The organism is Peribacillus loiseleuriae (assembly GCF_001183985.1).
Lineage (GTDB): Bacteria > Bacillota > Bacilli > Bacillales > DSM-1321 > Peribacillus > Peribacillus loiseleuriae.
In genome coordinates this window covers 1,023,812-1,081,482 of record NZ_LFZW01000001.1, presented here as the reverse complement: position 1 = coordinate 1,081,482, position 57,671 = coordinate 1,023,812, and the positions used below count along the sequence as shown (strand labels likewise).

The following is a 57,671-nucleotide window of genomic DNA, read 5'->3' as shown; positions in this document are numbered from 1 at the left end:
CATCCCGCAAATCCTGAACAAAATAACACACTCCTTAATGGAGTTGCTTATCACTTAGCAGCAACGAATCAACAACCGTTTATTAAGCATATCCACCGCCTTGATAAAGATACAACAGGTGCTGTCCTATTTGCAAAAAACCCCTTCGTTGGTGCCATTCTAGATCGAATGTTAGAAGAACGTACAATAACCAGAACCTATGTAGCCCTAGCAGAGGGCCAAGTGATGAATGTCCAAGGTCGCATTGATGCAAAAATAGGGCGGGACCGCCATCATGCCACGAGAAGAAGAGTATCTCCGACTGGACAAACTGCAGTTACTCATTATAAAGTTCTCAAATTTTTCCCTAAAAAAAATGTAACGATGATAAGCTGTACATTAGAAAGTGGACGTACTCATCAAATCCGTGTTCACTTAAGTCATATTCATCACCCATTAGCAGGAGATACATTGTATGGCGGGAAGAAAACATTTCCCCGGCAAGCTCTACATGCCCGTAAAATTGAGTTCATTCACCCCTTTACTGAAGAAAAGTTGAGTATTACTGCTCCATATTTAGATGAACCACCTATTTTCACGTAAAAAAGCCGAAGAACTCTAACATTTCGCGTATCAGTTATACGTAAGGACCAGACTTTACCAAGATGTCCTTACTTAATGTGCATGAGAACATGGACAATTTAAACAAACGCTTATAAAAAACATCCATGAGCGTCACTCAAAAAAAAGGATGCCATCTCGGCATCCTTTTTTTTTGAGTGACAGTTATGAAGCACGTCGGGTGCCGCGTAATATCATGCTTAAGATAAACACGAATACAATTGCTCCAATCAGTGCTGGAATAATTGCAAAGTTAGAAATAACTGGACCCCAGCTTCCTAAAACTAACGAGCCTAACCAAGCACCGACGAAACCAGCGATAATATTCCCAACAACTCCAAATGGCACGTCACGTCCAATAATCATCCCGGCTAGCCAACCAATAATCCCACCTATAATTAATGACCAAAGAAAACTCATACTATTTAACTCCTCCTTGAATGTTTTTAGAACTGTAAAATGCTAAGAGCTTGCATTTTCACTTACATCTAACCGACGGAAGCTTTTTTTAGGATCAGATCAAAAATTAAGTGACATATTTCTCTAAAAATAATGTCCTAATCCATTACAATGTCACGATGTATTTTGTACCGACTCCTTACTTGCCGTCTTATATAATTACTTTCCCCCTTTTTTAGCATCTAAACCCTAAATAAATTCGAATAAAAACATGTAATTGTTTTAACGAATATTATTAAACAAAGTGGGAATCATCTAGCCTCTTAGAACTCGAAATAAAAAAACCTGAAACAGGCAACATTCTGCTTGGTTCAGGTTTTGGTTTAAAATTTGACTTCGTCTGGATTTGAACCATATCGCTCATTTAGATTTAATGCGTCGATTTTGTTCATTTCGTCTAAGCTTAATTCGAAATCAAATACTTGAGCATTCGATTCAATCCTTGATGGAGTAATTGATTTAGGTATAGCTATTGTTCCATGCTGCAAATGCCATCTTATTAAGACTTGTGCGGCAGATTTATTATGTTTTTTAGCTAGGTGGTTGATGGTTGGTTCATCAAGTAGATGTCCTTGGCCAAGGGGACCCCATGCCTCTACTTTAATCTCATGTTTTTTACAGAACTCTCTTATTTCAAGCTGTGAAAGACGCGGATGTAGCTCAATCTGGTTCACAACTGGTTTAATGTCTGTATTCGCTAATAAGTTTTCCAAATGATGAATATGGAAGTTACTCACACCGATAGCACGAACTCGGCCTTCTTTATAAAGAGTTTCAAGTGCTTTCCAAGTTTCGATATATTTATCTTGTCCTGGCCAATGAATTAAGTACAAATCCAAATAATCAAGACCAAGTCTCTCAAGGCTTGCTTCATATGCTTGAAGGGTTGATTCGTATCCTTGATCCGTGTTCCATACTTTAGATGTGATGAAAAGTTCCTCACGAGGAATTCCACTTTCTTTAATCGCCTGCCCTACACCTTCTTCATTTTTATAAATAGCAGCAGTATCGATGGAACGGTAGCCTACTGCTAACGCTTTCTTTACTGATTCGACAGTTTGACTACCATTTTCAACCTTAAAAACGCCAAATCCTAGTTGTGGAATCTCAACACCATTATGTAATGTGATGGTTTCAATTATATTCTTAATCATCGAATAACCTCCTTCTTTAATTAAACCAATTATACCATTAACTGGTTTCTTACTCTAAAGAAATGGTCTGCATAAAAAGAACTTTTTTACGAGTACAACCTGTCACCATATCCTAAAAAACACATAATTCTTCATTATAATTAAACTTTATTGATGTAGATAGCACCTATTACGGAGTTTTTTAAATTTTCTGTATTTGTTTTGTTAAGTTTTTGTAAATTTTCGTCGAAATAACTTCCCTATCACTAAGAGAATTCGTTACAATAAGTTCGCTAATACTATACATAGGCTACTGACTTTTAATTGTCAAAGCTATGCCAATTCTGCTTTAACGGGGGTTTTCAAATGGTTTTCAAATCAAAGAAAGACAAGTTCGCTAATGCTCTTATTAATATTTCGCAAAATTTAAAAGAAAGCGCAGATTATTTTGCTGATTTTAAATTAAAGAACATAAGCGATCTTAAGGTTTTCTCAGAAATGATGAAAGAGTATGAGCACAAAGGCGATGATATGGTCCACGGCGTCATTACAGACCTTAACAATGCCTTCATTACGCCAATTGAGCGTGAAGATATTTTGCTATTAACAATGAGCATGGATGATGTGTTAGACGGCCTGGAGCATTGTGCCGCTTTATTTGAAATGTATTCAATTATCCATGTTGATGAGTATATGTTGAAATTTGTCGAAGCGATTAAAGAATGCACGTATGAAATCGAAAAATCTGTAGATCTTTTAACAACAAAAAAATTACTAGACATTCGTGAACACGCGATTAAAATTAAAGATTTAGAATCAGTCTGTGATGGAATTCAACGTCAATCCATCAAAAATCTGTTTTCAGTTGAAAAAGATCCAATCCGTATTATTCAATATAAAGAAATTTATGAAAGCCTTGAAGAAATTGCTGACCATTGTCAGACTGTCGCCAATACACTTGAAACTATTATCATGAAAAACGCGTAAGGAGTCTTCCACATATGGACAGTATATTTCTAATAACGATATTAATCGTCATCTTTGCACTTGCATTTGACTTTATTAATGGTTTCCATGACACAGCCAATGCCATTGCAACTTCTGTATCAACGAAAGCATTAAAACCCCGCCACGCGATTATCTTAGCAGCAACGATGAATTTTGTCGGTGCAATGACATTCACAGGCGTTGCCAAAACCATAACGAAGGGCATTGTCGACCCCTTTACCTTACCGAATGGTTCAACCGTAATTCTTGCTGCCCTTATAGCTGCTATCGTTTGGAATTTAGTTACGTGGTATTATGGTATTCCTAGCAGCTCTTCACATGCGCTAATTGGAGCGATTGCAGGCGCGGCGATCGCAGCTGCTGGTTTTTCAGAAATTAAATGGGGCGGATTTTTAAAAATAATTGAAGCTCTAATCATTTCGCCAATTCTCGCTTTTGCTGTAGGTTTTCTTGTATATTCTATTATCAAAATTTTATTTAAAAATAATAATTTAACAAAAACAAACAAGCAGTTTCGTACTATTCAGATTGCTACAGCTGCCCTTCAATCTTATTCACATGGAACAAATGATGCTCAAAAAGCCATGGGGATTATTACGCTCGCTCTTATGACAAATGGGTTCACAAAAAGTGACGATATTCAGTTATGGGTACAATTATCTTGTGCGATAGCAATGGGTCTTGGTACATCTATCGGTGGTTGGAAAATTATTAAAACCGTCGGCGGAAAAATCATGAAAATCCGTCCGGTAAACGGCGTTGCAGCTGATTTAACAGGTGCTGCCATTATCTTTGGCGCAACACTTATTCACTTGCCGGTTAGTACAACCCATGTTATCTCTTCATCTATCCTTGGTGTAGGTTCCGCTCACAGGATTAAAGGGGTTAAATGGGGCACTGCGAAGCGTATGGTTATTACTTGGTTCATTACATTACCAATTTCAGCAACGCTTGCAGGTTTAATTTACTTCATACTTAATTTATTTATGTAATACCTTTATGCTCCTTTCCTTCCTATTGAAGCGGAAGGTTTTTTTTTGCCCAGTTTTCACATGTTACCTTTTCCCCTTCTAAGGAACTTATTCTTTCTTATATATCAAAAAATGGATTAAAATTAAATATATGAAAAGCCGCTTTCATCAGGACTCCCCTATTCCCTCCTTTCCAAAAGAATAGACAGCTACCAGGAAGCACTTTATATCTTAAAAATTAAAAGGTTGGGATAACCCTTGGACAATGAATCGAAGGAATATTTGGAATCGGAGCTGCACATTATAAATAAATGGGAAAAGGAGCAAAAAGGACTATGGTTTTGGGAGAAAATTGGCCGTTTACCCTTTAAATTACTCGATAAAACAACCCCTGCATTTATTCAAGATAAGATCGCTCTCTTACTCAATGAATTAGGAAGCTTCGTTCAGAGTGGCGGGCAATATTTAACGAAAGAACAATCAGTATTTAAGCGAATTGAAGGGTATGCCCCAAGTCAATCCATTACCTCTGTGGATGATTGCGCCAATGTTTCGCTACTTGTCATGAACTCGGTAAGTGAAGATATAAAAAAAGCCAATAGCAAGCTTGCAACTGTACAAGGGGCATCCACTGGAATTGGAGGGATTTTCACGGTATCCATTGATATTCCATTATTATTAAGCTTATCTCTGAAAACCTTACAGGATATCTCCCTAGCATATGGCTTCAATCCAAAAGACAAAGAAGAACGGGTCTTTATTGTTAAATGCTTGCAATTTGCTACAGCAGATATCGTTGGCAAAGATGCAATATTAAAGGATTTATCCTCGTTTCACCGCAATGAACAGGCTGATCGAAAAGAAATGATTAGTCAGCTTCAAGGCTGGCGTGAAGTTGTCTATACATATCGCGATCAATTTGGTTGGAAAAAACTCCTTCAAATGATTCCGATTGCTGGTATGGTCTTTGGGGCCTTTACCAATCGAAGCATGATTGCAGACGTAGCCGAAGTTGGCAGTATGCTCTATCGGAAGCGCCGAATTCTGATGCGATTAGAAGTAAAAACTGATTCATTGAAATAGTGTTTGTCGAATTCCGCAAAATTCATTTTAGAATTTTCTGATTTCACATATCATATTTTTTCTGATACAGTTATACTTTGTGTACAAAGAGTAATTTTCTTTTGAAATGGAGCGAATTGATTATGCGAATTGGAATTCCTAAGGAAATAAAAAACAATGAAAATCGTGTCGCCATTACTCCCGCTGGTGTTGTCGCTTTACGTAACGCTGGTCATGAAGTATATGTTGAAAAAAACGCGGGTCTAGGAAGCAGCTTTTCAGATGAATCGTATTTGGCTGCCGGAGCCGTTATTGCCGAAGTAGCCGCAGACATTTGGACCACAGCTGAAATGATTCTTAAGGTAAAAGAACCCATTGCTTCAGAATATCAATATTTCCGTAAGGATTTAATTCTTTTCACATACCTTCACTTAGCTGCAGATCCTGAGTTAACAAAAGCACTTAAAGATAATGGTGTCCTAGCCATTGCCTATGAAACGGTATCCGTGAGTAACACGCTTCCATTATTGACGCCAATGAGTGAGGTAGCTGGTAGAATGGCTGCACAAATAGGCGCTCAATTCCTTGAAAAAACTCATGGTGGGAAAGGAATCTTATTAAGTGGGGTTCCAGGTGTAAAACGCGGAAAAGTAACAATTATAGGCGGCGGTGTTGTCGGTACAAATGCAGCAAAAGTAGCCATCGGTTTAGGAGCAATTGTCACGATTATCGATCTTAGCCCAGACCGTCTTCGCCAATTAGACGATATCTTCGGAAATCAAATTTCTACATTAATTTCTAACCCATATAATGTGGCACAAGCTGTATCTGAATCTGATTTAGTCATTGGTGCCGTATTGATTCCTGGGGCAAAGGCTCCTAAGCTTGTGACAGAAGAAATGGTAAAATCGATGTCGCCTGGCTCTGTTGTCATTGATGTTGCTGTTGACCAAGGTGGGATTTTTGAAACTGTTACCAAGATTACCACTCACGATCAACCGACATATGTAAAGCATGGAGTAGTCCATTATGCCGTCGCAAACATGCCTGGAGCTGTCCCAAATACATCAACTCTTGCTTTAACAAATGTGACAATACCGTACGCGCTACAAATTGCCAATAAAGGTGCTGTGACAGCCATTCTTGAAAACGAAGCACTTGCAAAAGGAGTAAACGTCGCAAACGGTGAAATTACCTTTGAGGCCGTCGCTAAAGACCTTGGCTTTAAGTATATACACGTTGAAACGGCGTTAAAAGATGAAAACATTAATGCGTAAAAGCCCAAATCCTTGTCTACAAATAACGGGTTTACTTGCGGGGTGAAAAAAGGAAAAACATGGAAAATAGTTAGTTTATTCGCAAGTTTTTCACCACTTAATTCGCAGGACAATTCACACATGTTTACCTAAGGGGTTTTGTCCTTCATCAGCTTTATGAAGGACATTTCTTCCTCTTTCCCAAGGAATTTAGTCCTTCATCGGCTTTATGAAGGACATATTATTGATGCTCTACAAAACATCAATATATTAAAATTCACACTATAAATTACATCAAACTCACACTCACTCCAATAATTAATTCACTCCATTAGAAATCCATTGTGAATTTATTTGTGAAAAAGTAGTAAAAACACTGATGATCCTTTATATTACAATAAAAAAACGAATTGTTAAATTATACCTTATAAGAAAGAATCCGGTCGAACATTTCCAATGTGGCAAACACTTTTCTCCGTTTAAAGTTACTAACATTATTATCTCTAATACACAAAATAGAACATCGAGTTTTTATCTAATGATGTTCGATAAACACAAATAGACTGTTGAGAGAAATTTTCTCAACAGTCTAAAAAGAGGAACACATTTCGAAGTAACAATCCGTATATCTAATTCATTACTCGGAGTAACACCTTATTTACTATAACAATTAAGTAAGTAGATCAGGTTTAAATTTCTACTAGTTTTATACAAAGACATTTTGTTTTTCTTCCGTTAAGGCTAATAGGCGTTTTTTAATTTCAGCTACATCTATATTTTTTTGCGCAACACCCGTTTCCATTGCAGCGTTTGCAACAGCTACCGCTACATGGGCAGCCACTCTGCGATCAAATGGATCAGGAATTACATAATCAGGATGAAGATCATCAACCTCTATTAAGTCAGCGATTGCAAAAACTGCTGCCAGTTTCATTTCTTCATTAATTTCCTTAGCTCGTACATCTAAAGCACCCCGGAAAATACCAGGGAATGCGAGTACGTTGTTCACCTGATTAGGGAAATCCGAACGCCCTGTACCTACGACCAATGCTCCAGCAGCTTTTGCACAATCTGGCATAATTTCAGGCGTGGGGTTAGCCATCGCAAATATAATAGGATCACGATTCATGGAACGAACCATTTCTTCTGTCACCGCCCCAGCAGCGGATACTCCAACGAACACATCGGCTCCCTTAAGAGCGTCTTCCAATATGCCCTGTTTTTTCTCTATGTTGGTGATCTGCGCAATTTTTTCTTTGATTGGATTCATTCCGAATGGTCGCCCTTCATAAATGATCCCTTTTGTATCGCATAAGATAATATCTTTTACTCCCATATGATGTAAGAGCTTCACAATTGCTACACCCGCTGCCCCAGCACCGTTGCCCACTACACGGATTTCTTCTATTTTTTTGTCTGCAAGTTTCAAAGCATTTATTAACCCAGCAGCTGTTACAATGGCTGTCCCATGCTGGTCATCATGAAAAATAGGGATTTGACATATTTTCTTTAAGCGTTCTTCTATCTCAAAACACTGTGGGGCCGCAATGTCTTCAAGGTTCACTCCACCAAAGGTCGGCTCTAATAATTGGACCGTTTCCACAATTTTGTCTGGATCCTTTGTTTCCAAGCAAATTGGGAATGCATCTACGTCTGCAAAGATTTTGAATAACGCTGCTTTTCCTTCCATAACTGGCATGGCTGCTTTGGGACCAATATTTCCGAGTCCTAACACAGCTGTTCCATTTGATACAACAGCCACAAGATTTCCTTTCATTGTATAATCGTACACTTTTCTCTCATCTTTATGAATTTCCAAGCAAGGCTCCGCTACACCGGGAGAATATGCAAGACTTAAATCTTTTGCATTACGTACTGGAACCTTTAAACAAACACCTAGTTTTCCTTTCTTTTCTTTGTGCATGTTTAGAGCTTTTTCTCGTAAATTTGACATATCCTATCACTCCTAACGTGTGAATTTTCTTTCCTTTTAAGTCTATAGACTGAACATTTGAACAAAAAAACGGACAAAATAATATTTTGACCGTTTCAATGTCAAACGTACTTTTAAGCAAAACAGCATCAAACTAATTTAAGGCTCTACTTTATTTAGCCATTATAATGAGTTTTTAAATTTAACAAATGATGCATTTTTACAGAATCCGTTAAGTTTTCAGGATTTAGTAACTTCGATGCTTCCTCTTCCTTTAAAAGTCCTTTTTCAACGACTACTTCTTTAATGGTTGAGTTTTTTTCATGTGCTTCTAAAGCTACCTCGTTCGCAACTTGGTACCCGAATAGAGAAGAAATAACGACAGATAAAGATAACGATTTTTCAGCATGATTGAAACAAATTTTTTTATTAACTTCAATACCATCTAGGCATTTTTCAGTAAACAACCTAATTCCATTCGTTAAGATAGAAAAAGATTCAAATAAATTTTTCAAAATAATCGGTTCCCAGATGTTCAGATCCAGTTCACCTCGATCTACAGCAAATGTAATCGCTTGATCATTTCCATATACATCAAAACAAACTTGCATCATCATTTCAGGTATACATGGATTGATTTTTCCTGGCATAATGGAAGAACCAGGCTGTACCGCAGGCAAATTGATTTCAGCAAAGCCCGCTCTTGGACCTGATGAAAGTAATCTCAAATCGCTGGATAATTTAGATAATCCACTCGATAACCCTTTTAAGTGAGCAGAGATTTTTAAATAAATATCGGCATTTTGCATGCCATCAAAGAAATTCTCCTCTTTGTAGACCGATACGTTGGATACCTCTGGCAAATATTCGTACATCTTTTCTGTATATCCAGGAGCAGCTCCGATACCTGTTCCAACTGCTGTTGCACCAACGATAATAGACAAGCATTCTTTTTGAAGATTCTTTATGTCTTCTACTTGTCTTTTGATAAAAGAATGATACCCGCTAAATTGTTGACCAAGTGTAATAGGTACAGCATCTTGGAGGCAAGTTCTTGCTATTTTCACAATACTGGAAAATCCATCAACTTTATCTGCCAATGAGAATTCGATTTTATTTAAACTAATTAATAAATCTTCTATATAGAAAAAACAAGCCATTTTCATTGCACTTGGAAGTACATCATTCGTTGATTGGGACATATTTACATGTTCATTCGGATGTATGCAATCATATCCTTTTTGACCTGTCAGTAGTTCATTAGCCCGATTAGCGATCACTTCATTGACATTCATATTAATGGAAACTCCACCGCCACCTTGATAAATGTCTACAGGAAATTGATTTGTCATTTTTCCATCTATTATTTCATCTGCAGCTTGACAAATGACGTTTTTTTTCTCTTGCTCAAGAACACCGACACTGTGATTAGACATTGCCGCTGCTTTTTTAATAAATGCCATACTTCTTATTAAGTGGGGATATAATTCTACCGTCCGACCAGAAATGGAGAAATTCTGACAGGCCCGAACCGTTTGTATTCCGTAATAAACCTCTTCATCAATTTCCAATTCTCCAATTAAATCTTTTTCTAATCGCATTTTCACTACCCCTTACTTTCTATTGGAAAAAAAAGGGTGTTTAAATTGATTAATGATTACAATTTTTAACACCCTTCACTTTAATGAAATTTAGCTTAGCAATTAATCCTTAAATTCAATAACCGCTCGCCCTACATTGATACACCCGCAGTCATGGAAAGAGTCAAAAGCTTGATTAATATCATTTAACTCAATGCGATTTAACACAAGTTCATCTAATTTGAATTTCCCATCTAAATACATTTGTGCAATCATAGGAAAATCACGGAATGGCTGCGTATCTCCATAAAAACTTCCTTTTAAAACTTTTCCAACTCTATGGAATCCTCCCGCAGGAATATTTAATGTTTGTTCAGGATTAAAGGCACCAACGAGAACGACAGTACCACCTTTTCTTGTACTCTTCCAAGCACTTTCTGCCGCTGCAGTATGCCCCGAACAATCAATAGCAAAATGAACACCTAAACCATTTGTCAGTTCTTTTAGCGCTTCTTCTACATCAACTTCAGCTGAATTGATCGTATGCGTTGCGCCAAACTGTTTGGCAATCTCCAAATTAGCAGGTTTTACATCACAAGCAATAATTTTAGAAGCACCGGCAATATAAGCTCCTTGAATCGCATTTACGCCTACTCCACCAATACCGAAGACGGCAACTGTAGATCCCGGTGTAACACCAGCTGCGTTCACAGCGGCTCCATACCCTGTTGCTACCCCGCATCCGATTAAGGAAGCTTGTGCCAAAGGCATTTCATCCGGCAACTTTACACATGACATCTCCGGAACAACCGCAAATTCTGCAAAAGTAGATAATAGAGAGTTATGGTATATTTGTTTTCCATCTTGGCTTAGTCTTGAAGTGCCATCAAGTAGTGTCCCTTCAAACATTGGACCAAATGCAGACTCACACAAATGCACGGCTCCTGTTATACAAAATTCACACGTTCCGCAATACGGGACCCAGCTCAAAGCTACTTTGTCACCAACTTTGACTCTTGTAACATTTGAGCCAACTGCTTCAACAATTCCTGAACCTTCATGCCCAAGAATAGTCGGTGTTGGCGTCGTTTGATCATGTAATGCATTTAAATCGCTATGGCAAACACCAGTTGCTTTTATTTTCACAAGAACTTCATTCGATTTTGGTTCACTAAGTTCTACTTGTTGAATGGATAATGGTTTACCTACTTCAGTCATAACAGCCGCTTTTATTTTCATTGTATGATCCCCTCTTTTAAGTAAATTTTTTTAGTACGCGAACCAAATAGCTTTTGATTTTGTAAATGCTTGTAATGAATGAACGGCATATTCTTTACCCCATCCACTTTGCTTCATGCCTCCAAATGGACTAGCAAAGTCATAACATCCATATCTATTAACGAAAACCATACCGGCGTTAAGCTGATTAGCTACGCGATGAGCACGGGAAGTGTTGCCTGTCCATAACCCTGCTCCAAGACCATAAATCGTATCATTTGCCATTTGAATAACTTCTTCTTCTGTATCAAATGGGATGATGCAGAGTACAGGTCCGAAAATCTCTTCCTGAGCAATTTTCATTTTATTATCAACTTCAGCAAAAATAGTTGGTCGAACAAAATAGCCATTAGCATTTGTTCCAGTTGTATCTCGTTCCCCTCCAGCTACTACTCGTGCCCCTTGTTCTTTACCACTCTCAATGTAATTTAAAATGGATTCCATATGCTGCTTGGACACTTGTGCACCTTGATCACTTGCTGGATCAAATGGATCACCACATTTGTAGTTTTTAGCATACTCAGCGATTTTTTCTACCACTTCATCATAAATGTCACGTTGTGCAAATAACCGGGTCGGAGCAGAACATTTTTCAGCCTTATGTGTAAATAATGCAAAAAATGAGCGTTCAATCGCTGCATCTAAATCCGGAAAATCACTAAAAATAATGTTAGGCGATTTACCACCAAGTTCTAAAGTTACTGGTTTTAAATTGCTATTAGCTGAGTCATGGATTAATTGTTTCCCAATATGTGTACTACCTGTAAACGATAGTTTATCAATACCCATATGCCTACTAATATAAGAACCTACCTCACCATCACCAAGGACTAAATTAATAACACCCTTTGGCAAAACTCCTGCTTCATCAATAATTTCAAACAATCGAATAACAGAGTAAGAGGTTTTATCAGCTGGTTTTAACACAACCGTATTCCCCATCGATAAGGCAGGAGATAGTTTTAAGACAGCCATTTGAATTGGAAAATTAAATGGCACAATTTGTCCGCATACACCGATTGGATCTCTCGTTGTGACACTTAAGAAATTACCTTCTACAGGATTGTTTTCACCATAATATTTATCTGTCCATCCCGCGTAATATTCAAATAAGTCCGCTGCTTCTTGCACATCATCATTGTACGCTTCTGTATATAATTTACCGTTATCAAGCGCTTCCAATGTTGCAAGCTCCGCATGATGCTCATGAATAAGTGCACTGATTTTCCGTAAAACTTTTCCTCTATCCTTACGGCTCATCTCTTTCCATGAACCTTGTTCTAGAGCGATTCTTGCTCCTTGAATAGCTGCATCTACATCTTGCATTTCAGCAGATTGAAAATCACCTAAAACTTCTCCATTGGCTGGATTGATCGATTCAATCACTTTTTCTCCTGAGCTATCCACCCATTCTCCATTGATATAAAGCTTTTTCGTTGTTTTAAGCCATTCATGAGCCCACTCTAGTTTTGGCTGCTCAATTCCTTCAAACTGTTTAGTTTCTTGTATCATGGTCTATACCTCCATTATTTAGTAAGTATTTTATAGATTTACGATCATGTTCTTTTATTAATTTGGAAACTGCTGAATAACCCATTTGTTCTTTCAATTCCACAATAACTGGAATAAATGTATTTGAAAGTTCTGTACATCTTTCTTCATTAGGTGCTATGTCCTTTAGACATAACTCTGTAAAGGAATGAGAAGTATTCGTAAGCATGTATAACCCATTCAATATATTGGCGCCTGCCATTCCTTCAAAAATATTTAAGTCAAGTTCACCATGTTCCAAGGCAGCTTGAACAATTCGATCACACCCGAGGACTTGAAAACAGCTTTGAATCATCGTTTCAGGGATGACTGGATTCACTTTTCCTGGAAAAAAGGAGGAACCTGCCTGAACCGATGGCAAAGTAATTTCTGCAAATCCTGCTTCGGGTCCCGATGAAAGTAGTCTTAAATCTTTGGCGACTTTGATTAGTGATGTTGCTAATAAACTCAATTCCTTTGACATATGAGCTAAATCATCAATGTTTTGCGCTGCATCAAATAAATTGTCACGTTTTGAAACATCCATATTCGATACATCACGCAGTTTCTCGATAACCACTTCTTTATATTTTTCTGAAGCCCCTACACCATTCCCAATAACTGTCGCTCCAAGGTTAATAGTAAGTAACGACATAACGGATTCTCTTAAAGAAATATGGCGCCTTTTCAGTACAGATGCATACCCACTGAAAGCATCCCCTAACCTAATGCGCATTGCATCCTGTAAACAAGTCCGGGAGATTGTGGTTACGCTCATAAACTCTTGTGATTTTTTTTCTATCGTAGCATGCATTTTTGTTAACTTATGGTCCAACCGTTCAAAACACCGCACAATCGCTAAACGTATAGATGTATGGCATACATCCGAGGTGGATTGGGAAGCGTTTACATGCTCTACAGGATGAACTGGCGTATAAACACCTAAGGTACCTTCTAGAGATTCATTAGCCAAATTGGCTAACACTTCATTTACATTCATATTCGTACCAATCCCACCGCCTCCATGAAAAATATCAACAATGAAGTGGTCATGATAGTTCCCTTGAATTATTTGATCACAAGCATTTAAGATAGCGGTTCCAATTGAAGGGGGTAGAATACCCGCCTCCTGATTAGCTAACGTTGCAGCTTTTTTAACCATAGCTAATGACACAATATATTCTGGATAATTTTTTAATAGTTGACCAGAGAAAGATAGATTTTGCACCGTTCTCATTGTTTGAATGCCATATAAAGCATCTTTTGGAATATCCACTTTGCCGAAGTAATCTCTCTCTGTCCGTTTTTCAACCTCATCAGCCCAAATGATTGATATCCCTCCTCCAAAACTTTTTTATTCCAAAAAGCGATGCAATCCATATAGCCTCTATTCTATAAAGATGACGCTTTCTTTTGTTCATATTACGAACAATAAGTTCATATCGAGAACACAAATTTATAATATACCCAATTAATTAATCAGTCAATAATTTAATCATTTTTTTGATCAGAATGAATTGATTAGCAATCTTCCATTGTCTTAAGCTATAATGAAAAGATGGAAAATAATAATCAAATTAAATCAAAACACCCCTTTAATAAAGAAGGTTCTTCTGTACAAGCCGTTGAACGCGCTTTATTGCTTTTGAAGCTTATTGGAGAAAATCCATCATCCATTTCGGTCGGTGATCTGGCTAAACAGGCTGCGCTGAACCGGACTACAGCCTGGCGTTTGATTGGAACCCTTGAAAATCAAGGGTTTGTAGAAAAGGATCCTTTTTCTAAAGGGTATCAGCTCGGGTATGCTCTTCATCAATTAACTTCAAAAAACGATTCATATGGTTATCTCATACGAAGAGCTCGCAACACGCTATTAAAATTAAAAGAAGAAATGGGCGAAACTGTTCTACTTAGTGTTCCTAAGCATGATGGAACTCTTACTATTGATCAAATAGATACTGATCATAGTGTTAGACTAGTTGACTATACTCACACTATTTCACCTTTACACTGCACATCTAACGGGAAAATTTTATTAAGTTTGCTGCCTCAAAAGGAGTTGGATATTTTATTAGAGCAGCCCCTTGAACCACTATCCAAATATTCAATTACCGATCCAGAAGAACTGCGTAAAGAACTAGAAAAAATTCGTGTTCAAAAGGTTGGAATATCGATTGGCGAACTAGATGAAAATGAAAATGCGATTTCAGCACCTATCTTTAACAAGAAAAAAGATTTAGTCGCATTTATTACGCTGGGTGGGCCGAGTTTCCGCCTTACAAAAGAAGATCTTTTACTATCAAGCGATCGAATGCTAGATGCCGCAAAAAAAATCGAAGAACAGATAGAGTAATCCAACAAAAAAAGAAGGAGGTCATCATTTACTATCAGTAAACGATGACCTCCTTCTTTTTTTACATCTACTGTTCTTTTTTTAAATAAGTCTATGAATTAATTGACAAAGAAAAGACACAAGATTATAATTCAAATATATTCAAATAATGGACAAAAAGTTCGTATAGTGAGCATTTTTTATTTTTCTTATAAATGAAAACGTTTTCCTCTATAAATGGTTTCATACATGACTTTTAATCTATTAACAAATTTATAGATTAAACAGGGGGAGATTCAATGGCAAACCAAAACGTAGCACTTAAAGATACTGGTAATACAATTAAATTAGATGATGCACCACTGAACAAATTCCATATTAAAATAGCAGGTCTTACGTTCGGGGCTCATTTCACTGATGGATATATTTTAGGTATTATCGGATTTGCCCTTACCCTAATGACACCCCAAATGGGTTTAACGCCACTTTGGATTGGCTTAATTGGAAGCTCCGCTTTAATAGGTCTTTTTTTAGGCAGTTTGGTTTTAGGTTGGATATCCGATTATGTAGGAAGGCAAAAAATATTTGTCTTTAGTTTTATCGTCATTACCGTTGCATCCATTTTACAGTTTTTCGCAGATAGCCCCATAGAACTTGTATTATACAGAATTTTGATAGGGATTGGACTTGGCGGCGATTATAGCGTAGGTCACACAATGTTAGCCGAATTTTCACCACGAAAACATCGAGGAGTATTATTAGGTTCATTCAGTGTAATATGGACTTTTGGTTATGTAGCAGCAAACTTGATCGGCATTTTTGCCATCGGCACCTCTCCAGACGCATGGAAATGGATGTTAGCTTCATCAGCGATTCCCGCTGTTATTATTTTGATTTTGCGAATGGGTACACCAGAGTCACCTAGATGGTTGATTAGTAAAGGACGGATTGAAGAGGCTCGAGAAATTGTCAAGAAATATGTCGGACCGAATATAGTACTTGATGATGAATCGCCGGTACAAACTAAGGGAAGCTTTTCAACCTTATTCAGTAAAGAGATAAGAAAACGAACTGCCTTCAATTGTATATTCTTTGTTTGTCTTGTTATCCCTTACTTTGCTATTTACACGTTCTTGCCAAACATTCTTGATGCGATCGGAATGAGCGAAGGATCTGGAACAGATCTTCTATTAAACGGGATTCTCATCATAGGTGCCGTTTTAGGTATTTGGTTTACGGTAAAATATTCTCGTCGCGGATTTTTGATCAGCTCTTTTATCGTATTAATCATTACGCTCGCTCTTCTCAGTATTCTACCTATCAGTGCAACAACATTAATGATACTTTCTTTTGCCATCTTCACCTTGATCATGTCTGCTGTCAGCAACTTGGTTGGTGTATTTCCAGCCGAGAGCTTTCCAACTGAAATTCGCTCTTCTGGCGTTGGACTTGCAACAGCTGTAAGTAGGTTAGGTTCAGCAATTGGTACGTTCTTGCTTCCAATCGGGATTGCTAGTATAGGGATTCAATATACAATGCTATGTCTCACAGCTGTCCTTATTATTGGAGCAATTGTATCAATCGCTTGGGCTCCTGAAACTAAATCACTTACACTTAGTGAAGCAAGTAGTAATGGAAATAAAAATTAAAGGATACTTTTAAAGTTAAAACTTACTACAGATTATTGTGTTCCCGGCTTACAGAAGATTTCTTCCTCTTCTCTGTAAGCCTTTCGTTTTTATGTAACTAGACACTTCAAAAAAGAAGCATATCAATGGCGCTATTTGTTAATCTTTTCACTTCAATATCGGAATCTTTGTAAAAGACGTGTGAAACCACGGGTTCACACGAATGAGCCAAAAATCTTTTTAACAACAATATTGTTTAACATAGTCTTGTAAAAAAAGTGTTTCCACAATAAATATAAGCCTCAACCCCTAGCAATAAATAATTCCCCAGCTCATTGTTTAAACAACTGTATTTCCCTAAAATTAACTTATCGAAAACAAATTGCTAATGGAGGGTTTTTTGTGAAAAATTATCTAATGATTTTTCTTGTTATTATTGGGATTGGCTTATTATTTACGATATCCAATTCGATTCCCTCGCTTTTTGCTCATGGGAAATCGAATCATACTAAGGTAACCAAAGGAATAGATACACTTGAATTTCATATTTCAAGCGTTGAAGCAAAGGTCGTTCCCGAAAAAAGGTCCGATATAAAAGCAGAATTAAGTGGCCAGGGTTCTGTCAATGTGGAGCAAATAGGGAATAAAATAATGATTGAATACAAGCGTAAATGGTTTGAGCAAATTGGTTTTTTCAATTCCCCTAAAATCACTATTTATATTCCTGAAGATTACAATAAAAGCATGGATATTTCCGTGTCGTCTGGCAGCTTGAAATTTGCTGGTGTCTCGAAGAATCGTCCAATGGAACTTAAAGATCTTTCAATCCATACTGGGTCAGGTCATGTGGATTTCTCCAATCTGAACGTAGATACCTTTACTTCTGTTGTTTCATCAGGAAATTTTGAAATGAACTCTGTTAAAACGGATTCTGGAGACTTTCAGTTGAGTTCTGGCAGAATGGTTGTTAAGCATTACATCGGTGAACTACAAGCCGAGGTTTCATCTGGCTTGTTTAACATTCAGCTTGATGAGCTAACCGCTTCAGCTGATGTTACAGTTCGTTCAGGTTCCGTCAACTTAGATTTACCAGAAGATGCGAACTTTACGCTTCATGGAAAAGTAAGTAGTGGAGTCATTAACAATAGTTTTCAATTAAAAAACGCATCGTCATCACATAAGAATATGGAAGGAACGTATGGCTCTGGTAAACATCCAGTGAATCTTCAAGTATCTAGCGGCATCATCACTGTTCAGTAAGTGCATTTATCCATTTCCATTTTTAGAAAAGAGGACATCGAGCTAACAATTTTAACCCTCCTCTCCGAATGAATGAATTTTAGAAGTATCACATATAGATAGAAATAGCTTGTGATAAGAGGAGGGCTTTAATGGCAAATGAATTTGTCAGTAGATCATTAGATGAAATCCGTTTCTGGTCAAGGATTATGAAAGAGCACTCCTTATTTTTAAGTTTGGGATTCAGTTCAGATGATATTAAATTAATTGATGAAGCCAAGCAATTTATCACGGTTTTTGAAAGAATTGAGGAGCAATTAAATCGGTTTTCTGTCAGTTCTGATCCACAACAGGTAAAAGCGTTTAATAATCAAGTTTATCAATCCGTGGCGTCTATTTGGGCTTATAAAAGAAAGGTATTGGGTCTAACTTTAAGATGTGAGGTACTCTCAAATAATTACCCATTATTGATTGATCATACGAGTCGAGAGGCTGCTTATTTCGCGAATCGATTAAAGGAGCTCAATGAAGGAAAGCTTGTGCCTTTGCCAGAAGCCATTATTCAAGAAAATGTTTTCTTCCTTAAAATTATGGCGGATCATGCTAAATTTATTGGACATCTTTTAGATCCTAGCGAAAGAAAATTGGTCGACCAAGCAAGAGAATTTAGTCATGATTTTGATCAACTGATGTACCAAGCAATCGATTTGGATCATATGAAACCAGAATCCGAGACACCTGCACTACTAGGCCAATTTTTAGATCAAAACAGGGTTTCCGTCGTTTCACTTAGGGATTTCAAGAAAACAGCGCGAGATTTAATCGAAGCATGCCGGATAAAAAGTAATATCCACCCTCTTCTAGCTGATCATGTATTTAGGGAAGCAGAAAGGTTTATTGAAATTATCGATATGTTTGAAGGGCATCTTCAAAATAGTCATGGATAAAGTGAAACTTCAATCAGGCTTTTACAGGCAGTTGCCCCCCACCTACTACGCTTCTTCGATTCCTCTAAGCCTTGAAGTGGGGGCTTACTGCCCGTTAATGCGGGATAAACAATTTTACAAGTAATGTGCAAGCAAGCGTAAAAGGAAGCTTCCCTATTCGTTTTATTAAGTGGAGACTTTCTTCTTTTATGTTTCCCCTTGTTGGATTCTATATAGCGAGACATCAGTTTATGTTCGCTTGGCTGTTACTACTAACTCCCCTCTTTTTTTTACTCCTTTAACCTACTTCATTCTCTCTCCTACTTTTTTTGGCGGATAGATGAAAACCCTTCTTCGGTTTGAGTAATGTAGCAAACTAGGGATTTTCGCAATATTATCTACTGGCAAAAAGGAGGCCATAGTGTTGATTAAAGTGGTTACTTTAGCTTTCGAAACCTTCCATTTATCATGATGGATGTCTCCTCTTAATAGTTTTTTTCCCTGAAACGAATACATGCAATATCGCTCTAATAGCCAGTGATCTAAAGACCCTGGCAGTGTTTCAAACAATACATCTCCCGGTTTATAGGTGAGATCAATTTTTTCAGAGATGCTTTTATCTAGGTGCCTTTCACTCTTAAATTGAAAACCATTATTCAGTTGTTGAAATTTCATTTGAGCATGTTTGTAGGGAAGCCCTACTGAGATCCTTGCCCCAATCACAAAGAGGGGATGGTTCGCATCCAGGCTAAAAAAATAGATACCTGGGATGCCTTTATACGTCACATAGGTTCGGACGTTTAACTCCAGATATGCATTCAACAACGGAAGAGGTGGAAATCCCCTTCCCTTCATTTTTGTGACCCTAAATGGAATGATAGTCATCCATGCCTTATTTTGATAAACATCCAGTTCAAGTTCACGTGGTACGTAATTTCTTAAAACATTCGGGGCTATTGGGTAATGCATAAATAATAAGTCCTCCCACACCTGGCTCAGCAACCAAGGTGACGAAGGCAAAGAAAAAGGTCGGTGATCAAGTTGCATAAATTCAACGTGCATGAATCTTTCTCGCTCCTATCATGAATAAGATTGAACGCATCTATTCTACCTTATCCTATATCAGAGATATTTATGAATAGGACGAGAAACAACGTACAAAAAGGGTGTCACAAATGTTATACAGCAGGTAATGTTCACCCTCACTTTAAGCCCCCTTGATAATTGGAAAACGAATTGATTTATTCCGTTTCGTCCAAAAATATTTTCCCTGGATTTAATATTCCTTTTGGATCTAAAACTTGCTTAATCGATACCATGACATCATACGCATTTCCATGTTCGCGACGTTGGTAAATCCTTTTGCCAATTCCGACCCCGTGTTCACCTGTACATGTTCCCCCACGACTAAGTGCATAGTCGACGATTTCTGCATTTAACCGCATCGCTTCAGCTACTTCAATTGGATCCGTCAAATCCAACATAAAGAGCACATGATAGTTGCCATCGCCAACATGACCTGCAATAGCTCCTTCTACTTTCGAGAGGTCAATTTTTTCTCGAGTGTTCAAAATCGCCTCCGATAATTCATGAAGAGGAACACTGACATCAGTAGACATAAGCTTCTTCCCAGGCGAGCTATGAATTAAAGCATATGCAAGTTTATGCCGTGCTTCCCATAATTCATTTCTAGCGATGGAGTCGGTTTCAAACGTAATATTCTCACAGCCAAAATCACGAACAATGTCCTTTGCAAACTCTACATCTTGGGCTAAGCCTGCTGCGTTGCCGTGAAATTCAAGGAATAAAGTCGGTTTTTCTTCATAAGACTTGTTCATATAGGTATTCACTTGTGTAATTGAGCGCGCATCCACCAGTTCGATTCTTGCAATTGGAATGCCCGCAGACATAATGCCATTCACGGCTGAAACCGCTTGCTGAACAGTAGGAAATGAGGCTCTTCCTGCGACGATTTCTTCAGGAATTCCATATACCTTAAGAATCAGTTCAGTGAATACGCCTAGGGTCCCTTCCGAACCAACAAACAACCCGTTCAAGTGCAGTCCTGACGAAGACTTCGTTGCTAGGCTTCCGGTATGGATGATTTCCCCATTGGCTAACACCACTTCAAGGTCACGAACTTGATCCCGCATGATCCCGTATCTAACCGCAGTTGTTCCACTAGCATTTGTCGCAGCCATCCCGCCAAGGGTAGCATCTGCACCCGGGTCAACCGAAAAGAACAGTCCATATTGTTTTAGCGTCTTGTTGAGCTGTGTTCGTGTAACACCTGGCTGAACTTTGACTAAAAAATCCTTTTCTCGTACTTCAATCACTTTGTTCATCAGCGACATATCCAAGGAGATGCCGCCGCTATAAGGAATTGCATTCCCTTCCAAACTTGTACCGAGTCCAAACGGAACAACAGGGATTTCTTGTTCGTTGGCAAATTTTAATAATGCACTCACTTCTTCTTTATTTTCCGGAAAAGCCACGACATCCGGCAAACGCGGAGTATGATAGGACTCATCCCGGCTGTGCTGCTCCAAAATCGTTTGATTAATCGTTACCCGGTCCTCTGCTAATAGACTTTTCAGCTCTTTCACGTAATCTACCATATTGTCTCTCCCCTTCTTTGTTTATTCTCCTTCTTAATCTTAATTCAAATTGTCCGAAAATTAAATATATTCATCCCTCTATTCTGAAAATCACGATCCTTTTAGATGAGATAAACAGAAATAGATTATTTCTTCTATTTTCCATTAAATTATACAGCCTTTGCTTGCATTATGAAGTGATTCATCCAATCGACCCCCTCAAAGTACTAGACTATCTTGCATATATTAGCTGTTTCTTACAATATATCAGCCGTGAGCTGATTTCTAATCCCCTAAAAGCGACCAGCGGACAAACAAATTTAGTGATCCAAATAAATCGTTTCATAGTTCGCTAAACAACAAAAAAAGCCAATCGTAACTGGCTTTTCTTCCATTCTCATACTTCCTCTAATCCTTTACTTTTTCGAGTGCATGCTTTCATGGCATTCAAGATTGATGCTCTGAAATTGCTTTCTTCCAAGGCAGCTACCGCTCGAATGGTCGATCCCCCTGGAGTACATACATTATCCTTTAAACTACCCGGATGCTCCTCTGTTTCAAGAACCATTTTTGCAGCTCCGAGAACTGCTTGAGCGGCCATTTTATACGCTTGTTTTCTCGGAATACCATCCCTTACTCCTCCATCAGCCAATGCCTCAATAAACATATACACGTAAGCAGGAGAAGAACCACTAATAGCAGGCACAGCATCCATTAGTCCTTCCTTAAGTAGTTCTGTTTTCCCAAACGCATTCAATATTTCTTCTACATTCGCCAAATCTTCTTCAGTTATTAACTCATTAATAGCAAAAGCTGTCATTCCTTCTCCAACTAAAGATGGCGTATTTGGCATCGTCCGGACTACCTTAACTGTCCGTCCAAAAGCTGCCGTCACAGTTTGAATAGAAATACCCGCGGCGATCATAATAATCACAACATCTTCTTTCACATCATTTTTGATTTCATCTATGACTTTCTCGTAATTCGAAGGTTCGACGGCTAAGAATAAAAAATCTGCAAATCGGGCAATATCCTTGTTATTTAGTGATCCTTGAACGCGAAGCTTTTCGGTTACCTTTAATAACGTAGTTGCCGAACTTGTACTTACTTTGATTGAATCAGCTGACACAACACCAGCCGTGATCATTCCTTCAACCATGGCCTGTCCCATTTTTCCGCAGCCAACAAATCCTATTTGTTTATCCATGTAAGACACATCCTATTTGTTTATTCTATTCTAAGATGACCTTTACGAACTATGCCATTATTTAGCGAATAGGTTATTTTCATAAAAAGTACTTACTATTACAAAACATATTGTTTCAAAAATCACAAAAACAGTGGAGGGCTACATATGACTAACTTTCATACACCTTTATCGATTGACTTTTTTGAAAAACCAACATTGAATCTTGCGCAATCTTTGCTAGGCTGTTTGTTGGTAAAAGAAACGCCCGAAAGCATTTGTTCAGGGTACATCGTGGAAACTGAAGCTTATATGGGACCTGAAGATCGTGCCGCCCATAGTTTTGGCAATCGGCGAACGAAACGGACAGAAATTATGTTTGGGCGATCAGGGCTAGTATATACTTATCAAATGCATACTCATACATTGGTCAATGTCACGAGCGGTGGGGTTGATAAACCCGAAGCCATCCTCATTCGAGCTGTGGAGCCTGTTGAAGGGATTGAACGGATGCAACAAAGACGCAGTTTACAAGATGTGAAGAAGTTGACAAATGGGCCTGGAAAATTAACGAAGGCACTCGGCATTACGATGCAGGACTACGGATCGAGCTATACAAAGCCGCCGATTTATATCACATCTGGTATTATCCCTGAACATATCTCCATCGGTCCCAGAATTGGTATTGGGAACAGCGGTGAAGCAAAGGATTATCCATGGCGTTTCTGGATTACAGGGAATTCGTATGTCTCCAAATAATTATATCTGACTAAAAAAGAGGCTGTTCCATAACGAAAGGGTCAGACCCCGCAACTACTATCTACAGTATATGGTTAGTATTCTACTACTATATACTGTGTATAGAGTGCGAGGTCAGATCATTTTGGGATTTCCTCTACTATAAATTTGGCTTATTTTTCGTTACATATGTTCCGGCAATTAAGTCGTGAATCGCACGCTTATCTTCTCGTAGGCCAATCATAAAAGCACTAATTACATAGAGAACACCTGATAGTATAAGGCCAATCATCAGCCAAGCAAACCCTTTAAATAGTTCGCCAAGTACTTCATCAGACATCAAATCTTCACTCATGAATACATCTAATCCGGAAACACCGAATATTACAATAAATCCGATAAAACCTAGAATCGAAGGCAGTCCATATACTATCCATGCAATGACATTACGCTTAATCATTGTCCAGAACGTAACCTGACTTCCATCAAGCTTTACAATCCGAACACTCAGCGCCTTTTTCCCGACTGTATAACCATACCAAAAGATAGGAAGTAATAAAGCATATAAAAATGAGATAATATTGCTCACCCATTCAGAAGTCCCATCCGAAAAAATTGCTCCTAATATTAATCCAAGTACAATAAAAATAAGTGCATCAATTACCTTTGCGCCAAACCGCACCCAAAAACCTGCTGGGTTTTCAACCATAGTTGTGCCCTCCTTTACTTATGCCACTAACAACATACATATTCAATTATACATAAATTTAGAAGACTCATTACTTATTTTCTAAAAAGGTCATAATTAATAACTACTATTCATTATTTTTCTATTTGTAACCATAAATTTATATAAAACAAAAAAACCTTACCACCCACGGATGATAAGATTTTCCCTACTTTTTCATCTTAGTCCAATCCATAATAGCTACAAACAACTTGTCCAACTGATTTAGCAGCTACAAGAAGGGAATCTTCGTCAATATCAAATTTGGGATGATGATTGAAATACGATTTTTCTACACCTTTTGGAGTACATGCGATGTAAAAGAAGCAAGCAGGAAATTTTTCTGCATAGTAAGCAAAGTCTTCTGATGGTGGCATTGCCGGGAATTCCTTCACTTCTTTAATCTCTTTTTCATTCATGCTTCGTAAACTTGCTGCAACCTGTTCTGTAAGTTCAGGGTCATTGTATAAAGGTGGATAATCCGATTCATATGTTAGCTCACATGTCACACCAAACTCTTCTTCAAGTCCTTTTACAAGACGACGGACTTCTTTCTCAATCTTTTCCTTTGTTTCTACAGTCATATAACGAATATCACCTTCCAGTTCGACACTGTCTTTAATAACGTTGAAAGTACCTTTTCCATCAAAAGAACCGATTGTAATAACACCCACATCAAATGGATTTAACCTGCGGCTAATAATGGTTTGAACGGCTGTAACAAAGTATGAACCAGCAACAATTGCATCGTTAGCCAGATGAGGCGACGAACCGTGTCCGCCTATCCCTTGAACTTTTAATTTGAAATATGCTCTTCCATTGAACGAAAACCCTGCATGATACCCTACAACTCCTGCTGGACCCATTGGTAACAAATGAATGCCGTAAACTGCGTCTAAGTCGTCAATCAAACCAGACTCAACAATGCTTTTTGCTCCACCCGGTGGAACCTCTTCCGCATGTTGATGAATAATTTTAATCGTTCCTGGAATTGAGTCTTTTAACTGAATTAAACAATCAGCTAACACTAATAAATATGCCGTATGTCCATCATGTCCACACGCATGCATAACCCCTTCATTTTTCGATTTAAAAGGAACATCTGCTTCTTCTACAATTGGCAACGCATCAAAATCGGCTCGTAAACCAATTGTTTTTCCTGGTTTTCCACCTTTAATCGTTACAATAATGCCATAACCATTCCCCACATTTGTTTGAATCTCAACAGCTTTTCCATTGTAAAAATTGGCAATATATTGAGCCGTTTTTTCTTCTTTAAAAGACAACTCTGGATTTTCGTGTAAATAACGGCGAATTTGAATGATTTCATCTTTACGTGCTTCTAACATGTCCATTAATTGTTTTCTCACAATAATACCCTCCCTAATCATGATTATTTTATTCAGAAACGATGTATCACCATTAAATGAGTCAAACATTAGACAAAAAATAAATATCTAAATTAAACTCAATAACTTATTCTTTATCAGAATAACTACAAACTACTTGAGCGACTGATTTTGCCGCTACAAGAAGGGCATCTTCATCGATATCGAATTTTGGATGATGATTGAAATAGGCTTTCTCTACCCCCTTAGGTTTACAACCAATGTAGAAAAATGTACCAGGGAATTTTTCTAGATAGTACGCAAAGTCTTCTGAGCCAGAAAGCATATCGAACTGATAAACGTTATTAATATCTGGATCATGATCTTTCAGGCTTTCAAGACTTTGAACAACTTTAGTTGTCAATTCAGGATTATTGTATAATGGCGGATAATCTGCTGTATACGTGAGCTCACATTCCACATCGAATTCCGCTTCAATTCCTTTTACCATTCGATGGATTTCTTGATCGATTAAATTTTGCGTTTCCTTCGTCATATAACGAACGTCCCCTTCAAGTTCAACACGATCTTTAATCACATTGAAAGTACCTTTTCCGTCAAAAGATCCAATCGTGATAACACCAACCTCAAATGGATTTAATCGACGACTGATCACTGTTTGAACAGCTGTCACAAAATGAGCAGCAGCCACAATGACATCGTTAGCCAAATGAGGCGAGGAACCATGTCCGCCCACACCTTGAATCCCTAAATTGAAATACGTTCTTCCTGCCATTGCATATCCACTACGATATCCGACACTACCCGCTGGACTAGTTGGGAATAAGTGAATTCCGTAAACCTCATCTAAGTCATCAAGTAGGCCGGATTCAACAATACTTTTTGCTCCACCTGGCGGAACCTCTTCCGCATGTTGATGAATGATTTTAATCGTGCCTGCAAGAGAATCTTTTAATTGAATGAAACAATCTGCTAACACTAATAAGTATGCCGTATGTCCATCATGCCCACATGCATGCATGACTCCTTCGTTTTTCGATTTAAATGGAACATCCGTTTCCTCAACAATAGGTAACGCATCAAAATCGGCCCGTAATCCAATTGTTCTTCCTCGTTTTCCACCTTTAATCGTTACGATGATTCCATACCCATTACCGACATTTGTTTGAATATCCACATCTTTTCCCTTATAAAAATCAACAATATATTGTGCTGTTTTTTCTTCCTTAAAAGATAATTCAGGGTTTTCATGTAAATAGCGACGAATTTGAATCATTTCCTCTTTACGCGCTTCTAGCAAATCCATTAACTCGCTTCGCATTATATCCATCTCCCTTGTCAATTAAATAAAGTGAAACTTCAATCAGTGGGGATTACTGACCGTTAATGCAGGATAAAAATGCCAATCAAATCATTTTCCTGTATTTCCTCTTTACTTGCAATGAAGTAATCTTTCCATCCCACCCCTTAAAAGGATACATATCAAACATTGGGAAGAAGCCCCCTCTAACGCTTTTCTTTAATGACTAGGATTTGGTCTTAGTCTCGATGATGGCTCATTGGATGTTTTTCCAGCATTACTTGGAACCATTACAACAATAGAAATGATGGAAAGTATACCGAATATTACGTTGACGATAATCCCTGCTGTTGCCGCAGTGTTTACACTGCTATTTGCAGCAATAGAACTGTAAACACTGGCTGAAATCGCTACACCGAACGCTCCACCAAGCGAACTTGCCATTTTGTAGATCCCGGCAGCCTCACCGACTTTGTTAGAAGGCGCGTTAGATACAGATGTATCTGTAGATGGTGTTGCGTATATTCCAAGGCCAAGACCAAATAAAGCAAACCCAAGAAAAACGACAATTGTATAGGTTACACCTGGTAAGAATGTTAATCCCATCATGGCTACACCTACTGTAGTTATAATAGCTCCCCAAATCATTGGTGATTTTGCGCCTACCTTTTGTAAAATTTTCTCTCCAACCCGAATCATGGCGAGTACTGCTACTAAATAACCGAGAGATAACATACCTGATTGAAAGGCAGTAAATCCTCGCCCTACCTGTACATATGTATTGGCAACAACAAGTGTTCCAGCTACTGCGTTTAATAAAAAGTTAGAATATGTTGCACCCGCATATGGTTTATTTTTAAATAAAGAGAAGTCAATCAGTACGATTTCTTTATTCTTTTCAACTTTGAAGAAAACAATCGCTCCAATGATTGCAACAGCGAAAAGACCGATCGTCGTTGGACTTGTCCAGCCCAATTTTGAACCGAAAGTAATAAAAACGTTTAATGCAAGCATTGTAATGATAAAAATCGATAAGCCACCAAAATCAAATTTAAAAGTACCTTTTGATTCTTCTTTACTTTCTGGAGTATCTTTAATAAGCCACATAGCGAGAAGAGCGAAAACGATAGAAAAAACAAAAATCCATCTCCAGCCCATATATGTCGCAATCGCACCACCTGCAAAAGAAGTGACCCCTGATCCGCCCCATGATCCGATAGACCAGAAACTTAATGCACGTTGCCGATCTGCACCTTCGAAATAGGCTTTCACTAAAGCAATTGTTGCCGGCATGATACATGCAGCAGATAAACCTTGAATGACCCGCCCAATGATGAGTAAAGTTGCTCCTTGTGCTAAAACCAGGCAAAGGGAACCAATAATACTTAATATTAACCCGAAATACGTCATTTTTTTACGACCAATCTTATCTGCTAACCCACCTGCTGCTACGATAAACATCCCTGAGAATAAAGCCGTTAAACTAATCGCTATATTAAGTGTCCCTAACGAAATGCCCAAATCGGATTGAACAGCTGGGACAACATTGACCATCGCCTGAGCAAAAAGCCAAAATGTGATAACCCCGAACACAATCCCAGTAATCATCTTATTTGTGCCTTTATAACTTGTTTCCATGGTAACCTCCAAATTATTTTTTAGATACCCATAAATCATCCAAAAAAATCAGCAAAAATGATTTCTTAATTCTACCTTTTGCTTAAAACGATATTTTTACATTAGGAATAATACCCATAATATTGTTACAAGTTGTCCTTATCCTTTTTTTAACAGTTTCTTAAAGGCGGATAATCTATATGGTTCTGTTAGCTTTCTAATTCTTCATTGCTTCTTCGTTTCTTTTAAGCCTTGAGGTGGAGGTTTTACTGCCCGTTAATGCGGAATAAAAAAGGTTTCAAATATGTTCTAAGCAACAAAAAAAGCCATGAAATATTTCCATGACTTATGTTTAAACTGAAGACTCCCTTACTTCTTTTCTGTTGCGCTTTATCCTGCATATTTATCGATTGCGGTTACATAATAAGTCATTATCAGGATAAATGGTGGGATGATACATGAATTTTTTCCGAAAATATAATCGTACAAAAAATCTGCATAGACCACCAATATCAAGTCAAAATCAGCAAAAGACTCCCTTACCTACTTTCATTAGCAAGTCGGTATCTGAAAACATTTCAATGGTACATACTCATTTTACCCTTGCTCCTGATTTAATTGTAAAAAAAATGGTCATACAACAAACCGGTAGCCATGCTGCTCTTGTTTATATGAGTGGTCTTGCCAATCAAATGGTTATAAATGATTATGTATTGACTTCACTCTTGTTCAAAGAGGAAACAAAGAATAAAAGCGAGGATTTAAAAGTATTACTAGGTCACCAACAAGAAGCAACTACGTGGTTCGAAATTGAAAATGCCATCTTCCAAGGCAATAGTGTCTTATTTGTAGAAAATCACACGAACGTTTTCATTTTTAATACGCCTGGCTATCCGCAAAGACAGGTTGGGGATTCGCAACTAGAGCCTTCTTTAAGAGGGTCGCATGAGGGGTTTGTCGAAACAGGTAGCCAAAATATTGCGATGATTCGAAGACATCTTCCAAACCTGGATCTAAAAATAAAAGAAGCAACAGTGGGAAAAAGGGGGAAAACAAAAATTTCCATTTTGTATTTAGCCGATGTTGCCAATCCAGAAGTGCTACAAGTATTGGAAAAGCGCATACAGGAACTGGATGTTGATATGATTCTAAACACTGGTGTACTTGGTGAATTGATTGAAGATAACCCTTATTCTCCATTACCACAATTCATTATAACAGAACGTCCTGATTTTGCTGCTTTACAAATTTCACTAGGAAGAATTGTCACCGTGGTAGATGATTCCCCTAGTGTTCTGATTGGACCAGCTTCATTTACCTCTTTTTTTCAAAATATAGACGATTATGGTTCACGCTGGATGGTCGCTTCATTTATCCGACTTTTACGCTATGTAGCTTTTTTCATTGCCGTTTTTTTGCCCTCCATCTATATTGCAGTTATTTCCCTTCATATCGAAGTCATTCCTTTAAAATTGCTGTTATCCATTGGTGAGTCAAGAGATCGGGTACCGTTTCCACCGTTATTGGAAGCATTTTTCATGGAGATTACCTTAGAAGTGCTGCGAGAGTCAGGATTACGACTACCTGCTCCAATTGGTCAAAGTATAGGAATCGTTGGTGGTATTGTCATTGGTCAGGCAGCTGTGGAGGCTGGAATCGTCAGTAATATCATGGTCATCATAGTCGCACTAACTGCAATCGCTTCTTTTATTATTCCTAATTATGATATGGGTTCTGCTTTACGAATCATTCGATTTCCAATGATGGTGGTTGCATCTATATTTGGATTTGTAGGCATTACTATTGGTTTCATGATATTCATTGGACATTTTATTGCTCTAGAATCCCTAGGGACACCTTATGGCAGCCCATTGGCACCTATTCGATTTTCCGAATGGAAGGATGTCTTTATTCGGTTTCCACAAAGGACATTAGTGAACCGTCCTTTTAGTACGAGAGCTACTCAATTAAGAAGAGCGAAGAACAATCCTTCAAAGGGTGACAAACATTGAATACGTATATAAAAAATGAAATTACGCTTATGCAGTTTATCTTGGTGATTCATGGGTTACAAGTGGGAGTCGGCGTTTTGGAACTTCCACGAAAATTAGCCGAAACCGCAGGGACAGACGGCTGGATTTCAATTATTCTTGGCTGGATCCTTACAACCATTGCCAGTTTAATTATTATTCAAGTGATGAAAAAAAACCCACATGGATCGATACTTGAGTTAGTCACCCAAAATTTTGGGAAGTTGATAGGTAAATTGGTTACCATCCTATTCGCGTTGTATTTTGCTGCGTTATCGGTGATTATTCTCATTCGGGAAAGCCTCTTTATCCAAAAGTGGCTATTACCACAAACTGCTTTTCCGGTTCTGTTGCTCTTATTAATTATTCCGAGTTACTTGATAGTCCAACATAATATACGGGTATTGGCCAGGTATTCCGAATTCATTTTCTACATATCACTATGGATTTTTATTGTTTATCTGATTCCGACGAAAGAGGCTCATTTATTGAATCTCCTTCCTGTCTTAAAAGATGGTATGAAGCCAATTCTTCAAGCGGTACATTCTACGCTTCTCTCATTTATTGGCTTTGAGGCAGCTTTTTTTCTCTATCCATTTTTACGACAAAAACAAGCGGCTGCCCTGGGTATTGTAGTTGCCAATACACTTTCTATGTTGCTCTTTTTGATCGTTACAATTGCAGCATTTTCTTTTTTTAGTCCAGATGAAATCACTCAATTCAAAGAACCGGTAATCAATATGTTTAAAGTGATCGAATTTCAATTTATCGAACGATTGGAAATCATTTTTCTAACCTATTACATTTTTGTCATTTCAACCACAGCACTGCCACTTCTTTTTCTGACTGTTTTTTGTACAAGTAAACTGACTGGTAGGCAAGACCGCCACAGTAGACATTTGATATGGTTTTTTTCGGCTCTGTTCATTTATGTTCTAATGTCTTCTCCTACTTTTCAACAAAATAGTCAATGGCAAGGAAAGATAGCGAATCTTAGTATCTTTGTTGCGTATCTTCTCCCGCTCTTTCTATGGATGTTCTTATGGGTGAAACATCTCTTTCAAAGGAGGGAACTACATTGAAGCGTTTATCCCATATCTTTCTTGTATACTTATTTCTTATCACGATGCTTTCTGGTTGCGCTGAACAGCTCCCATTGGAAGATATGACGATGCAATTGATGTTAGGAATCGATCTTAGTAAAGACAATAATCTCATCTTTTATGAAACAAACCCTGTATTTAGTAAAACGAGTAAGAAGAGCAGTGAAACGATTGAAGTAAAGGCAACATCCATTCGGGATGCCCGGAATAAATTCGACACTAAAGTAAAAGGATTTGTTAATGGAAGCAAAATCCAAGTTATTCTTATAGGCAAAAAGGTTTTAGAACATCCTGATTGGTTCTCGTTATTCGATACCATTTATCGAAATCCTAAATTTTCGTTAAATTCTAGAGTGATTGCTGTGGATGGACCCTTATCAAGCATCATGTATTATCAATCTGAGGATAATGTGCTCCTACCTTTACATTTAAAGACATTAATCGACACAAATAATCGACGAAACAGTACGGTCCAAACCACTCTCCATGAGCTTCACAGACAAATATACGAGAAAGGAATAACTCCCTCTATCTCGGAAATCAAAGACGGTACACAATTAAGACTGACTGGGACTTCTCTTCTAAATCATAAGGGGAAACATGTCCATTCTTTTAATATATCTGAAACGGCTTTACTGCTCATTTTACAAAAAGAAGAACGAGGGGAAGTATCCTTTACCCATTTTTCCTTACCGATCAATAATAAAAATGAGCTCTTTCATCAGGACGATATAAGTTTTTCTGCAAGTAATATAAAAACAAAGATAAAATCAGCTTACCACCAAAACAAGTTTCATTTTGACATAAAGATTAACATGCCCATTTATTTAGGAGAACGAATGTTTCCATATAATATGAGTAAAAATGAAAAAAATTTCAAAAAAATGGTTGAGGAAAAATTGACTAAACAATTTGAAGATCTTATCAAGATTATTCAAGCAAAGAAAATAGACCCAATTGGACTCGGTCTTTATGCAAGAGCCCACCATTATGCAGAATACAAAAAAGTAGAAGATGAGTGGGGGAAAGCCCTTGCTACCTCTACAATAAACGTATCTGTTAAAGTGGACTTAATAAGTACTGGGAACGTTAAGTGAATGTAATCATATTTGAAAGGATCCCATAAAAAAAACGCTTAGACCTAAATCGGAATTTGGGTCTAAGTGTTTTCAATTCAAGCATGCAATTTCGTCTCCTCATTCTTAAAAAAGCTCTTCATCGCATGAAAAACATCAGATTTTTGTTTTAAAATATAATGGCGGAACTTTTCGTTGCTTATATTTTTGTAGGCTGTCATAAGAGTTGAGTGGCGATTGTATTGATTGACCTCTCCATAACCGAACATATTTGATACCTTCATAAGTTCTTCAACGAGTTTTACACACCGAGCGTTATCTGAAGTGAGATTATCTCCGTCTGAAAAATGAAATGGATAAATATTAAATCGATCAGGGGCATATTTTGTGTCAATAAGTTCTAAAGCTTTACGATAAACGGATGAGCAAATCGTACCACCGCTTTCTCCTTTTGAGAAAAAGTCTTCTTCTGAAACGACTTTGGCTTCTGTATGGTGAGCGATAAATTCAATTTCAACGGATTCATATTTCGTCCGAAGAAAACGATTCATCCAGAAGAAGAAACTACGAGCCATATACTTTTCCCAGAGCCCCATACTTCCTGACGTATCCATCATGGCTAAAACGACTGCCTTAGAGTCCGGCTTTTCAATTTCATTCCAAGTTTTAAATTTATAGTCTTCTTTATAAATTGGATGAAAACCTGGATCACCATTTAAGGCATTCCGTTTAAACGCAGCAATCATTGTTTTCTTTTTATCAATATTGCCCATCAGACCCGTTTTTCTAATATCATTAAACTCAATATCCTCTACTGTGTTATCATCCCGTTCCTTGCGCTGTAAATTTGGAAGTTCTAGCTGACTAAACAATGCTTCTTCGATTTCAAGCATCGTTACTTCCGCCTCATAATAATCTTCTCCTGCCGAGTCCCCAGCTCCCTGACCTTTACCTGGTCCTTTTTCCTGTGACCCATCTCTTGCCACTACATCTCCAACCTGACTTTCTCCGTCCCCTTGACCTACATGCTTATTTTTATCATAGTTATAACGAATCTTATATTCATCCAGTGAACGAATTGGGATTTTCACAACGTCTTTTCCATTAGACATGATAATACTTTCCTCAGAAATTAAATCCGGAAGATTATTCTTAATCGCTTCCTGTACCTTTTCCTGATGTCTTTGTTGATCATCAAAACCTTTTCGGTGGAGGGACCAATCCTCCTGTGAAATCGCAAACCGATGATTATTCTCTTTCGTCATACACTTTCCCCCCTTATTAGAAAAGCGCAAGCGCCATGGATGAAGGATAACGGATAAGGTCACACCTATCATCCACATTCTACAACTTTCAGACAAGCAAATCCTTTCAATTCCAATGAATGAAGCCACACTTTGATTTCAAAGGCTCAACGGTAATTTAACTTCGTCTTTGCCTAGGCTATTTTCGCTAGACATCAAATTTATTAAAAAATGTTCATAACTTAAAAACGCTTAAGCGGCTCTAGAAACGATGACAATCCTTTTCTACACTCTTTTTTCCGATTAAACTTTAGTGCTAGACACTTAACTTCTCTGAATATGCTTTTTTTCCTTAAAAAATACCGAACCATTCTAATTCTCAACGCGTATGATATAGCAGTGTTGAATTCATAATGACCCTAATTCCTTGAAGTCTGTATCCACCCATTAGACTTTATAAACTATTTTCAAAAAAGGTTGTATTACTCTATCCTATGCAAGGACACGCAATAATTTACAAATAATTTTTAAAAATGGGCAAATAGCTTTAACTGTACAGCTTCCCACATTGATGTGCATTCATCCCTTAATAGGTAGAATACACAATACGTACCATATCTTCTTGTTATATGTAGATTTATCAAAACATCCAAATGTTCTATGAAAACTATCATACATTCCTCATGAAATTGAATATTTCCCTTGCCCTAAGCAAAAGGGATCTGACCCTTAAATTAAAAGTCAGATCCACCCGTGTTTATCGATTCAATAGACTACCAACATACTGGAGCAATTCATTTGCAGATGTAGAATTGTAACCATGCTCTTCGATTAGCCTTGCCACTACTTCATTCACTTTCTTCAATTGGCTCTCATCTGGTGTTTTCGAGGACGTTGTAATTTTTACAACATCTTTCAAATCAGCAAAAAGTTTCTTTTGAATGGCTTCACGCAGACGGTCATGTGAATTATAGTCAAACCGTTTCCCTTTTCTCGCATAAGCTGAAATTCGAATTAAAATTTCTTCACGGAATGCCTTCTTCGCATTTTCCGAAATTCCGATTTGTTCTTCGATCGAGCGCATCAACTTTTCATCTGGAGAAATCTCTTCTCCAGTTAATGGATCACGTAGTCTCGATTTATTGCAGTATGCTTCGACATTATCGAGATAATTATCCATTAATGTTTTCGCCGATTCTTCATATGAATACACGAATGCTTTTTGAACTTCATTTTTCGCAATCGCATCATATTCCTTTCGCGCAAGTGAAATGAAATTTAAATATCGTTCACGTAGCTCAGCTGTAATCGAAGGATGCTGATCAAGCCCCTCCTTCAATGAACGAAGTACATCAAGTGCATTAATCGATGGGTTTTCTTTGCGAATAATCGTCGAAGAAATCCGGTTGATTACATATCGTGGATCAATTCCGCTCATCCCTTCATCCTGATGCTCTTTTTTCAGCTCATTAATATCCGCTGAATTAAAGCCTTCTACGTTTTCACCATCATAGAGACGCATTTTCTTAATTAAATCAATATCTCCTTTTTTCGGATCCTTCATGCGGGTCAGAATACTGAACATCGCTGCTACTTTTAATGTATGTGGGGCGATATGAACATTATGGACATCGCTTTCGTTGATCATCTTTTCATAAATCTTTTCTTCTTCCGTTACTTTTAAATTGTACGGAATCGGCATAACAATAATCCGTGAATGCAAGGCTTCATTTTTCTTATTCGCAATGAATGATTTGTACTCGGTTTCGTTTGTATGAGCTACAATAAGTTCATCTGCAGAGATTAGTGCAAATCTGCCTGCTTTAAAATTCCCTTCCTGTGTAAGCGAAAGCAAGTGCCAGAGAAATTTCTCATCACATTTAAGCATTTCTTGAAACTCCATCATCCCTCTGTTTGCTTTATTCAACTCACCATCAAATCGATACGCACGAGGATCAGACTCTGACCCAAATTCAGCAATTGTCGAGAAGTCAATGCTTCCTGTTAAGTCAGCAATATCTTGAGATTTCGGATCAGATGGACTGAATGTTCCAATGCCTACCCGCTTATCTTCGGAAAGGAATACACGCTCAACAATCACATCTTCAATTCTATTTCCATAATCCTGCTCAAGTCTCATTAAATTCAATGGAGACAAATTCCCTTCAATGCGAATACCATATTCATCAAAAAATTCTTGGCGTAAATTTTGTGGAATCAAATGAAGTGGATCTTCGTGCATTGGACAGCCTTTTATTGCATAAATAGCGCCTGTATCTTTAAGCGAATACAATTCTAACCCTCGCTTCAGTGCTGAAACAAGCGTCGATTTCCCCCCTGATACCGGTCCCATCAGAAGTAAAATCCTCTTTCTTACATCTAATCGTTTTGCAGCCGGATGGAAATACTCTTCTACAAGGCGTTCAAGCGACTCCTCTAAACCAAATAATTGACCACTGAAAAAGTTATACTTTCGCGTTCCATTGACTTCTTCTATACCAGCATCTCTGATCATGTTATATACACGTGAATGTGCAGATTGTGCAACCCATGGCTGTTCTTTGACAATCTCCAAATATTCCGCGAAGGTGCCTTCCCATTTCAACTTGTGCTCTTCTTCTCTAAATCTCGCAATTTTTTTTAAAATGTCCATCCTTAGCAACCTCCCCTTGTTACCTATCAGAGATGAATACTTTAATCTATGCAGCGAATCTAACAAACATGTACAGAAGTTCAGATGAAATGAAAAAGCGCTCCGGAAATGGATTAATACCATTTATAATGTGAAACTTCAATCAGTGGGGGTTTACTGCCCATTAATGCGGGATAAATTTTGCCTGCCACGAAACTAGGGGCTATCCCATACTCATTAATCAAAGATTTCCCTCCATTAACATTCACAACGTTGAAAAATTGGGGTATACTACCTTTATACGTAACATTGGAAGAATTCGGTTTTAGAGGGGGTTACATAATGGGAACGGTAATTATTCTTGCGGTTATGGTGACGTTTTTAGTTGCAATTTTCACGGCTGGATACAATGATAAACCATTTGTGAAAAAATAAGAGAAAACACGTTACAAGGGGCAATTAGGGAAGAATTTTCGTGTATTCCACCTGAAATTTAGCGATTATTCTATCAAAAGAGGATGTCTTATATAGAACATCCTCTTTTATCGCTTCTAAGATTTTATTACTCTGCTACGAATTCATCCTCAATTTTCATGTCAATTAACAATTGATAACATTTTACCTTTTTATTCCTTTTTAAATAAACACAACTTTCGTATCTATTTTGATTGCAATACCTTCATTAATCAAACAGGCTTCACATAATCAGTAGAAGGTATCTCATATAGGCCTGAATCTTTGCTTTGAGGCCCTCCTACGCAAAGCTCTCCTCGAAGAGGATCCGTTACGTTCGTACGGGTGGCTTATATTTTTATCGTTTGTTCAGACCTTGACGTTCTACAAAATCCTTCATATACAGTCTACTTTTTTTCGTAATCATTCCGACCATTTGACTTGTCCATGTATCTTTCCGTACGGCATTCGTCCGTTTTCGGTAATATCCGGAAATTGTATCATTATATTTCTCCAATTGAGCAATAAATTTCTCTTTATCAGGCTGATACTCATTTTCATGATACACATTTTCAATGGGGAGACGTGGTTTTTTTTCACTTTGACCCATTGGATATCCAACAGCCATGCCGAATAATGGGATGACCTTGGATGGAATATTGAGTAGCTTCGTTACTTCAGGTAAATGATTGCGAATGCCGCCAATATAGCAAATACCAAGTCCCATCGATTCCGCAGCTAAAGCAGCATTTTGAGCGGCAAGTGCAACATCAATGGTCGCAACCATAAATTTTTCCGTACTTTCTAACGGCTCAGATAAATCCATTTCTTCCATTTCCGCCACAATCTCATGACGATGCAAATCTGCACAAAACATAAAAAGGTGCCCGTTATTTTCCACATAAGACTGCGGACCGGCAAGCTCTGCCAACGCCGCTTTTTTCACAGCATCCGTAATCCCAATAATCGTATACGCTTGGACAAAACTTGAAGTAGAAGCTGCTTGAGCAGATTGGACAATTACTTCAATCTGTTCAGAAGTTAATAACCTGTCTTCAAATGACCGAATGGAACGATGATCCATTATCTTTGCAATAATTTCATTCATACCCTATTCACCCTCATGTAAGTTCATATGAAAAAGCTTTGTTAAACCAATTCGATGATAAAATGATTTTTATATGAATCATGTGAAATCGCCGTTTTATCGGCCAAAAGAAAAATGAGCCAAAAATCAATAGCTTCCTGTAACAGTGACTATGTAAAAAAGGGCTCAGCCTTGAACCGGCCCTTTAGAGGATGTTCAAAAAGTCCAATAAACAAGCTTGCGAATTGTGTCATCGCTCATGATTGACCTTCTGTTAAGATCACGCACGTCCTGTGCGCAACACAGAAGTCAGCACATCCTGTGCAAGTCCAGTCCTCCCGTATTACTGTATACGCGAAAGGTTCGAGGTATAAGATTCTCGAACTTCTCGGCTTTTTTTTATTCTCCTTTTTGAACACTCATTTCTAAGTCAATCTTCTAGCTTCAAATCGAGCTCCCGGTAATTTTGCTGTCTTAACGCTTCATAAACGAGAATAGCAGCCGTGTTAGAAAGGTTCAGCGAGCGAACATTTCCAGTCATCGGTATACGAAGGCAGCGGTCTTTTTGCTGTTGAATTAAATCCTTAGGAAGCCCTGTAGTCTCTCGGCCAAACAAGAAATAAATTTCACGATCTTGGTTGCTGTAATCAAAGCCAGTATGTGGTTTTTCTCCAAATTTAGACAGATAATAGAAATCACCGCCCTCATTTTGTTCAAAAAACTCATCCAAAGAATCATAATATTGAATATCAACATGATACCAATAATCTAGTCCGGCCCTTTTCAAAGCTTTGTCGTCTGTGGAAAATCCAAGCGGACGAATTAAATGCAGCTTCGTATCGGTTGCCGCACAGGTTCTTGCAATGTTTCCGGTATTGGCCGGAATTTCTGGTTGATATAAAACGACATGTATTGCCACGTTCTGTTCACCTCTAGTATAAACTTCAATCCATATTATATCACTAATTGTACCTTGTGCCTCATCTTCAGCTTCCATCAAGGATTTTGTAAAACTTGTAAACAATATTGGGCGTATAGGCGCTTGAATCTTCATAAGTCCAATAACGATGTCGACTGTTCGTGGTATGTGCATTCACAAGCGGCATTCCGTATTCATCCTTAGCCGTCACCATCAATGAATGATTAAATCGGCCGTCTCCTTCAAAATCAATACAAATAATATCCCCCAAATTCAATTGTTCAGCCGAACGAACTTGCTTTGTCCTAATTCCCCTCCCTCCTGCAAGCAGCTGCTGTAATGCATTCGCAACCGTCCAGCTAAAGCTCCAGTTTCCCCCTGACATCCACCATCCCTTATTTCGATTCGGACTTCCCCACATCGGAATTCCTCCAGCATGAAGGCATTGTGAGATAAAGCTTGAACAATCATCCGTAAACTTCGGATAAGCTGGATTGAAATCATTCCACCATCTTTCTGCATATTTCACAGCCTTCAAGCGATCATACGTATACTCGATTCTTTCCGACAACACATCGATAGTGCGCTCTTCCCGATTCTGACCATATATTCTTTCATTTTCATAATCACTGACCACTTTTCCATCATGAAACGTGACTCGCCTTTCTTCTGTTTCTTCTTCCATGAAGAAAGTGTCTCGCTGTTTAATAAAATATTGAAGATGAAGCTGATAATCTAATTCTGTTTCATTCTCCTTATCATGCCTAAATAGCACTTGGCCAGTCGCTTTAACATGGACAATTTCTGCTTCCCGTTGTTTATACACGTTCTGTTTACGTAAGAGTTTTCCTTCTACCGCTTCACGCGACTTTCCAATATACCGTTCGATCCGCTCTTGCACAATCGCTTTTAGCTGAAGTTTCAAACGAATCCCTCCTCTTAAAGTGAAACCTCCATCAGTTGGGATCGTAACCCGCAAGACATGGTTTATACAGATGAATGTATGAATAAGATGACCATAATAATCTGCTTTTCCGTTCTCCATTCTGATGGTTAAGTTGAATAAATCAGGAATTTACACACTACTTTACCCCCGATTTTTTCTTAACTTTCTTACACAATTAAAATAGAAATAAACCCATATGATAAGATATATGTATACATATTCGGTAAAAATACAAAAAAAAAGTTGACCCCGCAATTCCTCGCGAAAGGTCAACCCTCATTTACTCAGTAATTGCACTAAAACTAAGTCCTTTTTCTATTTCAGTAAGTACCTCTTCGTCCGTTTCTCTTTCACGAGCTTCTTTAAGTACAGATACCGAATCATCACCACCGATTTTGCCAATTGCCCATGCAGCTGTCCCGCGTATGACAGGTCGTGGATCTTCCTTCATAACGGATATCAAATCTGGCAGTGCAGTCTCATCTTTAAAATGGGCTAACGCTAGAATCGCATTTCGTTGAATCGGCTTTTTACCTCGCCAAGATCCTGACGCTTGACCATACTTCTCCTTAAACTCACGGTTTGAAATCGTAAGTAGCGGCTTTAATAATGGCTTTACAAGCTCCGGATCAGGCTCCATTTCTTCATGAAAGTGAAAATCCATGCCTTTATTTTTCGGACAAACCGTCTGACACGTATCACAACCATACAAACGATTGCCGATTTTCGTTCGGAATTCATCTGGTAAAAACCCTTTTGTTTGCGTCAAAAAGGCAATACAACGCTTCGCATTCAGCTGTCCACCTTGAACAAGTGCTCCCGTCGGACATACGTCCACACATTTATTACATGTGCCACATTGATCTTCAATCGGTTGATCTGATGCAAAAGGGATGTTTGTAATCATATCCCCTAAATAAACATAAGAGCCAAATTCAGGGGTGATAATTGCACAATTCTTCCCGCTCCAACCAATCCCAGCGCGCTCTGCAACAGCTCGGTCAACTAGTTCACCAGTATCGACCATTGATTTCGCCATTGCTCCTGGTACTTTTTCCTTAATAAAATCCTCAAGCAGCTGCAGTTTCTTACGTAAGACAACATGATAATCCTGTCCCCATGATGCTCGGCAAAAAATCCCACGGCGTTCGCCTTTCTTGCTTTGCGGTGCGTTTTTCATTTTCGAAGGATAAGCGAGAGCAATCGAAATGATCGATCTCGGTTCATTGAAAATTAATGTCGGATCCACTCTTTTATCGATATCAGGTTCTTCAAAGCCCGATTGGTAATTTAATTCCTGCTGTCTAATAAGTAAATTCTTCATTTCCTGAAACGTTGAAGCCGTTGTAAAACCGATCTTATCTATGCCAATTTCCTTACTATATTGAATCACTTCTTGTTTAAATGCATCTATATCCACATTATTCACTCCTATTGACTTACTAAAAGAAGCATACTCATTATTAAACCTTCATCATCTATGATAAACTATATCCAACCATTTTTGGAGGTGAAAGGTTTGGAAGTTCAGATTGACTCCATACTTCGTGATAAAATCCCTAATTTTAAAGCAGGCATTATTTTTTATAAAAATATTGTAGTAAGCGACTCGCCACAAATGGTCAAAGGTAGACTCCAGCTATTTCAGGAATCGATTTTCTTTGATCTTCAAGACAATGAAATAAGTGATATTTCTGGCATAAAAGAATGGCGCCAAGCATTCAAAACGACCGGAACCAATCCATCACGCTACCGTCCTTCCGTTGAAGCCCTGTATCGCCGAATAAGCAAACAAAATTACATTCAGCCTGTCCATTCTGCCATCGACTTAAACAATTTCTTTTCTCTACAATACGAGGTGCCGATCGGTATTTATAACCTCGATCAAATAGAGGGAGATGTCACGATAAAAATTGGCGCTGAAACCGATCAATATGATGGGTTAAACGGACGCAGTAATACCATGAAAGGCATGATTACATCAGGAGACAGAAATGGACCTTTTGGCAGTCCTTTCGTTGATTCAGAACGAACCAAAGTAACAGGAACAACAACCTCTGCCCTGCAAATCATTTACCTGAAGCCTTCTACTTCATTAGTTGAAGCAGATAAGCTGACACAATCACTAATGAAGATGTTTCTTCAGGTTCATGGCGGTGAAGGAGTTTATACAATCATTAACTAGCAGACGCCCCGCTTACTGATTGGATAAAATAACTTTAATCACACTAAACACCGTCCAAATCATCGGACGGTGTTTTTCGTACTTATAGGGCACTAGCTTCTTTGCGCTAAACGCCAAAGCCTATTGAAAATACTTGTACTTTCTTTGTTAAAAGGCTTCTGGAGCAACTCCACAACTAGGAACAACGACACTTTTGACCTTTATGGTATCAATAAAATCTTTCCTGTGCTGTTTCGGCTTTCTAGCCATTTATGTGCTTCCGCGCCATCCTTTAAAGAGAATGTAGTCGGTTCTTTGAGTACTAGTTTTCCTTCAGCAATCCAGTTAAATAATTGTTTTGAGCGTGTATTTCTTTCCTCATAAGAAGTTAAAACATTCCAAAGATCTCCACCAGTCAGGGTTTTTGAAGTATCCATCAGCATACGAGGATCGACTGGAGAAGGATCTCCACCTGCCATGCCATAAAACACAACCGTACCACCGATTTTTGTTGCTTCAAAACTGTCTGCTAAAGTCGAACCCACGGACTCATAAACGACGTCCACTCCACGACCTTTCGTTACTCCCTTCACTTTTTCACTCCATTGTTCATCATATAGGAATACATGATCCGCCCCAGCTAAAATAGCAGCCTCCGCCTTCATTGCTGAAGAAGTTAGTCCAATGACTTGACTGCCAAGCAGTTTAGCAATCTGAACAAGCAGCTGTCCAACACCTCCTGCTGCCGCGTGAATAAGAACAGAGTTTCCTGCTTTGACTTCAAAACTATCCTTTGTTAAATAATGGGCCGTTAATCCTTGAAGTAAAACACTTGATGCCGTTTCAAAAGAAATAGCATCTGGTAACAAAATGGCTTTTTCAATGGGAACAGCAACCAATTCTGCATTCGCAAATGGCACATCCGCAAATGCAATTCGGTCACCTACTTTAATATTCGTGATCCCGTCACCTACTTGCTCTACAATGCCAGAGGCCTCATACCCTAGTATATAAGGTGGCAGACCCGCTAAATGATAATTTCCCTTCCTTCTGTAAACATCAGCGAAGTTCAATCCTATCGCCTTTATTCTCACCAATATTTCATTTTCCTTAATGGATGGATCTTCTATCTCTTTATAGCGCAACACATCTGGACCACCAAACGACTCAAAGATTAATGCTTTCATTTTACTACCCCGTTTCTACTAATATGAATGGGTACATATGCTTGTACCGTTTAAAATTGATGGAACTGACGAAGGTTTAGAACTCTCAACTAAGAATTTAAGTCACTATACACCATTCATTTTCATCCAATCAATCCAGTTTCTATTCCATCGAAAGACAGAGATTTGACCAAACCATTACAATTATTTACCCTCTAGTTATTTCCACTCAAAAAAGGACCTAACCTCATATTGAGATCAAATCCTTGTAAAAAAATAAAAAAACGCAATGCCTCGTTCTCTATGTAACGAAACACTACGTTAGTAGCTATGTATGGAGCGGGTGAAGAGAATCGAACTCTCATCATCAGCTTGGAAGGCTGAGGTTTTACCACTAAACTACACCCGCGTATAATTTGTCGAAATTTGCGTTTCCTTATCGATAAATTCAATTATATATATCTTTTATGGTTTTTGCAACCTTTTTTAAAAAAATTCTACGGTACTTTCGTGAAATTGAAAAAGTCCCCCATAGGAGAACTTTTCCACGCAACTTCCAAATCCCTTAAATGATTTCCATCAGAGGCGGATAGATTTTCGAATGACAGAAATTAACATTTAAATCATTAAGAATTGTATATATGGTGCCTTCTCATCCGGAATTGATTTCACAATAAACATATTTCAATTCTTTTCTGCTATTCTTCTGCATGAACGGATTGTTAAACCTTTCTTAGGAAAAATTATCCGCTATCTGTAGTAGACCGTTTATTCCAAACATCTATATTTTATCCATAACTCTGTCATTTCAAAAATAGTTCAGGGAAGCAAGTAATTGTTTCTTTTATTTCAAAGACTGCAGAATAGGATATAATTCTTCTAAATGAGTAATCTCATAAGTTGGAATAACCTCATTTCGTTCTTTCTCATGTCGATTAATCCAAACGGACTGAATGCCGCAACGAGATGCTCCGAGGATGTCTGTCATTAAATTATCACCAACCATCAAGACCTCATCCTTACTCACATTCATACGTTCTAATGCATGTTCGAAAATAGATACGTCAGGCTTCCCTTTTCCGAATCCTCCAGAAATAACAATATGGTCAAAATATGGAACAAGTTCAGGAGTAATAGCTAGTTTCGTATTTTGTAATTCTGGTGAACCGTTTGTCAGCAATAATAAACGATATTTATCATGCAGCTCATTCAACACCTGGAACGTTTCGTCATAGAGAAAAGGGCGCTTTTTCCGCTCAAGAGGGAAGCGTTCCGCTAGTTCAGCACCGAATTCTTCATCATTGATCCCAAGCGACTTTAAGCCTCTAATCCAAGAATCTCGGCGGTAGGCAGGTGCAAACTCCTTCATCTTTCCAAATTCGATCCCCTCATCACCGAAATCGCCCCACAACCCTTCAAACGGATTAATGCCAATCATTTGTGTAAAAGAATAGGTATCATATGATGCGTAAAGCTCCCGCGCTTCTTCTCGCACCGCTTCCTCTAATTGCTCAGCATCGACTTCATATTTCTCTGCAGCATACTCGCAAGTAGCTTTAAACGCCTCACTTATACTTTTTTGGTCCCATAGAAGGGTATCATCCAAATCAAAAAAAATCGCTTTAATCACGTTCAACAGCTCCTAGTTCAAATTATGTATAACTCTATCATATACACCTTTAGTTACGTTGAAAAGGAAGTTGAAACATATAATATAAAATTGTTTATTTTCTGTACAATTTCTTGTGAAGTTCTTGATCATTACAAATTTTTGAACCGACATTTTACAATTGGATCAGTACAAAGTCTCACCGTTTATAAAAAAGATGAACTATTTATCAGTAGATTTGCGATATAGAATGATTATTTATTAATTTGGAAAAATTTCTATTGTAGAAATGTAGCATCTCTATTTATTCCACTATCGACGAAAATTGTTAAACAAGGGGGTACCGTTAGGAAAAATGCGGTTACGACGTAAAGCATATTTTAAAACGGTTCTCCCCTTTTTAACAACGTTTAGAAGGGCTCAATATTTGAAGCATTGTTCTATTACAGGAAATTAGCTGTTTTCAAGTAAATCAATACTTAGTGTATAACATTCCAGAAAATGCTGACGATTCTTTATGTTTAAATCATTAAGTTAAGCTGTCGGACATAAGGTCTTAGCTCAGAAATTGTTTCTAGATATGTTGTAAACACGTGTAGCAATGTTGTATTGGGAGTTTCTAGTTCGAGTTCCTTCTCAAATAGACTAATAACCTCCAACAGCTCTTTCCGGACACTCTCAGGTTTTTGAAGTTCACTTATTTTTAACGAGAATGATTGCAAAAATTCACGAACCGTTTCCTGCTGCGTCTGCAAATCTATTGGATTCAAATGATTAAAGTATATATTGGTTTCTTTTAATACAGGCTCAGGTTGTGTAGATGTCAAATCCATCACAACAGCGTCCATTCTTTCGACTATAAAAAGGGCCAGATCTGACATCGGTAGTGCTATCACCTTTTGAATGACATGGGATAAATATTCTTTTAGAAGTCCTCTAAAAATCGCCACGATATCCCAGATATAGCTCTGTATACCATCTCCATAAACTTCCAAAAAACAATCCCGATGCCATAAGAGCAGCATAGCTCTTTTTTTCTTCCATACCGATATAAATTTCTCATTATCTTTGATTGGCAATTCTTTAAACTCTACCATAAAAAAATAATTTTCAATCATGTACTGTATCTGAAATTCTATCTTTCTCCTAAATTTCTCCTTTGGTATTAGTTCCTCTTGTCGTCCGGCACAATCTAGTTCACTTGCTTGGTCAAACATCCTTTGATGGCATACAACGAACACTTCCGTGAATAACTCTTCTTTGGAAGGAAAAATTTTATAGATGCTACCTTTTGCCATCCCACAGGCTTCAGCTATATCTTGCATCGAAGAAGAGATATAGCCTTTTTCCTTAAATACATTCATAGCTGTATTCAATATTTGTTGTTTCTTTAATTCTTCCATCATTACCACCTCTAGTTATTCTGACATGCTGCAACTATATGGTCAATATTGGGGTTGATCCAAAAACCCAAAAGTCATATAATGAACTCGTAGGTTTCTATCCGAAAAATATGGAGGTGAACCAAAGCTTAATGCTTTGGTGAATATGAAAATTGCTAATGGCATTGAAATGCTGGAATTATCGATCAACATTGGAGAGTACAAAATGATCATTCATCCAACAGTTATTTACGATTCTACTTCCTATGTCCTAGTGGATACTGGGATACCGGGTAATTATCAGGAAATCATTGAGTTAATTCGTCAAGCTGGAATTGGTCCAACTGAACCTCATTCGATTATTCTTACCCATCAAGATATAGACCATGTTGGAAGTTTACCCCAATTTTTAGCAAATAATAGTCGGCAAGTAGATGTGTATGCTCATAAAGATGACAAAGCCTATATCGACGGTGAAATCCCATTCCTCAAATTAAATGAAGAGAAAAAAAGGAGCGTTCTTCAGTCAATACCCGAGAAGCATCGCTTAGATTTTGAAACGGCCTTTTCCAATTCAACTCCTGCGAATGTTACTCATTCCGTAACAGATGGTGGAAGATTACCCTTTGGCGGTGGCTTAATTGTTATTCATACTCCGGGGCATACGCCAGGTCATATTAGTCTGTATCACGAGGCAAGCAAAACACTAATTGCTGGAGACGCTTTGGTTGTACACAACGGGGAACTATTAGGCCCGAATCCTAATAATACTCCGGATATGGATACTGCACTGAAATCCCTCCACCAATTCAAGAAGTACCCAATCGAAACTGTCATTTGTTACCATGGGGGCATTTTTAACAATCATGTAAACAAACGAATTGAGAAATTGATTGCGACCTTGAGTTGATAACCGATTTGACGTCATTAACAAATGAAAAGAAGTGATTTCATGAAAAATCAATATATGACTGAAAATAAATGGATTCAATTTCTGATCACTAGTATAATTGCTATTCTCGGTGCGCTAATATTTCAAATGTTTCATATGCCTATACCCTGGCTTCTTGGATCGATGATTTTTGTCCTCATCGGTTCAAGATTTTTTAAAATGATTAAGCCATTTTGGCCTGGATCGGTTCGAAATATTGGAATGGGTATTATAGGATATACAATCGGTCTGTCGTTTACGATGTCGACGGTAAAACAAATTGGTCAACAGTTCCCCTCGATGGTTCTGCTGACAGTGCTACTTTTGTTTTGTACCTCTATTATCGCATTGTTTATATCAAGATTATCAGGAATCCCATTTCCAACGGTTTTAATGGGGAGTATTCCTGGTGGACTTAGTCAAATGATTCCATTAGCTGAGGATATAAAGGGGATCGATCTAACAGTTGTTACCTTCTTACAGGTCTCCAGATTAATGATGATCATTTTCTTTGTACCTATGCTAATTTTTAGTCCTTTATTTGAAATCCAGAGCAACGATTCGTTTATGAGTTCCATTCAAACCAGGACTGCGAGCTGGGGGGAGTTATTTCCACATATTTTAGTATTTGCCGTTGTTTGCACGATCTTCGCCCTACTTGGAAAGAAAATCAAATTTCCAACAGCTTTTTTATTGGGACCGATGATCGCCACGATTATTCTCAATCTATCAGGCTTTCATGGGCCTGCCCTTCCATCGGTTTTCCTAAATTGCTCTCAGTTGTTGATTGGAGGTTATATTGGATTATTACTTAAACCTGAAGATTTGCAGAATAAGTTCAAAATCACATTATTAGCGTTCATGAGTGGGGTTGTGTTGATCGCATGCTCTATTGGTCTGAGTCTTTTACTGACCAAATTGCATACAGTAACTCTTATGACAGCTTTTTTAAGCCTTTCCCCTGGGGGAATGGACCAGATGGCGATTATCGCAAAGGAAGTAAACGCAGATCTCTCAGTTGTTATCTGTTACCAGTTATTCCGAACTTTATTTATCTTCTTAGTAGTGCCTTCGTTATTAAAGGGGATATTTAAGAAAAGGCGTCAGAATAAGGGCTAAGAAAGGCACCATCGATTTGTGATTAGTCTAGAAAATAGATTGATTATTTTATTGTCAAATATGCATAACTCCGTCCCTCAAAACAAAGAAGTACAACAAAAGCTGGCTACACCGCTTAACGTGGTGAAAACCAGCTTTTTGTCACTGTCTGCTTAGACGTTTTACGGGTGCTGCCGATTTAAGTAATGGCCTAATTGTTTTTAGGGCCGCTGTTCTTTTAAAACTAATCCACTAATAGATGTTCCTCCATTATTCTGTTGAAGGCGTATTACAAGAAAAGGAGCATAGAAATGATCAAACATTTTGATAAACATTGAATCGATTGAAAAAATTAGAGCGTGCATTGATCAATTCTTTTGTAAAATACTCTCCTTCTTTTAGATCGTTTATCAAAGTTATTCGTTTCAAATTAATCAAACATAATTATAAACAACAAATAGCCTTACTAACTCTAAACTTCATTCAAGTGAATACTTCAGTTTACTTATTAACCTTCAAAGACTCGCTTACCACAAAAACCGCTTCCGTTTTCACTTTTACTTCATCAAGTGTAACTCCTTTTTGTAGCTCCACCAATTCCATGCCTGATTCAGGGAAGTGGAATACAGCTAAGTCCGTGATCAGGCAATGAACGACGCCTTGACCGGTTAGTGGCAAGGTACAGGTATTCTTGACTTTGGACTCTCCATGCTTATTCACATGGTCCATAATCACGACTATTCGTTTAGCGCCCTGCACTAAGTCCATTGCGCCCCCCATTCCTTTTACCATTTTCCCTGGGATCATCCAGTTTGCCAAGTCGCCATTTTTTGAAACCTCCATCCCGCCAAGAATAGCAAGATCAATATGGCCACCTCGTATCATCGAAAACGATTCAGCACTATCAAAATAGGAAGCACCTGCTTTTGCTGTGACCGTTTCTTTCCCAGCATTAATCAAATCTGGGTCCACTTCGAGTTCTTTCGGATATGCACCAATTCCAAGTAAGCCATTTTCTGTTTGTAACATGACATCAACATCTTCTGGAATCATATTGGCAATCAGGGTAGGCATCCCAATTCCTAAATTCACACACATTCCATCTTGTAATTCTTTAACAGCACGTTCTAGAATACGTTTTCTTCCAGTCATAACAATCCCTCCCCTTTATGCGTTAGCTGTTGTAAGCCTTTCAATTCGCTTTTCATAATTCTCACCAACAAAAACTTTTTGAACGTACACGCCGGACGTATGAATTTCATCCGGATTCAGTTCACCGATTCCAACAATCTCTTCAACCTCTGCGATTGTCATTTTCCCAGCTGTGGCAACTACTGGATTAAAGTTTCTAGCCGTTTTCCGATAAACAAGATTGCCAAACGGATCTGCTTTCCACGCCTTCACAAACGCGAAATCGCCAACAATCCCTTTTTCCATAATATATGTTTTCCCATCAAATTCTTTATGCTCTTTCCCTTTAGCCACCTCTGTCCCTACTCCTGTCGCTGTATAAAAAGCAGGAATTCCTGCTCCGCCTGCTCGTAAGCGTTCAGCAAGTGTACCTTGAGGAACAAGCTCTACCTCAAGTTCACCACTTAAAAATTGTTGTTCAAATAATTTATTTTCCCCTACATAGGATGCGACCATTTTTTTAATTTGTTTATTTTCCAAAAGCAAACCTAGTCCCCAGTCGTCGACACCACAATTATTGCTGACAATCGTTAAATCTTTTACTCCTTTATCTCGTAAACTCGTAATTAATTTTTCTGGAATTCCACATAAACCGAAGCCACCAACGACAATTGTCGCTCCATCCTTAATTTGACGCATTACTTCGTCTAATGATGATAGGACTTTATCCATTTTTCCATCTCCATTCTTTTACTGTGCGTATTTTTAGATAAATAGTGATGCTGAAAATGCAAGAATAAATACGGCTACTGTTTTCAAAATCGTAATGATAAAAATATCCTTATAAGATTGACGATGTGTTAACCCTGTAATGGCAAGTAGTGTGATAACTGCTCCATTATGTGAAAGTGTATCCATTCCACTGGAAGCCATGGAAGCGATCCGATGGAGCATCTCAGGAGTAATGCCAAGGTTTTGTGCCAATTGCAAATAGTGACTTCCCATTACTTCCAAAGCGATGGACAATCCGCCGGAAGCAGAACCGGTAATACCCGCAAGAACGTTTACAGCAATCACTTCAGAGACGATCGGGTTGCTGCTAGCATTGAAAACGGAGTCTTGAATCACTTTAAAGCCAGGTAATGTTTTAACTACATTCCCAAATCCAACTTCAGATGCTGTGTTAAAAATAGCCAGCAATGAACCCATTGCACCTGCTGTCAATCCAGTCGCAAGTTTTACTTTAATGCGCTTAACATTGAGAAGCATAACAGCCAGAACGCCCATCGTTAGGGCGACAATCAATGACCAAGATGAAGTCACTGTACTAACATTTTCAATATTGAATGTGTCTGCTAATACGGTTTGATCATACCAGTTTTTAACCGAAATCCCACTTCTGCTAAACAGATAGTTAAATAGAATGACAAGGACGAGTGGTACTATCGCCAACCAAGATTTAGAAGTGGCGCATTTTCCGTACTTTCTGGTTCATTAATATAGCCAGTTCCATCCCCTTTCCCTTTGACCAAAGCTTGTTTACGGCGGCGCTCTAGCCAGATCATTCCGCCAACAAATACGATAATGGCTCCGATAATTCCAATTAATGGCGCTGCATAAGTATCTGTTCCAAAATAATTCGTTGGAATGATATTTTGGATTTGCGGGGTTCCTGAAAGTGCATCCATTGTATAAGTAAATGCTCCAAGCGCTATCGTTCCTGGAATAAGTCGTTTAGGAATATCTGCTTCTTTAAAAATAGCAGCTGCGAATGGATACACAGCGAATGCAACTACAAACAAGGAAACGCCGCCATATGTCAATGCGGAACAGGCTAATACAACAGATAGGATTGCCCGTTTCGAACCTATTTTTTTACAATCGTTTGAGCAATTGATGCCGCTGCACCGCTCATTTCCGTTACTTTCCCGAATATGGCTCCTAATAAAAAGATTTGGAAAAATGATTTCACATAATTAGGATAATTTGTTATATGCATTTCCGTATAGCTTGGCAACAAAAGTCCTCCAGATAAAACAACAGCAAGTAATGTAACAAGCGGCGCGATAATAATAACTAGATAACCCCGATACGCCAAAAAGATCAACAAACCTAAAGCCAATACAATAGCAATAATCTGAATAGCCAAGTAAATTCCCCCTTTAATTCAAATTAAAGCCCATCCCCCAAAAAACTTCAGCCTCTCAAGATAACTATGATTCTCTAATTTAACCTATTCCCATTTAAACCTACCTTCCCCAAGTCAGTTCAAATAGGATGCTTCTAAAGAATTCTCAGATGATGACCAACTTCTCCACTAACAGCGAACGCTTACATAAATAAAATCCTAACTACTAAATACATGCTTACAAACTATTTATCTCACAGAGAAACCATTCATCTTATATTTATGCAAGTCCCATGCCAAACTTAACTATGCATGTTCTTAGAACAATATTTCGATTTAATTCATTCATATCCTCCTTGAAAATTTAATTTTAAGGAAGTTGATTTTTCGTAAACCAATTAGAAACCGCTCATGAAAAATCCGAAACTAGTCCTATTACTGTTCGTTTTTTTTTTAACAGCTAGTAAAAGAACATTAAAATCATGTTCGTTTTATCTTACACATCTCAATTTACAAGTTAAAAAACTGTCCCAAATTAAAGTTGCACAACTACTAAATACCGTATTAAGCACGTTAAACAGATAAAGTAGAGGAGCGTCCTTTTCGAGACAGCTTTTCCTAAGGCAACAAGCCATGCTGCCCCTACGATTACTACGTCTCTCATTTATGCTTCCTCCTTTTGTGGAAAAGGGGTGGGGCTTCGCACAATCAGCTCCGCACCGCCACGTTCATAGGTGATGCCATTTTTAGAACCTGAACCTTTTTCGTTGAGCTTTAGATCAGCTGCTCATGGATGTTTTTTATTCTATTGCGCCTAGTAAAATGACGATCTCTTTCAGTTAATTTCTGAGAAACAGAAATTGTTTCATAGTTATAGATCCCTTCACCTGATTTAATTCCTATTTTTTCCTGATCAATCAAATCGCGGATGACTGCAGGCGCATCAATGCTTTGATCTAAATCAGATGCAACATTATCAAACACTCTTTTCCATGTATCAAGTCCTCCAAAGTCGGCAATTTCAATTGGCCCGGTAAATGCCCAACGGAAGCCTGGACCCGCAGTTACTGCCGTATCAATATCCTTTGGCACTCGCTACTCCTTCTTTTAACAAATAAAACGCTTCACGCATTAAAGCTGTCTGCAAACGATTGGCAACAAATCCTGAAATCTCTTTTTTTTAAGAGCATGGGAGACTTGCCGATGCTACGAATTCATTCTAGCGTTACCTCCACTACTTCTACTTTGGTCTGGTCATGTTTCACGATCTCAACCAAAGGAACAAGATGGCCTGGATTAAAGAAATGAGTGAGTGATTATCATCCTCTCCGCAAATGACGTCTTTCCAACTAGACGAGATATTGAATAAGTAGATGTATCAGAAGCAATAATTGCTTCTGATTTGATCAACAACGCTAATTCTTGATACAAATTCCACTTGAGCTCAATCACTTCTGGAATCGCCTCAATAATAAAATCCGCCGCGCGGACAGCTTCAAGACCTGGCAATAACAAGACAAGTACCCTTAGAAAGTGTTTTGGAAGAAGTCATTTACCCGCTCGTGCCTCAGAAGCATTTGCTCGCTGTCAGTGAAATCGCCGATTACGCTATCCTTCCTTGCAAGCGAAAAAGCACGTGGCATTACTGGGCAAGCTGTTGTACTTGATGGTGGGTATACGGCACAATAAACAACTAGTGTGGTTTTTTACAAATAATAGTTAAATTTGTCGTACACTCTTTAATCGCGAGGGACCTGAAACATCTAATTATATTGTAAAGCTATAGCCTCACTATAAAAAAACAAGGCCCCGGACATAAATCATATGTTCGGGGTCAATTTATATTATTTCATTTTATTCATAAGCATCTTTCTACCCAGTTCAAATTTCTCCTTTTTTCCTTTGATTTTTTCAAACGATCTCGCCAATCCATACAAAGACTTCGCTCATTTCTCGGCATTAATAAGGTTATTGGGTTATAAAAAAGTCTGATCTTGTTCTACCAGTGTTGCTTAAAAGTTGCCCGCCTGTTGAATACCATTTTACAGTTATCTACATTAAAACGCAGGTGGGGTAACTGAAAATAATACAATTGCATTTTGACTAAAATTATTTTCCCATTTATGTTTCAAATTTGCTGGTATTTTTACGCTATCACCAGCTTCTAATAGATATTCTTCTTCACCCAAATACACCTTAATTTTTCCTTCTAAAATAAATGCTACTTCTTCTCCTTTATGTTCTAGAAGATTCTCGGATGAAGAAGTATTCGAAGGAACGTTCATAATCGCTGTTGTTAAATTCCCCGTAAAATCCGGCGACAATAACTCATAAGACAAATTATCAATGATCATTTTCTTACGTTTACTGGACCTAACGACTAAATCCTCCGTAATTGTTTCTTCAAGTAAAAAACTAAAAGTTGGAACATTTAGGGTTTTAGCTAAGACCTTTAAGGTTTGAATAGAAGGATTCGCCAATCCTCGTTCAATTTGGCTTAACATTGAAGGTGTAATATCAGCTAATTTTGCTAACTCTCTACTACTTAATCCTTTAGCTTTTCTATATTTTTCAACTTTCTTACCAATATCTATATTTTCCATAATCGATACTCCTTTATAAAATATTAAATTTAATTTAAATATAATTAATAATATTTAACGACAAGATAATCGTGTGTTAAACTGTATTTAAGTTTATTTAATTATAATTTATAAATCAAATTGCTACAAGAAATTAGGAGGGACAAACAAATGAAAGAGATTGAAAGCAAAGAACTACAAACATGGAAAGACCAATATCCTTTACTAAATAAGCTCATTTCGATGGATGAAGTATTTTGGCTAAATCCAAATGTCGAAAAATTTCAAACGGGAATTATTAAATCCCCCCTTACTCAAGACGATGTAAATGCTGCAGAGGAAAGGTTGAAACGTTTTGCCCCATATATCGCCAAGGTTTTCCCTGAAACAAAAGCATCGAATGGTATCATAGAATCTCCTTTAGTACGAATTCCTTCGATGAAACATTCATTAGAACAGGAATATCAGCAGCCTATATTAGGCGAATTATTACTAAAATGTGATAGTCACCTTCCTATCTCAGGTTCTATTAAAGCAAGGGGAGGAATTTATGAAATTCTCAAACATGCAGAAGAATTAGCTTTTCAACATCAATTGTTAACGATTCATGATGATTATTCGATCTTAGATAGTGATAGGTTTCGAACCTTCTTCTCACAATATTCAATCGCAGTAGGCTCTACTGGAAATTTAGGACTTAGTATTGGCATCATCAGTGCAAAGTTAGGTTTTAATGTTTCTGTTCATATGTCAGCTGATGCAAAACAGTGGAAAAAAGACTTGCTTAGAAGCAAAAATGTCAAAGTTATTGAATATGAAGCTGATTATAGTAAAGCTGTAGAAGAAGGTCGAATCCAAGCAGATAGGGACCCTACATGTTATTTTGTGGATGATGAAAATTCCCACGATCTATTTTTAGGATACGCAGTGGCCGCGTCCCGATTAAAAAACCAATTAGAAGAGTTACAGATAACAATAGATGAGAATCATCCTTTGTTTGTTTATCTTCCATGTGGAGTAGGTGGTGGCCCTGGAGGCGTAGCTTTTGGTTTGAAATTATTGTATCAAGACCATGTTCACTGTTTCTTTGCGGAACCTACCCACTCACCATGTATGTTACTCGGTTTAATGACAGGACTTCATGATAAAGTTTCTGTACAAGATCTTGGTATCGATAATGTAACAGACGCGGATGGACTCGCTGTAGGAAAGCCATCTGGGTTTGTCGGTAAAACTATTGAGCCTTTTTTAAGTGGTAATTATACGGTTAGCGATGAACAGTTGTATAAGTTGCTAAAAGAATTAGTCGATACAGAGGGGCTCCATTTAGAACCTTCTGCACTAGCAGGCATGATAGGACCAAGTAAATTATGTAAAGAGGGCATCGGTTATTTACAGAAGCATAGTTTAACGGAAAAGATGAGTAAGGGTACACATATTATTTGGGGAACTGGTGGAAGCATGGTTCCTGAAGAAATGAAGAAGCAATATTATCAAAAAGGGTTTGAAATTAGCGTTAGATAAACAGAAGTAATTTAACACGGGGTAGTTTAACCCTGTGTTTTTATATTTAAAATTTCTTTTCTTATTAAACTAACCTCCCAATAGTATAGATACCCCACACAAACTCTTCTAAACTTTAATTTAGACATTAAAGTTTAGAAGATGGTATCGTTCCACAATCTGGTCCGTTTGCGTAATAAGAAAAAATCCTACATTATTAAAAATAGCTAATCAAAGGGAGCAACATGTTGCTTTCAAATCTACAAAGGTTTCCTGTGTTAAGACACTATTTTTGCTATTTATGAAGAATCAAAAAAGAGTCCTCACAAAATGTGAGAACTCTTTTACTAGTGCATTTTCTTTAACTCGACCATTTGATACCGGTGGCCGGGGTCGAACCGGCACTCCTTACGGAACACGATTTTGAGTCGTGCGCGTCTGCCTATTCCGCCACACCGGCAAAAATTTTATGGAGGCGGCAACCGGAATTGAACCGGTGATAAAGGTTTTGCAGACCTCTGCCTTACCGCTTGGCTATGCCGCCATCTTTTGGAGCGGAAGACGGGATTCGAACCCGCGACCCCAACCTTGGCAAGGTTGTATTCTACCACTGAACTACTTCCGCATATGGCTGGGCTAGAAGGGTTCGAACCTTCGCATGACGGAATCAAAATCCGTTGCCTTACCGCTTGGCTATAGCCCATTGTTACATATCTATTCAATAATCAATTCATTATGTTTAAAAATGGGGCGACTGATGGGAATCGAACCCACGAATGCCTGAACCACAATCAGGTGCGTTAACCACTTCGCCACAACCGCCATGATGTAAAATAATTTTTTAAGTTGGCAGGGGTAGTAGGAATTGAACCCACACCGAAGGTTTTGGAGACCTTTGTTCTACCTTTAAACTATACCCCTATAATAAATGGTGGAGGGGGGCAGATTCGAACTGCCGAACCCGAAGGAGCGGATTTACAGTCCGCCGCGTTTAGCCACTTCGCTACCCCTCCATATTAAACTAATGATGGCTCAGGACGGAATCGAACCGCCGACACAAGGATTTTCAGTCCTTTGCTCTACCGACTGAGCTACTGAGCCATAAATTTTATATCAATAGAAAGTTTAACTACTGAATAAAAATGGCGGTCCGGACGGGACTCGAACCCGCGACCTCCTGCGTGACAGGCAGGCATTCTAACCAACTGAACTACCGGACCAGATTGCGGGGACAGGATTTGAACCTGCGACCTTCGGGTTATGAGCCCGACGAGCTACCAGACTGCTCCACCCCGCGATAATAGAAATGATGAAATTTTATTAAAATAATGGTGGAGGATGACGGGATCGAACCGCCGACCCTCTGCTTGTAAGGCAGATGCTCTCCCAGCTGAGCTAATCCTCCGTTATGTATATGGTGACCCCTACGGGATTCGAACCCGTGTTACCGCCGTGAAAGGGCGGTGTCTTAACCGCTTGACCAAGGGGCCACATTAATTAGAATGGCGGAGAGCAAGGGATTTGAACCCTTGAGACAGGGTTACCCGTCTACACGATTTCCAATCGTGCTCCTTCGGCCACTCGGACAGCTCTCCATATGGCTCCGCAGGTAGGACTCGAACCTACGACCGTTCGGTTAACAGCCGAATGCTCTACCACTGAGCTACTGCGGAATAATATAATGTGGTTTTAAAAATAAACTGCCTGGCAACGTCCTACTCTCACAGGGGGAAACCCCCAACTACCATCGGCGCAAAAGAACTTAACTTCCGTGTTCGGAATGGGAACGGGTGTGACCTCTTTGCCATCATTACCAGACAACTTTCTGAAAGACACTTATTATTATATCACACTTTAAAATAAAGTCAATAATATTTTTTCATTCTTTCAAAACTAGATAATAAGAAGATTTTTTGCTTTTTTCAAGAACAATAAGGTTAAGTCCTCGATCGATTAGTATCAGTCAGCTCCACATGTCGCCACGCTTCCACCTCTGACCTATCAACCTGATCATCTTTCAGGGATCAGCTTACGCTAT

48 protein-coding genes, 15 tRNA genes, 2 rRNA genes and 2 pseudogenes (2 of these 67 running past the window's edge) are annotated in these 57,671 nt (G+C 38.2%); 18 read left to right on the top strand and 49 right to left on the bottom strand.

Features of this window, described 5'->3' with window-relative positions; genetic code table 11:
* On the top strand, positions 1 to 582 hold the 3' portion of the coding sequence (locus tag AC625_RS04885; protein WP_245644936.1) for an RluA family pseudouridine synthase. The gene continues 321 nt to the left of window position 1, outside the view; the window shows 582 of its 903 coding nt (coding positions 322–903); the start codon falls outside the window, past its left edge; it ends in the stop codon at positions 580 to 582.
* A 183-nt stretch (positions 583 to 765) separates the two neighbouring features.
* Here the strand turns inward: AC625_RS04885 and AC625_RS04880 are convergent, their stop codons facing one another.
* Both AC625_RS04880 and AC625_RS04875 read right to left on the bottom strand, forming a co-directional pair.
* Entirely contained in the window at positions 766 to 1,020 is a 255-nt protein-coding gene (locus tag AC625_RS04880; RefSeq protein WP_049680249.1) for a GlsB/YeaQ/YmgE family stress response membrane protein, read from the bottom strand.
* A 362-nt stretch (positions 1,021 to 1,382) separates the two neighbouring features.
* Positions 1,383 to 2,213, bottom strand: a complete 831-nt coding sequence (locus AC625_RS04875) for an aldo/keto reductase (protein ID WP_049680248.1) — start codon at positions 2,211 to 2,213, stop codon at positions 1,383 to 1,385.
* 345 nt (positions 2,214 to 2,558) lie between these two features.
* Between AC625_RS04875 and AC625_RS04870 the strand changes: the two genes are divergently transcribed.
* From AC625_RS04870 to ald, 4 genes are all read left to right on the top strand, one after another.
* Entirely contained in the window at positions 2,559 to 3,179 is a 621-nt protein-coding gene (locus AC625_RS04870; RefSeq protein WP_049680247.1) for a DUF47 domain-containing protein, read from the top strand.
* Positions 3,180 to 3,193: 14 nt separating this feature from the next.
* Positions 3,194 to 4,192 (top strand): inorganic phosphate transporter, encoded by a 999-nt coding sequence (locus AC625_RS04865; protein ID WP_049680246.1) that lies wholly within the window; start codon positions 3,194 to 3,196, stop codon positions 4,190 to 4,192.
* A gap of 237 nt (positions 4,193 to 4,429) precedes the next feature.
* A complete protein-coding gene (locus AC625_RS04860; RefSeq protein WP_049680245.1) occupies positions 4,430 to 5,254 on the top strand; it encodes an EcsC family protein in 825 nt (274 codons plus the stop codon).
* 122 nt (positions 5,255 to 5,376) lie between these two features.
* On the top strand, positions 5,377 to 6,510 hold the full coding sequence (gene ald, locus AC625_RS04855; protein ID WP_049680244.1) for an alanine dehydrogenase: 1,134 nt from the start codon (positions 5,377 to 5,379) through the stop codon (positions 6,508 to 6,510).
* Positions 6,511 to 7,195: 685 nt separating this feature from the next.
* Here the strand turns inward: ald and ystJ are convergent.
* The 5 genes from ystJ to AC625_RS04830 all read right to left on the bottom strand — a co-directional run bounded on the left by ystJ (position 7,196) and on the right by AC625_RS04830 (position 14,086).
* On the bottom strand, positions 7,196 to 8,443 hold the full coding sequence (ystJ, locus tag AC625_RS04850; protein WP_049680243.1) for an NADP-dependent malic enzyme: 1,248 nt from the start codon (positions 8,441 to 8,443) through the stop codon (positions 7,196 to 7,198).
* Between the two features lie 155 nt (positions 8,444 to 8,598).
* Positions 8,599 to 10,023, bottom strand: a complete 1,425-nt coding sequence (locus AC625_RS04845) for an aspartate ammonia-lyase (RefSeq protein ID WP_049680242.1) — start codon at positions 10,021 to 10,023, stop codon at positions 8,599 to 8,601.
* A 102-nt stretch (positions 10,024 to 10,125) separates the two neighbouring features.
* Positions 10,126 to 11,241: a Zn-dependent alcohol dehydrogenase gene (locus AC625_RS04840; protein WP_049680241.1), complete on the bottom strand. Its 1,116-nt coding sequence runs from the start codon at positions 11,239 to 11,241 to the stop codon at positions 10,126 to 10,128.
* Between the two features lie 30 nt (positions 11,242 to 11,271).
* Complete coding sequence (locus AC625_RS04835) at positions 11,272 to 12,792, bottom strand: aldehyde dehydrogenase family protein (protein ID WP_049680240.1); 1,521 nt, start codon at positions 12,790 to 12,792, stop codon at positions 11,272 to 11,274.
* Positions 12,776 to 14,086 carry a lyase family protein gene (locus AC625_RS04830; protein WP_049680239.1) on the bottom strand — a complete coding sequence of 437 codons (1,311 nt, stop codon included), beginning with the start codon at positions 14,084 to 14,086 and terminating at the stop codon, positions 12,776 to 12,778. Before AC625_RS04830 ends, AC625_RS04835 begins: the two co-directional genes overlap by 17 nt.
* A 282-nt stretch (positions 14,087 to 14,368) precedes the next feature.
* On the opposite strand from AC625_RS04830, the gene AC625_RS04825 reads away from it, so the two are divergent.
* The 4 genes from AC625_RS04825 to AC625_RS04810 all read left to right on the top strand — a co-directional run bounded on the left by AC625_RS04825 (position 14,369) and on the right by AC625_RS04810 (position 18,956).
* On the top strand, positions 14,369 to 15,163 hold the full coding sequence (locus AC625_RS04825) for an IclR family transcriptional regulator (protein ID WP_049680238.1): 795 nt from the start codon (positions 14,369 to 14,371) through the stop codon (positions 15,161 to 15,163).
* A gap of 278 nt (positions 15,164 to 15,441) precedes the next feature.
* The gene (locus tag AC625_RS04820; RefSeq protein ID WP_049680237.1) at positions 15,442 to 16,791 is read left to right on the top strand and encodes an MFS transporter; all 1,350 of its coding nucleotides are present in this window, start codon (positions 15,442 to 15,444) and stop codon (positions 16,789 to 16,791) included.
* A 381-nt stretch (positions 16,792 to 17,172) separates the two neighbouring features.
* On the top strand, positions 17,173 to 18,030 hold the full coding sequence (locus AC625_RS04815; RefSeq protein ID WP_049680236.1) for a DUF4097 family beta strand repeat-containing protein: 858 nt from the start codon (positions 17,173 to 17,175) through the stop codon (positions 18,028 to 18,030).
* 131 nt (positions 18,031 to 18,161) lie between these two features.
* Positions 18,162 to 18,956 carry a DUF2935 domain-containing protein gene (locus AC625_RS04810; RefSeq protein WP_049680235.1) on the top strand — a complete coding sequence of 265 codons (795 nt, stop codon included), beginning with the start codon at positions 18,162 to 18,164 and terminating at the stop codon, positions 18,954 to 18,956.
* A 282-nt stretch (positions 18,957 to 19,238) separates the two neighbouring features.
* Here AC625_RS04810 and AC625_RS04805 read toward each other — a convergent pair whose 3' ends face one another.
* The 3 genes from AC625_RS04805 to proC form a co-directional block, all read right to left on the bottom strand.
* Positions 19,239 to 19,982: a YqjF family protein gene (locus tag AC625_RS04805; protein ID WP_281177265.1), complete on the bottom strand. Its 744-nt coding sequence runs from the start codon at positions 19,980 to 19,982 to the stop codon at positions 19,239 to 19,241.
* Between the two features lie 194 nt (positions 19,983 to 20,176).
* On the bottom strand, positions 20,177 to 21,553 hold the full coding sequence (locus AC625_RS04800; RefSeq protein ID WP_049680233.1) for an FAD-binding oxidoreductase: 1,377 nt from the start codon (positions 21,551 to 21,553) through the stop codon (positions 20,177 to 20,179).
* Positions 21,554 to 21,929: 376 nt separating this feature from the next.
* Positions 21,930 to 22,739 carry a pyrroline-5-carboxylate reductase gene (gene proC, locus AC625_RS04795; protein ID WP_049680232.1) on the bottom strand — a complete coding sequence of 270 codons (810 nt, stop codon included), beginning with the start codon at positions 22,737 to 22,739 and terminating at the stop codon, positions 21,930 to 21,932.
* A 147-nt stretch (positions 22,740 to 22,886) separates the two neighbouring features.
* Here proC and AC625_RS04790 point away from each other — a divergent pair, with 147 nt between their 5' ends.
* Positions 22,887 to 23,477 (top strand): DNA-3-methyladenine glycosylase, encoded by a 591-nt coding sequence (locus AC625_RS04790; RefSeq protein WP_049680231.1) that lies wholly within the window; start codon positions 22,887 to 22,889, stop codon positions 23,475 to 23,477.
* A 139-nt stretch (positions 23,478 to 23,616) separates the two neighbouring features.
* Here AC625_RS04790 and AC625_RS04785 read toward each other — a convergent pair whose 3' ends face one another.
* From AC625_RS04785 to AC625_RS04770, 4 genes are all read right to left on the bottom strand, one after another.
* On the bottom strand, positions 23,617 to 24,165 hold the full coding sequence (locus tag AC625_RS04785; protein WP_049680230.1) for an RDD family protein: 549 nt from the start codon (positions 24,163 to 24,165) through the stop codon (positions 23,617 to 23,619).
* 200 nt (positions 24,166 to 24,365) lie between these two features.
* The gene (locus AC625_RS04780) at positions 24,366 to 25,553 is read right to left on the bottom strand and encodes an amidohydrolase (RefSeq protein ID WP_049680229.1); all 1,188 of its coding nucleotides are present in this window, start codon (positions 25,551 to 25,553) and stop codon (positions 24,366 to 24,368) included.
* 106 nt (positions 25,554 to 25,659) lie between these two features.
* Positions 25,660 to 26,853, bottom strand: a complete 1,194-nt coding sequence (locus AC625_RS04775) for an amidohydrolase (RefSeq protein ID WP_049680228.1) — start codon at positions 26,851 to 26,853, stop codon at positions 25,660 to 25,662.
* A gap of 198 nt (positions 26,854 to 27,051) precedes the next feature.
* A complete protein-coding gene (locus AC625_RS04770) occupies positions 27,052 to 28,470 on the bottom strand; it encodes an MFS transporter (protein WP_049680227.1) in 1,419 nt (472 codons plus the stop codon).
* A gap of 437 nt (positions 28,471 to 28,907) precedes the next feature.
* On the opposite strand from AC625_RS04770, the gene AC625_RS04765 reads away from it, so the two are divergent.
* Genes AC625_RS04765 through AC625_RS04755 form a run of 3 tightly spaced genes read left to right on the top strand, consistent with a single transcriptional unit; the run spans position 28,908 to position 32,679 of the window.
* Positions 28,908 to 30,461 carry a spore germination protein gene (locus AC625_RS04765; protein ID WP_082190945.1) on the top strand — a complete coding sequence of 518 codons (1,554 nt, stop codon included), beginning with the start codon at positions 28,908 to 28,910 and terminating at the stop codon, positions 30,459 to 30,461.
* Positions 30,458 to 31,561 (top strand): GerAB/ArcD/ProY family transporter, encoded by a 1,104-nt coding sequence (locus tag AC625_RS04760; RefSeq protein ID WP_156187419.1) that lies wholly within the window; start codon positions 30,458 to 30,460, stop codon positions 31,559 to 31,561. Before AC625_RS04765 ends, AC625_RS04760 begins: the two co-directional genes overlap by 4 nt.
* Positions 31,558 to 32,679, top strand: a complete 1,122-nt coding sequence (locus AC625_RS04755) for a Ger(x)C family spore germination protein (protein WP_049680226.1) — start codon at positions 31,558 to 31,560, stop codon at positions 32,677 to 32,679. Before AC625_RS04760 ends, AC625_RS04755 begins: the two co-directional genes overlap by 4 nt.
* Before the next feature lie 77 nt (positions 32,680 to 32,756).
* Here AC625_RS04755 and yhbH read toward each other — a convergent pair whose 3' ends face one another.
* The 6 genes from yhbH to queG form a co-directional block, all read right to left on the bottom strand.
* Positions 32,757 to 33,923 (bottom strand): sporulation protein YhbH, encoded by a 1,167-nt coding sequence (gene yhbH / locus AC625_RS04750; protein WP_049680225.1) that lies wholly within the window; start codon positions 33,921 to 33,923, stop codon positions 32,757 to 32,759.
* 736 nt (positions 33,924 to 34,659) lie between these two features.
* Entirely contained in the window at positions 34,660 to 36,555 is a 1,896-nt protein-coding gene (locus tag AC625_RS04745; RefSeq protein WP_049680224.1) for a PrkA family serine protein kinase, read from the bottom strand.
* A 790-nt stretch (positions 36,556 to 37,345) separates the two neighbouring features.
* On the bottom strand, positions 37,346 to 38,095 hold the full coding sequence (gene nfsA, locus AC625_RS04740; RefSeq protein ID WP_049680223.1) for an oxygen-insensitive NADPH nitroreductase: 750 nt from the start codon (positions 38,093 to 38,095) through the stop codon (positions 37,346 to 37,348).
* Positions 38,096 to 38,504: 409 nt separating this feature from the next.
* Positions 38,505 to 38,993, bottom strand: coding sequence for a tRNA (uridine(34)/cytosine(34)/5-carboxymethylaminomethyluridine(34)-2'-O)-methyltransferase TrmL (gene trmL / locus AC625_RS04735; protein WP_049683591.1), 489 nt, complete (start codon positions 38,991 to 38,993; stop codon positions 38,505 to 38,507).
* Positions 38,994 to 39,060: 67 nt separating this feature from the next.
* On the bottom strand, positions 39,061 to 39,918 hold the full coding sequence (locus tag AC625_RS04730) for an amidase domain-containing protein (protein ID WP_049680222.1): 858 nt from the start codon (positions 39,916 to 39,918) through the stop codon (positions 39,061 to 39,063).
* Positions 39,919 to 40,219: 301 nt separating this feature from the next.
* Positions 40,220 to 41,359, bottom strand: a complete 1,140-nt coding sequence (gene queG / locus AC625_RS04725) for a tRNA epoxyqueuosine(34) reductase QueG (protein WP_049680221.1) — start codon at positions 41,357 to 41,359, stop codon at positions 40,220 to 40,222.
* Between the two features lie 99 nt (positions 41,360 to 41,458).
* Here queG and AC625_RS04720 point away from each other — a divergent pair, with 99 nt between their 5' ends.
* Complete coding sequence (locus AC625_RS04720; protein ID WP_049680220.1) at positions 41,459 to 42,124, top strand: B3/B4 domain-containing protein; 666 nt, start codon at positions 41,459 to 41,461, stop codon at positions 42,122 to 42,124.
* Positions 42,125 to 42,324: 200 nt separating this feature from the next.
* Here the strand turns inward: AC625_RS04720 and AC625_RS04715 are convergent, their stop codons facing one another.
* The 4 genes from AC625_RS04715 to AC625_RS04700 form a co-directional block, all read right to left on the bottom strand.
* On the bottom strand, positions 42,325 to 43,290 hold the full coding sequence (locus AC625_RS04715; RefSeq protein WP_049680219.1) for a quinone oxidoreductase family protein: 966 nt from the start codon (positions 43,288 to 43,290) through the stop codon (positions 42,325 to 42,327).
* A gap of 314 nt (positions 43,291 to 43,604) precedes the next feature.
* A tRNA-Gly gene (locus AC625_RS04710) sits at positions 43,605 to 43,678 on the bottom strand.
* A 435-nt stretch (positions 43,679 to 44,113) separates the two neighbouring features.
* The gene (locus AC625_RS04705; protein WP_049680218.1) at positions 44,114 to 44,899 is read right to left on the bottom strand and encodes an HAD family hydrolase; all 786 of its coding nucleotides are present in this window, start codon (positions 44,897 to 44,899) and stop codon (positions 44,114 to 44,116) included.
* A gap of 500 nt (positions 44,900 to 45,399) precedes the next feature.
* A complete protein-coding gene (locus tag AC625_RS04700; protein ID WP_049680217.1) occupies positions 45,400 to 46,281 on the bottom strand; it encodes a TetR/AcrR family transcriptional regulator in 882 nt (293 codons plus the stop codon).
* Between the two features lie 205 nt (positions 46,282 to 46,486).
* Here AC625_RS04700 and AC625_RS04695 point away from each other — a divergent pair, with 205 nt between their 5' ends.
* Together AC625_RS04695 and AC625_RS04690 are read left to right on the top strand one after the other, a co-directional pair.
* Entirely contained in the window at positions 46,487 to 47,170 is a 684-nt protein-coding gene (locus tag AC625_RS04695) for an MBL fold metallo-hydrolase (RefSeq protein WP_245644935.1), read from the top strand.
* Between the two features lie 42 nt (positions 47,171 to 47,212).
* A complete protein-coding gene (locus tag AC625_RS04690) occupies positions 47,213 to 48,310 on the top strand; it encodes an AbrB family transcriptional regulator (RefSeq protein ID WP_049680215.1) in 1,098 nt (365 codons plus the stop codon).
* A gap of 480 nt (positions 48,311 to 48,790) precedes the next feature.
* On the opposite strand, the gene AC625_RS04685 is transcribed toward AC625_RS04690, so the two are convergent.
* From AC625_RS04685 to AC625_RS27590, 8 genes and pseudogenes are all read right to left on the bottom strand, one after another.
* Positions 48,791 to 49,441 (bottom strand): 3-oxoacid CoA-transferase subunit B, encoded by a 651-nt coding sequence (locus AC625_RS04685; protein WP_049680214.1) that lies wholly within the window; start codon positions 49,439 to 49,441, stop codon positions 48,791 to 48,793.
* A gap of 15 nt (positions 49,442 to 49,456) precedes the next feature.
* Positions 49,457 to 50,152, bottom strand: a complete 696-nt coding sequence (locus AC625_RS04680; protein ID WP_049680213.1) for a CoA transferase subunit A — start codon at positions 50,150 to 50,152, stop codon at positions 49,457 to 49,459.
* 33 nt (positions 50,153 to 50,185) lie between these two features.
* Positions 50,186 to 51,569, bottom strand: a pseudogene (locus AC625_RS04675) (GntP family permease).
* A gap of 514 nt (positions 51,570 to 52,083) precedes the next feature.
* Positions 52,084 to 52,212: a hypothetical protein gene (locus tag AC625_RS28120; RefSeq protein ID WP_281177214.1), complete on the bottom strand. Its 129-nt coding sequence runs from the start codon at positions 52,210 to 52,212 to the stop codon at positions 52,084 to 52,086.
* Between the two features lie 110 nt (positions 52,213 to 52,322).
* Positions 52,323 to 52,640, bottom strand: a complete 318-nt coding sequence (locus AC625_RS27595) for a 3-hydroxyacyl-CoA dehydrogenase family protein (protein ID WP_053178008.1) — start codon at positions 52,638 to 52,640, stop codon at positions 52,323 to 52,325.
* Positions 52,624 to 52,680, bottom strand: a complete 57-nt coding sequence (locus tag AC625_RS28115; protein ID WP_082191239.1) for a hypothetical protein — start codon at positions 52,678 to 52,680, stop codon at positions 52,624 to 52,626. Before AC625_RS28115 ends, AC625_RS27595 begins: the two co-directional genes overlap by 17 nt.
* 82 nt (positions 52,681 to 52,762) lie before the next feature.
* Positions 52,763 to 52,825 carry a hypothetical protein gene (locus tag AC625_RS28110; RefSeq protein ID WP_082191238.1) on the bottom strand — a complete coding sequence of 21 codons (63 nt, stop codon included), beginning with the start codon at positions 52,823 to 52,825 and terminating at the stop codon, positions 52,763 to 52,765.
* 19 nt (positions 52,826 to 52,844) lie between these two features.
* Positions 52,845 to 53,000, bottom strand: a complete 156-nt coding sequence (locus tag AC625_RS27590) for a 3-hydroxyacyl-CoA dehydrogenase NAD-binding domain-containing protein (protein WP_281177264.1) — start codon at positions 52,998 to 53,000, stop codon at positions 52,845 to 52,847.
* A gap of 32 nt (positions 53,001 to 53,032) precedes the next feature.
* On the opposite strand from AC625_RS27590, the pseudogene AC625_RS25445 reads away from it, so the two are divergent.
* Positions 53,033 to 53,237 (top strand): annotated as a pseudogene (locus tag AC625_RS25445) (SDR family oxidoreductase); the annotation flags it as partial.
* Between the two features lie 368 nt (positions 53,238 to 53,605).
* Here AC625_RS25445 and AC625_RS04665 read toward each other — a convergent pair.
* Positions 53,606 to 54,151: a helix-turn-helix domain-containing protein gene (locus AC625_RS04665; protein WP_049680212.1), complete on the bottom strand. Its 546-nt coding sequence runs from the start codon at positions 54,149 to 54,151 to the stop codon at positions 53,606 to 53,608.
* A gap of 150 nt (positions 54,152 to 54,301) precedes the next feature.
* On the opposite strand from AC625_RS04665, the gene AC625_RS04660 reads away from it, so the two are divergent.
* Positions 54,302 to 55,654, top strand: a complete 1,353-nt coding sequence (locus tag AC625_RS04660) for a D-serine ammonia-lyase (protein WP_049680211.1) — start codon at positions 54,302 to 54,304, stop codon at positions 55,652 to 55,654.
* Positions 55,655 to 56,011: 357 nt separating this feature from the next.
* On the opposite strand, the gene AC625_RS04655 is transcribed toward AC625_RS04660, so the two are convergent.
* The 16 genes from AC625_RS04655 to AC625_RS04580 form a co-directional block, all read right to left on the bottom strand.
* A tRNA-Leu gene (locus tag AC625_RS04655) sits at positions 56,012 to 56,093 on the bottom strand.
* Between the two features lie 10 nt (positions 56,094 to 56,103).
* A tRNA-Cys gene (locus AC625_RS04650) sits at positions 56,104 to 56,177 on the bottom strand.
* 6 nt (positions 56,178 to 56,183) lie between these two features.
* A tRNA-Gly gene (locus AC625_RS04645) sits at positions 56,184 to 56,258 on the bottom strand.
* A 3-nt stretch (positions 56,259 to 56,261) separates the two neighbouring features.
* Positions 56,262 to 56,336 (bottom strand) — tRNA-Gln (locus tag AC625_RS04640).
* Positions 56,337 to 56,379: 43 nt separating this feature from the next.
* Positions 56,380 to 56,455: transfer RNA gene (locus AC625_RS04635), tRNA-His, on the bottom strand.
* Between the two features lie 25 nt (positions 56,456 to 56,480).
* A tRNA-Trp gene (locus tag AC625_RS04630) sits at positions 56,481 to 56,554 on the bottom strand.
* 8 nt (positions 56,555 to 56,562) lie between these two features.
* Positions 56,563 to 56,646: transfer RNA gene (locus tag AC625_RS04625), tRNA-Tyr, on the bottom strand.
* A 15-nt stretch (positions 56,647 to 56,661) separates the two neighbouring features.
* Positions 56,662 to 56,734, bottom strand: a tRNA-Phe gene (locus tag AC625_RS04620).
* Between the two features lie 42 nt (positions 56,735 to 56,776).
* Positions 56,777 to 56,853 (bottom strand) — tRNA-Asp (locus tag AC625_RS04615).
* Between the two features lie 3 nt (positions 56,854 to 56,856).
* Positions 56,857 to 56,930, bottom strand: a tRNA-Met gene (locus AC625_RS04610).
* Positions 56,931 to 56,962: 32 nt separating this feature from the next.
* Positions 56,963 to 57,038: transfer RNA gene (locus AC625_RS04605), tRNA-Val, on the bottom strand.
* Between the two features lie 10 nt (positions 57,039 to 57,048).
* Positions 57,049 to 57,123 (bottom strand) — tRNA-Glu (locus tag AC625_RS04600).
* A gap of 13 nt (positions 57,124 to 57,136) precedes the next feature.
* Positions 57,137 to 57,228, bottom strand: a tRNA-Ser gene (locus tag AC625_RS04595).
* A gap of 3 nt (positions 57,229 to 57,231) precedes the next feature.
* A tRNA-Asn gene (locus AC625_RS04590) sits at positions 57,232 to 57,306 on the bottom strand.
* A gap of 29 nt (positions 57,307 to 57,335) precedes the next feature.
* A 5S ribosomal RNA gene (rrf, locus tag AC625_RS04585) occupies positions 57,336 to 57,451 on the bottom strand.
* Positions 57,452 to 57,566: 115 nt separating this feature from the next.
* Positions 57,567 to 57,671 (bottom strand): 23S ribosomal RNA (locus AC625_RS04580); it runs 2,898 nt beyond the window's last position.

Coding starts and splice junctions, on each gene's coding strand:
- AC625_RS04880 (WP_049680249.1), bottom strand. CDS start 1,020: ATGAGTTTTCTTTGGTCATTAATTATAGGTGGGATTATTGGTTGGCTA.
- AC625_RS04875 (WP_049680248.1), bottom strand. CDS start 2,213: ATGATTAAGAATATAATTGAAACCATCACATTACATAATGGTGTTGAG.
- AC625_RS04870 (WP_049680247.1), top strand. CDS start 2,559: ATGGTTTTCAAATCAAAGAAAGACAAGTTCGCTAATGCTCTTATTAAT.
- AC625_RS04865 (WP_049680246.1), top strand. CDS start 3,194: ATGGACAGTATATTTCTAATAACGATATTAATCGTCATCTTTGCACTT.
- ald (WP_049680244.1), top strand. CDS start 5,377: ATGCGAATTGGAATTCCTAAGGAAATAAAAAACAATGAAAATCGTGTC.
- ystJ (WP_049680243.1), bottom strand. CDS start 8,443: ATGTCAAATTTACGAGAAAAAGCTCTAAACATGCACAAAGAAAAGAAA.
- AC625_RS04845 (WP_049680242.1), bottom strand. CDS start 10,023: ATGCGATTAGAAAAAGATTTAATTGGAGAATTGGAAATTGATGAAGAG.
- AC625_RS04840 (WP_049680241.1), bottom strand. CDS start 11,241: ATGAAAATAAAAGCGGCTGTTATGACTGAAGTAGGTAAACCATTATCC.
- AC625_RS04835 (WP_049680240.1), bottom strand. CDS start 12,792: ATGATACAAGAAACTAAACAGTTTGAAGGAATTGAGCAGCCAAAACTA.
- AC625_RS04825 (WP_049680238.1), top strand. CDS start 14,369: ATGGAAAATAATAATCAAATTAAATCAAAACACCCCTTTAATAAAGAA.
- AC625_RS04820 (WP_049680237.1), top strand. CDS start 15,442: ATGGCAAACCAAAACGTAGCACTTAAAGATACTGGTAATACAATTAAA.
- AC625_RS04810 (WP_049680235.1), top strand. CDS start 18,162: ATGGCAAATGAATTTGTCAGTAGATCATTAGATGAAATCCGTTTCTGG.
- AC625_RS04805 (WP_281177265.1), bottom strand. CDS start 19,982: ATGCAACTTGATCACCGACCTTTTTCTTTGCCTTCGTCACCTTGGTTG.
- AC625_RS04800 (WP_049680233.1), bottom strand. CDS start 21,553: ATGGTAGATTACGTGAAAGAGCTGAAAAGTCTATTAGCAGAGGACCGG.
- proC (WP_049680232.1), bottom strand. CDS start 22,739: ATGGATAAACAAATAGGATTTGTTGGCTGCGGAAAAATGGGACAGGCC.
- AC625_RS04790 (WP_049680231.1), top strand. CDS start 22,887: ATGACTAACTTTCATACACCTTTATCGATTGACTTTTTTGAAAAACCA.
- AC625_RS04785 (WP_049680230.1), bottom strand. CDS start 24,165: ATGGTTGAAAACCCAGCAGGTTTTTGGGTGCGGTTTGGCGCAAAGGTA.
- AC625_RS04775 (WP_049680228.1), bottom strand. CDS start 26,853: ATGCGAAGCGAGTTAATGGATTTGCTAGAAGCGCGTAAAGAGGAAATG.
- AC625_RS04770 (WP_049680227.1), bottom strand. CDS start 28,470: ATGGAAACAAGTTATAAAGGCACAAATAAGATGATTACTGGGATTGTG.
- AC625_RS04765 (WP_082190945.1), top strand. CDS start 28,908: ATGAATTTTTTCCGAAAATATAATCGTACAAAAAATCTGCATAGACCA.
- yhbH (WP_049680225.1), bottom strand. CDS start 33,923: ATGACGAAAGAGAATAATCATCGGTTTGCGATTTCACAGGAGGATTGG.
- AC625_RS04745 (WP_049680224.1), bottom strand. CDS start 36,555: ATGGACATTTTAAAAAAAATTGCGAGATTTAGAGAAGAAGAGCACAAG.
- nfsA (WP_049680223.1), bottom strand. CDS start 38,095: ATGAATGAAATTATTGCAAAGATAATGGATCATCGTTCCATTCGGTCA.
- AC625_RS04715 (WP_049680219.1), bottom strand. CDS start 43,290: ATGAAAGCATTAATCTTTGAGTCGTTTGGTGGTCCAGATGTGTTGCGC.
- AC625_RS04700 (WP_049680217.1), bottom strand. CDS start 46,281: ATGGAAGAATTAAAGAAACAACAAATATTGAATACAGCTATGAATGTA.
- AC625_RS04695 (WP_245644935.1), top strand. CDS start 46,487: ATGATCATTCATCCAACAGTTATTTACGATTCTACTTCCTATGTCCTA.
- AC625_RS04690 (WP_049680215.1), top strand. CDS start 47,213: ATGAAAAATCAATATATGACTGAAAATAAATGGATTCAATTTCTGATC.
- AC625_RS04685 (WP_049680214.1), bottom strand. CDS start 49,441: ATGACTGGAAGAAAACGTATTCTAGAACGTGCTGTTAAAGAATTACAA.
- AC625_RS04680 (WP_049680213.1), bottom strand. CDS start 50,152: ATGGATAAAGTCCTATCATCATTAGACGAAGTAATGCGTCAAATTAAG.
- AC625_RS28120 (WP_281177214.1), bottom strand. CDS start 52,212: ATGAGAGACGTAGTAATCGTAGGGGCAGCATGGCTTGTTGCCTTAGGA.
- AC625_RS04665 (WP_049680212.1), bottom strand. CDS start 54,151: ATGGAAAATATAGATATTGGTAAGAAAGTTGAAAAATATAGAAAAGCT.
- AC625_RS04660 (WP_049680211.1), top strand. CDS start 54,302: ATGAAAGAGATTGAAAGCAAAGAACTACAAACATGGAAAGACCAATAT.